The organism is uncultured Bacteroides sp., from assembly GCF_910586915.1.
GTDB lineage: Bacteria > Bacteroidota > Bacteroidia > Bacteroidales > Bacteroidaceae > Bacteroides.
In genome coordinates, this window is record NZ_CAJULN010000006.1 from 57672 (window position 1) to 115342 (window position 57671).

57 protein-coding genes and 1 tRNA gene (2 of these 58 cut by a window edge) are annotated in these 57671 nt (G+C 48.5%); 25 read left to right on the forward strand and 33 right to left on the reverse strand.

The genetic code is table 11. The features are described 5' to 3' along the window. From QZ331_RS04135 to QZ331_RS04155, 5 genes are all read left to right on the forward strand, one after another. Nucleotides 1-508 carry the final stretch of a hypothetical protein gene (locus QZ331_RS04135; RefSeq protein WP_227793861.1) on the forward strand. It extends 854 nt beyond the left edge of the window, so only the last 508 of its 1362 coding nucleotides appear in the window; its start codon lies off the left edge, out of view; its stop codon occupies nt 506-508. Nucleotide 509: 1 nt separating this feature from the next. Next, nucleotides 510-2180, forward strand: coding sequence for an MAC/perforin domain-containing protein (locus tag QZ331_RS04140; RefSeq protein ID WP_117741512.1), 1671 nt, complete (start codon nt 510-512; stop codon nt 2178-2180). A 10-nt stretch (nt 2181-2190) separates the two neighbouring features. Beyond that, nucleotides 2191-2598: a hypothetical protein gene (locus QZ331_RS04145; protein WP_117741511.1), complete on the forward strand. Its 408-nt coding sequence runs from the start codon at nt 2191-2193 to the stop codon at nt 2596-2598. A gap of 202 nt (nt 2599-2800) precedes the next feature. Then, nucleotides 2801-3346: a hypothetical protein gene (locus QZ331_RS04150; RefSeq protein ID WP_240058690.1), complete on the forward strand. Its 546-nt coding sequence runs from the start codon at nt 2801-2803 to the stop codon at nt 3344-3346. A gap of 101 nt (nt 3347-3447) precedes the next feature. Then, entirely contained in the window at nt 3448-4218 is a 771-nt protein-coding gene (locus tag QZ331_RS04155) for a WG repeat-containing protein (protein WP_227793859.1), read from the forward strand. 471 nt (nt 4219-4689) lie between these two features. Here the strand turns inward: QZ331_RS04155 and QZ331_RS04160 are convergent, their stop codons facing one another. The 24 genes from QZ331_RS04160 to QZ331_RS04275 form a co-directional block, all read right to left on the reverse strand. After that, nucleotides 4690-5397, reverse strand: a complete 708-nt coding sequence (locus tag QZ331_RS04160; protein ID WP_117966115.1) for a hypothetical protein — start codon at nt 5395-5397, stop codon at nt 4690-4692. Between the two features lie 14 nt (nt 5398-5411). Next, complete coding sequence (locus tag QZ331_RS04165; protein WP_057280053.1) at nt 5412-5765, reverse strand: hypothetical protein; 354 nt, start codon at nt 5763-5765, stop codon at nt 5412-5414. A 2-nt stretch (nt 5766-5767) separates the two neighbouring features. Then, nucleotides 5768-5953, reverse strand: coding sequence for a hypothetical protein (locus QZ331_RS04170; RefSeq protein ID WP_229045451.1), 186 nt, complete (start codon nt 5951-5953; stop codon nt 5768-5770). 5 nt (nt 5954-5958) lie between these two features. Next, complete coding sequence (locus tag QZ331_RS04175; protein WP_229040578.1) at nt 5959-6306, reverse strand: hypothetical protein; 348 nt, start codon at nt 6304-6306, stop codon at nt 5959-5961. A 73-nt stretch (nt 6307-6379) separates the two neighbouring features. Next, nucleotides 6380-6880 carry a DUF4313 domain-containing protein gene (locus QZ331_RS04180; protein ID WP_151878266.1) on the reverse strand — a complete coding sequence of 167 codons (501 nt, stop codon included), beginning with the start codon at nt 6878-6880 and terminating at the stop codon, nt 6380-6382. A 44-nt stretch (nt 6881-6924) separates the two neighbouring features. Continuing rightward, complete coding sequence (locus tag QZ331_RS04185) at nt 6925-8082, reverse strand: hypothetical protein (RefSeq protein ID WP_057280041.1); 1158 nt, start codon at nt 8080-8082, stop codon at nt 6925-6927. 23 nt (nt 8083-8105) lie between these two features. Continuing rightward, nucleotides 8106-8345, reverse strand: a complete 240-nt coding sequence (locus tag QZ331_RS04190; RefSeq protein ID WP_117741507.1) for a hypothetical protein — start codon at nt 8343-8345, stop codon at nt 8106-8108. After that, complete coding sequence (locus QZ331_RS04195; RefSeq protein ID WP_117741506.1) at nt 8329-9210, reverse strand: hypothetical protein; 882 nt, start codon at nt 9208-9210, stop codon at nt 8329-8331. The genes QZ331_RS04190 and QZ331_RS04195 overlap by 17 nt, the downstream gene beginning before the upstream one ends. A 10-nt stretch (nt 9211-9220) precedes the next feature. Then, nucleotides 9221-10450 (reverse strand): hypothetical protein, encoded by a 1230-nt coding sequence (locus QZ331_RS04200; RefSeq protein WP_117741505.1) that lies wholly within the window; start codon nt 10448-10450, stop codon nt 9221-9223. Further along, nucleotides 10447-11217 (reverse strand): N-6 DNA methylase, encoded by a 771-nt coding sequence (locus QZ331_RS04205; protein WP_117966121.1) that lies wholly within the window; start codon nt 11215-11217, stop codon nt 10447-10449. Before QZ331_RS04205 ends, QZ331_RS04200 begins: the two co-directional genes overlap by 4 nt. 1 nt (nt 11218) lies before the next feature. Next, nucleotides 11219-12025 carry a DUF4121 family protein gene (locus tag QZ331_RS04210; RefSeq protein WP_117741503.1) on the reverse strand — a complete coding sequence of 269 codons (807 nt, stop codon included), beginning with the start codon at nt 12023-12025 and terminating at the stop codon, nt 11219-11221. Between the two features lies 1 nt (nt 12026). After that, nucleotides 12027-12290, reverse strand: a complete 264-nt coding sequence (locus QZ331_RS04215) for a hypothetical protein (protein WP_117741502.1) — start codon at nt 12288-12290, stop codon at nt 12027-12029. A 279-nt stretch (nt 12291-12569) separates the two neighbouring features. Then, a complete protein-coding gene (locus QZ331_RS04220; RefSeq protein ID WP_005682988.1) occupies nt 12570-12860 on the reverse strand; it encodes a DUF4120 family protein in 291 nt (96 codons plus the stop codon). Between the two features lie 97 nt (nt 12861-12957). Then, a complete protein-coding gene (locus QZ331_RS04225; RefSeq protein WP_117966124.1) occupies nt 12958-13437 on the reverse strand; it encodes a hypothetical protein in 480 nt (159 codons plus the stop codon). 47 nt (nt 13438-13484) lie between these two features. Beyond that, nucleotides 13485-14459 (reverse strand): hypothetical protein, encoded by a 975-nt coding sequence (locus tag QZ331_RS04230; protein WP_117741500.1) that lies wholly within the window; start codon nt 14457-14459, stop codon nt 13485-13487. Between the two features lie 88 nt (nt 14460-14547). After that, nucleotides 14548-14784 (reverse strand): hypothetical protein, encoded by a 237-nt coding sequence (locus tag QZ331_RS04235; protein ID WP_117741499.1) that lies wholly within the window; start codon nt 14782-14784, stop codon nt 14548-14550. A gap of 73 nt (nt 14785-14857) precedes the next feature. Next, complete coding sequence (locus QZ331_RS04240; RefSeq protein ID WP_117741498.1) at nt 14858-15745, reverse strand: hypothetical protein; 888 nt, start codon at nt 15743-15745, stop codon at nt 14858-14860. 3 nt (nt 15746-15748) lie between these two features. Further along, complete coding sequence (locus QZ331_RS04245) at nt 15749-16879, reverse strand: hypothetical protein (RefSeq protein ID WP_294628317.1); 1131 nt, start codon at nt 16877-16879, stop codon at nt 15749-15751. A gap of 19 nt (nt 16880-16898) precedes the next feature. Further along, nucleotides 16899-17183 (reverse strand): hypothetical protein, encoded by a 285-nt coding sequence (locus QZ331_RS04250; RefSeq protein WP_151878268.1) that lies wholly within the window; start codon nt 17181-17183, stop codon nt 16899-16901. Nucleotides 17184-17481: 298 nt separating this feature from the next. Next, nucleotides 17482-18717: a site-specific integrase gene (locus QZ331_RS04255; RefSeq protein WP_117741496.1), complete on the reverse strand. Its 1236-nt coding sequence runs from the start codon at nt 18715-18717 to the stop codon at nt 17482-17484. 472 nt (nt 18718-19189) lie between these two features. Further along, nucleotides 19190-19265: transfer RNA gene (locus QZ331_RS04260), tRNA-Phe, on the reverse strand. A gap of 229 nt (nt 19266-19494) precedes the next feature. Then, nucleotides 19495-19887: an HIT family protein gene (locus tag QZ331_RS04265; RefSeq protein WP_294628320.1), complete on the reverse strand. Its 393-nt coding sequence runs from the start codon at nt 19885-19887 to the stop codon at nt 19495-19497. A 51-nt stretch (nt 19888-19938) separates the two neighbouring features. After that, nucleotides 19939-20403, reverse strand: a complete 465-nt coding sequence (greA, locus tag QZ331_RS04270) for a transcription elongation factor GreA (protein ID WP_294628322.1) — start codon at nt 20401-20403, stop codon at nt 19939-19941. Nucleotides 20404-20583: 180 nt separating this feature from the next. Continuing rightward, entirely contained in the window at nt 20584-21735 is a 1152-nt protein-coding gene (locus QZ331_RS04275) for a DUF4369 domain-containing protein (RefSeq protein ID WP_294628324.1), read from the reverse strand. Between the two features lie 196 nt (nt 21736-21931). On the opposite strand from QZ331_RS04275, the gene pnp reads away from it, so the two are divergent. Then, entirely contained in the window at nt 21932-24058 is a 2127-nt protein-coding gene (pnp, locus tag QZ331_RS04280) for a polyribonucleotide nucleotidyltransferase (protein WP_294628326.1), read from the forward strand. A 690-nt stretch (nt 24059-24748) separates the two neighbouring features. Here the strand turns inward: pnp and buk are convergent. Both buk and QZ331_RS04290 read right to left on the reverse strand, forming a co-directional pair. Next, entirely contained in the window at nt 24749-25810 is a 1062-nt protein-coding gene (buk, locus tag QZ331_RS04285) for a butyrate kinase (RefSeq protein ID WP_294628328.1), read from the reverse strand. A gap of 19 nt (nt 25811-25829) precedes the next feature. Then, complete coding sequence (locus tag QZ331_RS04290) at nt 25830-26786, reverse strand: phosphate acyltransferase (protein ID WP_294628330.1); 957 nt, start codon at nt 26784-26786, stop codon at nt 25830-25832. Between the two features lie 186 nt (nt 26787-26972). Between QZ331_RS04290 and QZ331_RS04295 the strand changes: the two genes are divergently transcribed. From QZ331_RS04295 to QZ331_RS04305, 3 genes are all read left to right on the forward strand, one after another. Then, nucleotides 26973-27881 (forward strand): LD-carboxypeptidase, encoded by a 909-nt coding sequence (locus QZ331_RS04295; protein WP_294628400.1) that lies wholly within the window; start codon nt 26973-26975, stop codon nt 27879-27881. 70 nt (nt 27882-27951) lie between these two features. Beyond that, nucleotides 27952-28935: a M28 family peptidase gene (locus QZ331_RS04300; RefSeq protein ID WP_294628332.1), complete on the forward strand. Its 984-nt coding sequence runs from the start codon at nt 27952-27954 to the stop codon at nt 28933-28935. Between the two features lie 19 nt (nt 28936-28954). Then, the gene (locus QZ331_RS04305) at nt 28955-29389 is read left to right on the forward strand and encodes a SufE family protein (protein ID WP_294628333.1); all 435 of its coding nucleotides are present in this window, start codon (nt 28955-28957) and stop codon (nt 29387-29389) included. A 32-nt stretch (nt 29390-29421) separates the two neighbouring features. On the opposite strand, the gene QZ331_RS04310 is transcribed toward QZ331_RS04305, so the two are convergent. The 3 genes from QZ331_RS04310 to QZ331_RS04320 form a co-directional block, all read right to left on the reverse strand. Beyond that, on the reverse strand, nt 29422-30207 hold the full coding sequence (locus QZ331_RS04310) for a type II CAAX endopeptidase family protein (RefSeq protein WP_294628335.1): 786 nt from the start codon (nt 30205-30207) through the stop codon (nt 29422-29424). Nucleotides 30208-30321: 114 nt separating this feature from the next. Next, nucleotides 30322-31350, reverse strand: a complete 1029-nt coding sequence (gene ribF / locus QZ331_RS04315) for a riboflavin biosynthesis protein RibF (protein WP_294628337.1) — start codon at nt 31348-31350, stop codon at nt 30322-30324. Between the two features lie 21 nt (nt 31351-31371). Then, a complete protein-coding gene (locus QZ331_RS04320; protein ID WP_294628339.1) occupies nt 31372-34059 on the reverse strand; it encodes a calcium-translocating P-type ATPase, PMCA-type in 2688 nt (895 codons plus the stop codon). 148 nt (nt 34060-34207) lie between these two features. On the opposite strand from QZ331_RS04320, the gene rd reads away from it, so the two are divergent. The 3 genes from rd to QZ331_RS04335 all read left to right on the forward strand — a co-directional run bounded on the left by rd (nt 34208) and on the right by QZ331_RS04335 (nt 38066). Next, complete coding sequence (gene rd, locus QZ331_RS04325) at nt 34208-34372, forward strand: rubredoxin (RefSeq protein WP_294628341.1); 165 nt, start codon at nt 34208-34210, stop codon at nt 34370-34372. Nucleotides 34373-34552: 180 nt separating this feature from the next. Continuing rightward, nucleotides 34553-36823, forward strand: coding sequence for a hypothetical protein (locus QZ331_RS04330; protein ID WP_294628342.1), 2271 nt, complete (start codon nt 34553-34555; stop codon nt 36821-36823). Nucleotides 36824-36881: 58 nt separating this feature from the next. Continuing rightward, nucleotides 36882-38066 carry a DUF4221 family protein gene (locus tag QZ331_RS04335; RefSeq protein WP_294628343.1) on the forward strand — a complete coding sequence of 395 codons (1185 nt, stop codon included), beginning with the start codon at nt 36882-36884 and terminating at the stop codon, nt 38064-38066. Nucleotides 38067-38464: 398 nt separating this feature from the next. Here QZ331_RS04335 and QZ331_RS04340 read toward each other — a convergent pair whose 3' ends face one another. After that, nucleotides 38465-40174, reverse strand: coding sequence for a Na/Pi cotransporter family protein (locus tag QZ331_RS04340; protein ID WP_294628346.1), 1710 nt, complete (start codon nt 40172-40174; stop codon nt 38465-38467). Nucleotides 40175-40317: 143 nt separating this feature from the next. On the opposite strand from QZ331_RS04340, the gene QZ331_RS04345 reads away from it, so the two are divergent. Further along, on the forward strand, nt 40318-41982 hold the full coding sequence (locus tag QZ331_RS04345) for a nucleoside kinase (RefSeq protein WP_294628348.1): 1665 nt from the start codon (nt 40318-40320) through the stop codon (nt 41980-41982). A 279-nt stretch (nt 41983-42261) separates the two neighbouring features. On the opposite strand, the gene QZ331_RS04350 is transcribed toward QZ331_RS04345, so the two are convergent. Next, nucleotides 42262-42765 (reverse strand): hypothetical protein, encoded by a 504-nt coding sequence (locus QZ331_RS04350; RefSeq protein ID WP_294628349.1) that lies wholly within the window; start codon nt 42763-42765, stop codon nt 42262-42264. Nucleotides 42766-43010: 245 nt separating this feature from the next. Here QZ331_RS04350 and QZ331_RS04355 point away from each other — a divergent pair, with 245 nt between their 5' ends. Then, nucleotides 43011-43415, forward strand: coding sequence for a hypothetical protein (locus QZ331_RS04355; RefSeq protein ID WP_294628351.1), 405 nt, complete (start codon nt 43011-43013; stop codon nt 43413-43415). Between the two features lie 68 nt (nt 43416-43483). Here QZ331_RS04355 and QZ331_RS04360 read toward each other — a convergent pair whose 3' ends face one another. Next, a complete protein-coding gene (locus tag QZ331_RS04360) occupies nt 43484-44857 on the reverse strand; it encodes an aminopeptidase P family protein (RefSeq protein ID WP_294628353.1) in 1374 nt (457 codons plus the stop codon). A 231-nt stretch (nt 44858-45088) separates the two neighbouring features. On the opposite strand from QZ331_RS04360, the gene QZ331_RS04365 reads away from it, so the two are divergent. From QZ331_RS04365 to QZ331_RS04410, 10 genes are all read left to right on the forward strand, one after another. Next, nucleotides 45089-45607 (forward strand): RNA polymerase sigma-70 factor, encoded by a 519-nt coding sequence (locus tag QZ331_RS04365; RefSeq protein ID WP_294628355.1) that lies wholly within the window; start codon nt 45089-45091, stop codon nt 45605-45607. Nucleotides 45608-45907: 300 nt separating this feature from the next. Further along, a complete protein-coding gene (locus tag QZ331_RS04370) occupies nt 45908-46534 on the forward strand; it encodes a FecR domain-containing protein (RefSeq protein ID WP_294628357.1) in 627 nt (208 codons plus the stop codon). A 3-nt stretch (nt 46535-46537) separates the two neighbouring features. Next, on the forward strand, nt 46538-48031 hold the full coding sequence (locus QZ331_RS04375) for a DUF4249 domain-containing protein (protein ID WP_294628358.1): 1494 nt from the start codon (nt 46538-46540) through the stop codon (nt 48029-48031). Between the two features lie 302 nt (nt 48032-48333). Next, nucleotides 48334-49818, forward strand: coding sequence for an RNA polymerase factor sigma-54 (gene rpoN, locus QZ331_RS04380; protein ID WP_294628360.1), 1485 nt, complete (start codon nt 48334-48336; stop codon nt 49816-49818). A 46-nt stretch (nt 49819-49864) separates the two neighbouring features. Beyond that, nucleotides 49865-50536: a hypothetical protein gene (locus QZ331_RS04385; protein ID WP_294628361.1), complete on the forward strand. Its 672-nt coding sequence runs from the start codon at nt 49865-49867 to the stop codon at nt 50534-50536. 36 nt (nt 50537-50572) lie between these two features. After that, nucleotides 50573-50953 (forward strand): glycine cleavage system protein GcvH, encoded by a 381-nt coding sequence (gene gcvH, locus QZ331_RS04390; RefSeq protein WP_294628363.1) that lies wholly within the window; start codon nt 50573-50575, stop codon nt 50951-50953. 58 nt (nt 50954-51011) lie between these two features. Then, nucleotides 51012-51521 (forward strand): 5-(carboxyamino)imidazole ribonucleotide mutase, encoded by a 510-nt coding sequence (purE, locus tag QZ331_RS04395; protein ID WP_294628365.1) that lies wholly within the window; start codon nt 51012-51014, stop codon nt 51519-51521. A 28-nt stretch (nt 51522-51549) separates the two neighbouring features. Then, nucleotides 51550-53388 carry a 4-hydroxy-3-methylbut-2-en-1-yl diphosphate synthase gene (locus tag QZ331_RS04400; RefSeq protein WP_294628367.1) on the forward strand — a complete coding sequence of 613 codons (1839 nt, stop codon included), beginning with the start codon at nt 51550-51552 and terminating at the stop codon, nt 53386-53388. Nucleotides 53389-53532: 144 nt separating this feature from the next. Then, complete coding sequence (locus QZ331_RS04405; protein WP_294628369.1) at nt 53533-55482, forward strand: heavy metal translocating P-type ATPase; 1950 nt, start codon at nt 53533-53535, stop codon at nt 55480-55482. Between the two features lie 11 nt (nt 55483-55493). Beyond that, nucleotides 55494-55922 (forward strand): transcriptional repressor, encoded by a 429-nt coding sequence (locus tag QZ331_RS04410; protein ID WP_294628371.1) that lies wholly within the window; start codon nt 55494-55496, stop codon nt 55920-55922. An 8-nt stretch (nt 55923-55930) separates the two neighbouring features. On the opposite strand, the gene QZ331_RS04415 is transcribed toward QZ331_RS04410, so the two are convergent. Further along, a complete protein-coding gene (locus QZ331_RS04415) occupies nt 55931-56932 on the reverse strand; it encodes a malate dehydrogenase (protein WP_294628372.1) in 1002 nt (333 codons plus the stop codon). A 206-nt stretch (nt 56933-57138) separates the two neighbouring features. Here QZ331_RS04415 and QZ331_RS04420 point away from each other — a divergent pair, with 206 nt between their 5' ends. After that, nucleotides 57139-57671, forward strand: partial view of a S1-like domain-containing RNA-binding protein gene (locus QZ331_RS04420; RefSeq protein WP_294628374.1) — the 5' portion only. Its footprint extends 316 nt past the window's final position; 533 of the gene's 849 nt are visible here — the first part of the coding sequence; its start codon is at nt 57139-57141; the stop codon falls past the right edge of the window.

Sequence of the window (57671 nt, forward strand, 5' to 3'; positions counted from 1 at the left end):
TTCTTTGACAAATCCATATGAATATGTCAAAAATATGCCGATTACTGTAGCTGCAAGTGTTGAGGAAACATCTAATTTTTATGAAACGGCAGGTACTTTAAAATTGAATATATCCTCTTCAAGTACAACTAAATTTCCCCGTCCTATACCTATTGCAGGAAAAGCTGTACTTATGGATAATACGGTCAAGGATGCCATTTATTCAAGTTCTACTCAAAAGTTTTCTGCAAAAGTAGAATATCAAACGAGTATTGACATGAAACCTCGGAGTCTATTACAGCTAACGACAAAATTTAAAACATTTATTCTTAATGTCCCTTATATTGCTACGGCAATATATGGAGATCGTGAGGTGAAAGTTAAAGGGACTTGGAGAGGATATGCTGTAGCTAATCCTGAATATAATACCCCGATTAATGAACCGCATTTTTATGATCTGGAAACGGGAGAAGAATTGAATTACTCACTGTCGCTTGATGCTTTACGTAACACTTTTATAGTTAGATGACATGAAAAAATCATATTTATTTATTACACTGATATTGGGCCTTATGGTAACAGGATGCACTAATGATGAATCCTTTGACAAACTTGTTGGAACAAATGGCAATGGCATTATTGTATTGCAAGAAAGAAATTCGGATTTGCCAAAAACAATCCAGACCCATCCGGTAGTTTTAGAAAAAAAAGAAATAACAAGAGCTACGAATGAAAATGGAGGAATCATTGGTAATTCAGATGCACTTTTGGGCTATTCCTATTCCATAGGAAACTCTATCTTGGGAGATTATGAGAATGTGATATCTCCAGTTGTAAATTTGGCGAAAGTGAAAGAATATGGAAGTGATTATATTACCGCACGTTCCTTGCAAAATTTCATGTCGGACCGTTTTTCTTATTCAGATTATGATAGTTATGCATCTAAGCTATCACAAACTAAAAAAGTGTCTTCCGGATTCCAGCTTAATCTGGGGCTTTTTAAACTAGGGCGAAAGAAAAAGACAGAGGAGACTTTTAAGTCAGAACTTACCTCATCTCAAAAAGTCGTATATGGTGAGTTGAATTTGTTGCTTAAGAATTCCTCTTTCAATCTTCAGGCTTCAGATGGTTCACGAAAATTTTATTCCCGTGAATGTCTGTCTACTGTTTTTCTTAGAAATCTATATTCATCTACCATTGGCAATATTATGGATACATATGGCGGTTTTGTGCTTACAGGCTATGTAACAGGTGGAAAAGCTTGTGCGCTTTATACAGGACTAAGCCGTAGTGGAAGTAACAGTACTTCGAAAGAAACCGGAATGGAAAAAAGTATTGACGCTTCTTTTTCATGGAAAAACAATTCAGCAAGTGGTGATTTCCAATTTGGGAAAGGCAATTTTAATTATACCTCTTCTGAGTATAATATGGAGCAGTTGTTTACAAAAATGTGGGTCTATGGAGGTGATCCTGCTGGGCTTAATATGAATAGCGCCCAAGATCTCACAAGTATTAATTTTGATTTATCTCCTTGGGTTGCATCACTTTCTGACAGTAAAAAACATACTATTATTGATATTACAGAAAATGGTCTATATCCTCTGTCTGCTTTTATCATAGAAGAGAATTTCAAGAAAAGAATGGATGATACGTCTGCTGGCATCCTTGAAAAATATCCGAGTTTTGTTGAACCTCATATTGAAATAATGCGTGTTTTTGAAAGATATGGTTCTTCAAATGAAGCATTGTATGATGTGGTGCCCGTACTTTTCACTAGGCAAGGGGATAGAATAATACTTCGTTCAGGAAATACTGTAACTGACACTGAATTAAGACGTAATGAGAATGTAACAGTCTTTAATCAAAAAGCTGTAGAGATAAAAGAACAAAAACAAGCTTTTTATGGATTGCGTATCAGTTCCAACTCTGTTACGCGTCTTAATCCAAACCTTGGAAAGCCTTTGTGTATAAATCTTCCTAAAGTGGATGAAAGCACAATGTATACCTATACGAACCCACGGACAGGTATTCAATATATCTATGATACAGTGAATAAAATAGCTTTTTCACATTATACGGATGATTTAGACGGAGATTGGATTTTGGATGATTATGGAATACGTGACTGGATTGAGGCATTGCCAACAAAATCGATTTCAATGGCCACTTTGGCAAACTCGTATAGGATTATAGGATTGTAAATTTGTGATTATGAATAAGATATTATTATTTTTTGTAATGGGTATTTGTTTTATCCTTGCCGGATGTGACAAGGACGATAATGAAGAATCTGAAATTTTGCTAACATCTCAAGAACTTATCCAAACAACTTGGGATGCCGAACTTTATAAATATAATGAGAATGGTGAAGTTGAACATAAAGAATCTTGCATCATAGAATTTCTTACAGATACGGAAGGACTATATATTAATGGAGAAGGTAGTGGCGATCCTCCTGCTGTAAACAAATTCTATTATCAAGTTGACAAACGAAAAATTGTCTTTGAGAATAGTGCTTTGGTCGGGATTTGGACATTAATAGAAAAATCCCAAAAACAGATAATCTTGCAAGCATATTTGCCACAGGAATACAAGACCGTTCTTACTAAAAAGTATTGAACTATGATTATAAGTCGACGATAATCAATGCAGACCTTACTGTCCAAAGGAGCGAATACCGAAAAGCTGACAGAGTAGGTTCATGGCATATATTAGATGGTATTATGGAATATATTTGATTGAAACAATTAGAGCAATAAAAGTATTGCGATTGAATTAGTGTGAAATTAAAGCCACTTATGTTAAATTAAATTATGTAAAGATGAAAAAAATAAGTTTTTTACTAGTGCTATTAGTGGGCATATCTATTGTGTCATGTACTAATGAATTAGATGAAATGGTAGGGAAGCAAAATTTGCAAGCCCGTTCTATTGAGCCTAGATTTACAGGGAATATATCAGAAAATCAGGCGATTGCATTGATGAATAAATTCTTGGATGCACCATCCTTTTTTTATTTTGAGGATGTCATTGGCTTCGATCCGACAACGTCTATTTCCACAGGAAGTTTCACCGTTACCAGAAATGGAAAAACGATACATGTGCGTTCTATTCAAGTTGGGGTAATAGGAAAGAACGGAAAATATGGGGTTTATGGAACTCCAGTAACGAGCAAGGAATTTTATTCATTGAGAAATGGTATGGTTTTGCATGGAGAACCTATTTATGAAGAGAATGATGTGGAAAGAGCCAACCCAGTAGGAATGCGTTATTACTATACGACTAATGATGTAAATCATAGTCAAAATTGCTGGATTGCTATCAATTGGGCTGATGCTTCTACATTTGAAAGTATAATTGGTTGGTGAGTGTTATGACTATTATATCTTTAAGAAAGTTACCATCGTTTTGGTTGGTAACTTTCTTTATATTGCAAGTTTCCTGTACTGTTACAAGAGAATATCCTTTTATGAATCGTAGTTGTATACACTGTGATTCTTTTCCTGTATATTATGCAGATAAATACGATCAATTGGTTTTCATGCAAAAATTTCAAGATGGCAGGCAATATTGCAATAAATTGGCCGCCGTTAAGAAGAATGAGAAATGGGGATTTATGGATAGAAACGGGAATGTTATAATTCCTATGATGTATGATTGGGTAAGTTGTTTTGGAGAATATGGATTTCATAAATCCTTGGCAATGGCGAAAATAGGCACTGACCAAGATAGAATGCCTATTTTAACGCCTTGTTCGACAGTGCTTATTAATCAAAAAGGGGATACTATAACTCCTGTATACTGTATAATATTTCCGATTGAAAAGAAATTATCTATTGTTAATAACGGATTGCAACTTCAATCTGTAGGGAAGTCATTTGCGGTATCAGACGGCAAATGGGGATGCATAAATGATAAAGGTACGGAAGTGGTGAAATGTCAGTATGATTTAATTTATCCGTTTCGGGAAAAGATAACATTTGTCCAAAAATCAGGTAAGTGGGGAATGATAGACGAAAAAGGCAGGGAGGTTATTCCATGTATCTATGATGATGTATGTTACAAGAGTAATTGTCAAACTATAGATACTCAATTTGATATAGCACCAACAACTGTTTTAAAGAAAACAATAATACCATATCAGCAAAATGGGATAATTTATATGTTTCAACAAAATAGAATCTATTCTTTTTCAAGTGACGGAAACATTTTAAATATAAATAATCTATCTAATCATTAGATATAAAAATGATAGTATGTACTTATTGAAATACAAGTCAAATGGTATTAACCATTATATCAATGGTATAAGATCAATATTTTGTGATACATTTTTTATATTGTATTTATGGTTGCTTGTATTCATCAAATTATTAGTAAGATATCTTTGTAGATAATTTTATGATATATACAGAGTACAAGTAGGAGAACGATACGGATTCAATCATGTACTAATTTAATTTTGCTAACAGATAATAAAAAGGAAGTATTGAATAACTCAAATAAAAATGACGGTATCAGATTCTTTTTCAGGAGGGTGTGTCGTTATATAACATCTAAAAGGGTCGTATCAAACTCCGTTTGAGTAATGATACGACCCTTTCTTTAGTCTTTTTAGGATGTTCTAATTTCAAATTAAAAGTTTATCTTTTCAAAAATTGAGTTTTGACACTCTCATAATGTTGTTTTACCTGATTTTCTATATTCATTTTCAGGATTGCCTTGATGCAAGAAAATTGAGATAGTCCGCAATGGCACGCTGGCAGCCGGTGAAATCAGGTGTCCGTTTGCCTTTACACTTTCTAAAATAGATCGTTCCCGATTTTGTAAGACCGTTTACGGATTTGTTGAATGTACCTTTGGTACGGATATGGATTTCAAAACCGTCCCGTTTGGCTATTTCAAGAAAAACATTTGCCTCAATTCGTTCTCCATTTAGAAAACTCTGTTTACAATCGTCAATTTGCCGTTGCCATTCTTTTTCCTTTAATCGCTGTTCCTCTTCCTCCTTAGCCTTCAGTTCCAGCCGTTTTTGTTCCTGTCTTTTTAAGTACGCTTCACGGGCTTGCCACAAAGGTGCAGTGTCAAGCCCAAGAGCTTCAAACACACGGATAGAAAGAAGAGAGATATGAACTCCTCTTTCTAAATCTTGAAGTGTATTTGTAATCCAATTTTTACAATAAGCGGCAGTTGTTTCTTTGCGTTCCTCCTTGTCAAGGAATCGACGTGAATGCTGTCCGCAAGAGAAGAATACATTTTCTATCTTGCAGACAACATGGAATATGTCCTCGCTTTCGTTTCCATATTCGTTTTTTGTAGATAACGAGAGATAAACATTCTCCGCATACGGCTCCAACTCCATATAAGGAGCGACGACGGTGTTCCCGTCAAACTTGTATTTGAATACTTTTGCTTTCATAATTATATCTGTTATTATTGTTCATTCATATAATCCAATATGCTCCCTTCCAGCCTGTCGTATATCCGGTTGAATTGGTCCTGATATTCTTCCAGAAAAGCCCCGTCCGCATCGCACATTTCATCGAGTGTCTTATTGTTTGTCCGACATAATTCAGTATCGGTCAGTTCACAGACTATTTCGATAAGCATCGAGCGTTCCTTGTCTTCGGGGAGTAATTTGTCTTTTTTCAGGCAACAATAGTTGCGGATATTGATTCTCAGATACAGGTCTGCCTCTTCCCAGCGTTCATCCGGTAAGAATGTGAATGCCTGTTTCAGTTCATCGGGTTGTTTGTCCCACCATTCGTTCAAACTCTTCGGTTCCATATTCATAAGTTTAATTGGTCGATAACCGTTTGGTTTGCCATTGCCGATTCCAAATCACCTTCCCGCAAATCGTTCGCGTCGCATAATTCACGCAGGTTTCTTACTTCGGCATCAAGGTATTTCCGTGCCGTCTCTTTGTCACACCTGCAAGAGGTGCATATCCTGTCAATGATTATTGTTTCCATCATTATTTTTATTTAGTTTTTGTATTGGAACCGGATAAAAGCTGTACGGTTGTCCGGAGTATCTCGTCCAGCCAGTTGATGCAACGAGCCCCGAGTTCAAAAGGACCGTCAATTTCGTACAAGTCACGGGAATGTTTGTCTTCCACAACGAGATGGAGGTCCTCCCCGAAGAATTGTATCCTGCGCACCAGGCACTCATAGGGATCGCCGTCATGGTCGAACCATATCACGTATACGGCATCCACCGTATCGGGAAACTCCATTTCCGTTTTCCCATATTTCTCCAATACCGCTTTTATGGCGGCTGTAATCTCCTTGCGGAGTTTTTCTACTTGTTCGCTGAAATCTGTTTTCATAAGGCATAAAAATGAATGCGGGAGCCGCCGGCGGACTCCCACGATTAGACATTCGGTTTATTTGTCGGAAACATTACGCGTGGATATTGATGCGATTGAACGATTCCGGACAATGCTGGAAGACAAGCGGCAGATTGACGTGTACCATCGGGTACTCCATCCAGCCGCTGCCTCTCCGGTAACCGGTATCGGTGGCAAGGTGATTCAACTCCAGAAACTCCATCGCGTCGGGATTGTTGTTGGTGTCGATGAAAGCCCTGTCGGGCAGTCCGATGGCATCCAACTCTTCCAGATTGACCGTCAGGATCGTGTAAGGCTCTTCCGTATCGGCCAGTTCCAGACAGAGGGCGAGCCAGCCGTTGTGATAGATTTGCGGAACCAGTCGTACAGCCTGCCCCTGATAGATGTAAAGTTTCTCCCGATAGGATTTGTCAGTCGGAATGATTTCAAACTCGTCTTCCTTTTCCGTGAAAGAAAGCATCGGGTTATGGACTGCCAGGAATGTATCCTCTTCCATCCGGTAGCACAGGTGATCCGTTCCTGCCGAACGGATGATTTCCAATGAAGTGTTCATGATCCGGTTGTTTTTTAAGTTATGTAATGAGTAAATGTTATTTATTAGTTGGTTTTTACCCGGTTCATAAGTTGTCCCGATATCTCATGCAGTTCCCGGCAGCGTTCCGGCTCCTGTTCCCGTGCGAAAGCGGTGATGCCCTGCGTCAGTTTCCACAGGGTGGCCCCTCCGGTCACTCCGTCCTCCGGATTGTTGTTCATCAATAATTTTTCCACTTCGCGCCCTTCGCTCTTCAGCAGGCCGCCTTTCTGCACCAGTTGTTTGAGCTCCTTGTCGAAGTCCACATCTATTTCCGAAGCACTTTGTATTTCGATGGCTTTCTGCATAAGTGTATCCTTGTTGTACAGTCCTTTGGTCAGGTCCGATACCGCCGATACGGTGGTCTGCGTGTCCAGCTCGTAGGTCTTCTGTGACAGTGCCAGTGAATCGGGCAGTCGTGCCCCCAGATGCACCTGCCGCATGACGGATTCACGTACCATCCCGTTCAGGCATGCCCCGTTGAGCAGGAACGAACGCATGTCCACGGATCCGTTGCCATAGTCGGAAGTGGAAAAGCGTGCCCCGGCAAAGATGATGACCGTCCCGTTCTTTCTGGTGGGAATCTCAATGGGTGTGGGCAGGATGGTCTCGCACCAGACCTTGGTGTCATTCATGTAGGCGTCCGATACGACCGCCCCCTGATTGGCCGCCTCCCGGATGAATGCGGTCAGGATATCCACCGAATTGAGCCGCCGGTACGAGTCGGAAAGTACGCCCCGCACTTCCATGCCTACCGCCCGGATAAGTACCCGTGTGCGCGCGGTCCAGCCCGAATGTTCGTTAAGGATGGTGGCGCAAAGCTGTTTCTGCCATACATCACCACCGGACAGTTCGCGCAGGTACTTGGCCGGCACCCCCATCTTCTCCGAAATCTGGCTGATGGCATTGCCGTGCAGACTGAAATTTCCCTCCGGCATGGTCATTTGCACCCGGTCCGCCGCGCGGAATGAAATGACAGGCTGTTTCTCCTTGCCGCGCAGGTTCACCCCGATGGGGGCGATGAAGTCCTGCGCTATTTTTCCTTCGTCAAGCAGCCGTGCGATGGTCTCCATGACTCCCTGCCGTTTGCCTTCCACCATCCGTTGTACCTTGTTGATAACCACCTGGTTCAATCCCTGCTGTTTTTCTACCGATGCAGGATTCGGCATTACTGTTACTTCCATATTCTTGTTTTTTAATGATAGGTTTATTTCTTTATTCTCCATCCGTTCCTATAATGGATGGTCCTGATTCCGGTCCGCACATACCCCTGATTCTTGTCATGCCTGTATTCGTACATGAGCAATGCATGGTTTATTGCCGGCAGCTCACCTTTCTCCCTCAGTTTGTCCAGATGCGGCTTTGCCGCCTCCAGGCAGGAAAACCCGCCGAAGAAGCGGTTGCCCGTCATGTTGTAGAGTTCGATAAAATCATAATTTGTTCCCATGGCCTGTCTTGTTTTGGACGGGAGGTTCCATCCCGTATTTTTTCATGAAGCGGATATATTCCTTCTCACTGTATCCGGTCGTTCCGAACAGTTCGTAGTAACTGTACATGAAGGTCTTTTCCGTTCTTGCCTTGTGGGAACTGACGTTCTTGTGGCAGCAGACAATGTGCCTGACGAAACGGTAACACTTGCACAAGTCCTCCCAGATGGTATATTCCCTGTCCGTATGAGGTTCGTAATAGCCGCAGGAGAGGTTGATGCAGGATACGGACAGCCCCCTTGCCTTCAGGGTATGCACGTCCGTGCTCAACCCGCTTGCCGGGTGATACCCGTATCTCCCGGGACTGACGGTCTCCAGGAATTCCTCCGAGCAGAGTTCCATCCCGTGGACTCTTGTAATGATGTCACCGTTGCCCTTGCGGTCACATCCGATGACGAAGCGGCAGTCCGCAAAGAAATCCATGTCGGCTTTCCGGCTGCCTATGCATCCGTTTTCTTCCTGTACGAAGAAAGCACATTTCATCGCCTTGAAACTTTCCAGACACTTCAAACAGACCCAGATGCCGTTCTTGTCATCGGCACCGATTCCGGTCATCCGCCTGTGTTTATGGTCGTATCCGACAATCATCGATTCCGCGACAAGGTGGGCTGCATACGTGCCTGTCTTGCGACGGTGCACCTCGTCCATGTGTGCCACGACACAGGGGTAGCTTTTCCGTTTGCCTTTGACCGCGTAGATATTGCCGTGCCGGTCTTTCCGGTAAGGAATCCCCATGCGGCTGAGTTCGTCCGTGATAAACCGGGCCATCCGCTTCTCCCTGCCTGAGGGAGAAGAGATGTTGTAAAGGGCCATTAATCTTTCCATATTCTGATATTTAAGAGATGAATAATTTCTGAATTTGCAGGTAGCTTTTGAATCCGGGTATGGGCCGTCCCTTTTTGAACAGCGTGGAGGGATAGATTTTTCCCTTGTATTCCACCGGAGTCCCTTTCATGATCGTGCCGAAGGCCGTTTGTGTATAATAGAGGGGGTAACACACGTTGCAGTACAGTCTGTTGCTGTCCCCATGTATGCCTCCGCATTGTGGGCATACATACCTCAAGGCTGTTGCACAACCCTGTGTGTGCTGGCAGGAGGCGATCGCCGTACAGCCGTTGTGATTGGCCAGTTCCAGCCCGCTACCGTTCAGGTGGATGTAATGGAACGTATCCAGATAGGGAACCCCTTTCTTGTGCCACCGGCATGCCGGCACCTTCACCGACAGCCGGACATGTACCTCCGTGCCGGGTTCCTCTGCCATTCCGGGTATCGGGCTCATGCTGATAAAATCTTCCGGATGCGCATAGTCGTTGTATTTCTTCCGTAGGTTGATGCCGAGGCTTCCCGCCTGCTCCCTGATCAAATCCATGACAAAGGCGTGTGACGTATAGATGCGGTCCAGTACGGAAACCTGTACGGCCGGCATTCCGGTTGTGTTCCACACGGCTTTCCCCCATACGACGGCCCTGCCGAGCACGTTGTTGCCTTCGTCCCTCGCTACCAGGATGCCGGCCCCCGCGAAGTTGGCGTAGAAATCCGCCGCATTGCGCGCCTTGTCTTCGTACCGCATACATGAATTGTGCAGGGTGGACGTGTCACCGTCCGTAATGGAACTGTAGTTGGATTCCTGATAGGCGTCCAGAAAGTCATTCATTCCCGTATGCAGCCTGACGGAAACTTTGCTGTCGAGCGTGATGGCGCTGCGGAAATAACTGATCTCGCAGGATGTGTATTCGCGCAGGTTCTTGAACTGTTCGATGAAAGTGGATGGTTCCAGGTCTGTCCGGTTTTCGGGGAACCAGGGCGCCTGCGGGTTGTTCCTGTCCGGGAAATTGGGATGTTCCGGGTCCTTGTTGAAGGCGGTGAACACGATCCGGATTTTCCGGAAGGAGCCGCAGTCCGTCCACTTCCGTTTGGTGGACAGGAAATTATAGGATCCGCGGATAATCTCCTGCGCCGGGCGGTTTTTCTTCAACTCGGACAGGATGTCCGCCGCGACCACACTTCCGTTTGCCGCCGCATGCGTCAGACGGGATTTCAGTTCGTTGCTTGCATAAAGTCTCATGATATTGTTTTTTTAGAAGTTAAACATGCGGAACGGGATACCGGGGCATCCTTCCGCTTTTGGAATTGTGCCATACGCTGTTTCAGGCCGGAAAGGGGGATGTTCCGGCTTGCCCGGTATTCGTCCTCGCTCATTTTCCGGATGGTGGGAATGCCGGTCGTCGTCAGGACAGGATTCACGAACCATCCGTCCTTGAAGTCCTCGGGGAGCAGGCTGTCATGCTGGATGACCTCGCCCACGCATCCGTGTATGAGCATGTTGCAGACGGTCATCAGGCAGCAGGTACGGCTGATGTCCTCCGCAACCAGGTAATTGCCCAGATTGCGTACGTGGTACGCCAGTAGCAGCCTTCCGCTTCCGCAAGTCGGGTCATTCATCCGTTTGCCGGTCGTTTTCTCATCCGTACCGGTACATTGTACCATCAGGTCACAGATGTGCACGGGGGTGAAGAACTGTCCGTGCGCCTGCTGCCCGCCCCGGGAAGAGAGGGCCATGAACAGGTCACCGAACGCGTCGAACCACTCACGGGTCTGCAATTCCCGCTGCATGAGCTGTATCCATCCGGCAAGCAGTTCCATGAAGAAACGGTTCTGCTGCCGTTTGTATTTCCAGTCCTTGACGGGCGGCGCACCGGGTGAGAACCCGTGGGTGACGTAACGCAGGAAATCGTTGAAGACGGACATCGGTTCGTATCCGTTCGAATATGCGAAATCGCAGATAAGCTTCTCAAGCGGACGTAACGCTTGCGGAGTGTTGTACTGTGCCATATTATTCTGATTTTTTATAGATGGTTACTGTATGCCCGTCATGGTCTGTCCGTATCCTGACGGGGGAAACGCCAAGGAAAGAGAGGTGGGTTTCCGCTTTCAGCATGTTCCATTCCCATGCGGGGAGTTCCTTCCATTCCATCCGGTATCCCCATAGTATGAACAGGCCTTGGCGGAATCCGTTGAAAAGTCTTCCGTGCAGGATCCCGACCATCCGGTCCAGTTCTTCCTTGGAGTAGACAGTGAATGATTCGTTCTGGTAAATGAACGCGCCTGCCGGCTCAATGTCCTGCCGGCGTTCGATGAGGTATTTTGTCCATTCTTTTGTGGTGTACTCTCCGTACAAGGGTTCAGGTTCCGTATATTTCCATGCCCTGACGGATGTGTGGAACAGGACCGCGCCGTTCTCGTGTCTTCCGGTATGCCCCCATGTCCGGAACTGTTTGCCGCGGATACCGTCCGGAAGTAATAATCCCGGGGCTGTCGTAACCCAAGGCCCTCCTTCCGTGTTATAACAGGTCCGTCCTTCTTTCTCATGGCAGAACGGCATCCGGGGAAGAAGGCAGAGTTGGGCTTCCCGGCCATCGCTTCTTTCAATGTGCGCCTGCGGATAGTAGTCGCCGCCACGGGTGGTATAAGTGACGGTGTCTCCGGCTACGGGTGCCGGGTTCTCTTCCCGCTCTTTCCGCATCCTGGAGATCAGCCGGTTCACTTTCTCCACATCGCGCTCCTCTATGGAACATGCGCGTCCTTCACGCTCATTGAGCCGGACCAGGCTTTTCAGGTCATAAAAGTTACTGTATTCCATGTCATGACCGGTTTTGTTGGTACAATCCGACCTGGCGGGCAACCATGTCACAGAATTTCTGTCCGTTCTCCTTCTCGCTTCTGAAATAGGCGATCATGTCCCAGAGGTTCCGGTTGAAATAGCCGGTCCATTTCTCGTAGTAGTGGTTTCCGTCGACCTTCCCGAACGTTTCCTCGAAAAGCGCGGGAGTCAGTTCCTCATCCCCGTGATGGTTGTATTGCCACAGGGAGACAAGCAGCATTTGGTTGTAATCCAGTGTTTCCATATCTGTTCTTTTTTAGTGAGACATCGGCCTACACGGGTAGGCATTTTTATTTCTTGATGTCTTTCCTGCCTGTTTGCCGGGGATTGTGCAAGGCTTGGCGAAAGAAAATACCGGAGCGGAGCGAGGATGATTTTCTTTCAGTCAACCCAGCCCCTGCAAGGGGCCGCCTTGCGCAATCATCCCGGCAAACGGCTATCTTTACAGCAAGAAATGAAAAAGCGGACCTCAGCTTTTCAGTTCTGAAGTCCGCTTTCCGGTCATTTTGGAATTTCATGCTTTTCAGGTATGTATCTGCCATCCGTGGAACGGCTGCAATGTTACGGCAAACGATCTGTCAGGAATTCCGTGATAGAGCAGACCTCCCACGATACCTGTTTTTCCGTCGGGATAGCGTTGTGTGAAGCCGAACGAGTATGGGGCATGGTCATAACAGAGTGAAATCTCGCTGGGCCGGTCGGGATTTTCCTCCCAACTCTTCAACCGGTCCAGACATTTTTGGAGCGAGGTGTCGCCGATGGATTCGGCATAGCGCTTTACATTCTCGAAATGTTCTTCATTCAGGATTTTCATGACTTTTGCGTTTTATCTGTCGTTAAACAATGAAGAAGCGGACCTCAGCTTTTCCGCTTTGAAGTCCGTTCTCCGGTCATTTTGGGATTTCATGCTTTCAAATGAAAGGCAAGGCGGTGTCTTCCAACATGGGGGCCAGCATCCGGCACATCTCGTAAGCCGCCCTGTTGCGTCCGTCAATATGGTTCGGCTCACGTTTTGCCATACCGATGATGCATGCTTTCATCACTCTGAAGAAAGCCTGTTCCAATGTCTTGTGAAAATAGGGAAGGGTTTCGGCGAAACGTTCCGGATTGAACCCCATGTCATTCAACGCCTGTTCCAGTTTCCTGGCCGTCTTGTATTCACGGCTTTCCTCCAGTCGTTCCGGAATGCCGCCGAAACGGGCTGTATGCAGCTGGCGTTCCAGCTCGGTAACGGTTACTGAAAGTAGTAGTTGGATGGCGGCGACATTGCCGATTCCGAATTTCTGACCGTCGGTTGTGTGGAACTCGATTATGTCCACAGTACCGTTTTCCTGCATTCTCTTGTAGTGGGCAAGATTCTCGCCCAGCATTTTTGCTTTTTGATTGTCCATAATTTTATTTTTGAATTGGTATCTGATTCGTTCTTGTGTAGTTGTTTTCAGTCAATCCAGAATGTGCCGCAATGCGGACATTTGGTTCTACATGGGAAACTGTTTATATAATAGGTGTTCCTGTGGCGCTTATGGTTCATGTCTCCCAAGGTGCATCCGCCTTCCCGGAATCTTTTTTCATAGAGGGCTTCCTGTTTCTGATGCTCGCTCATGCGGCTTTTCCGCATGGTGGACTTCAACGGCTTCATTCCGGTTTCCCACTGGGTGGAATCACACCAGTTGTTCAGCATCCCGCAGATTTCATTGGCATAGGAATAATGCACTTGGGAGTCCGCAAAGAGGTTGTCCCTGCAAAACGGGAGGGTGATGTCCGTTGGCAGCCTGACATGGTATCCTGCACCGTTGCGGCTGTCCGCAATGGCAACGATGACATCTCCGTAGAACCGGATGCGCTTGAAATCATTTCCGGTATCTCCCGTGAGCAGTCTGGAGAATATGGCATTGAAATAGATGCGGAGCTCGCCTCCGTATGGGGCATTGGCCAGAAGCTCATGAAGTTCACCGGCAAACTGCCCTTTCTTCAGCTTGAGCGCCCGCCTGATTTTACGGAGGGAGATGGCTTCGGACTCTCCGCGTGCGTTACTTCCGTACACGTATCCTTCTATCTCCACCCCCAGGGAATAGAACATGTTGGTGACGGCGGAGTTGTCTATCAGCTCATCTGCCGGGTCGATGCTGTTCCGTTCGTAAAGCAGGTCTTTTATGCCTTCTTCATTTCGGGCATATTCGTCGGCTTTTCCGTCCGCTTCCATGGCTTTCCTTATATCTGCAAGATACCCTTGCAGGTTGTCGTGCTCCTGTTCGGCATACCATTCCCAGACCTGTTCTTCCAATGGATGGAGGCTGTTCCGGCGGATACACCGTTCCTGCAAGTCCTCACGGCTGTCCAGATTCTCATTGTAGTCCACATAATAGAGGCTGACATATCGGGGGACATAGTCTTTCCAGGATTTCGGGGGCATATTCAGACTGCTTCCTGTCCGGTGGCCTCCTGTTGCTTGTGGATGGGAGTTTTCTGTCAAGATTGTTGTGTTCATTTGTCTATTCAGATTATTGTCCGGCGGGGGCATTGACTGTACGCACTTGGGAAAGTTGCAGTTTCACCACCTTTATTTTTTCAATCAGCTCATTCTCTCTTCGGAATGACGGGGTACATTTGGTACGCCGCATCCCGGCTCCCCAGGGGATTTTGTCACACGCCTTTCTCAGGCGTGCCCTTTCGGTGTCCAAGGCGGACTCCAGACGTGCAAGTTTGCGTTGCAACGATTCTTCGTTCATTGTCTTCATGATTCCATCATTTTTTTTGAGATATGACGACTGCCGTTATCGGGCTGTCGCCATACCGGGTTGATTATTCAATTTACATTTCCGCCTTTTCTCTTCTGATATTGCGTAAGGTGGATAGCAGGTACAGGAACAAGTCCCTGTCATAAATCCGGAAGAAGAAGGGCTCTTGTGTCTCCTTGACCGTTCCGGTAAATGATACGGACTCCCGGTTCATGGGGAACTGGAGAAGTTTTCCGTTTGCCAGCAGGGTGTGCCCTTGTTTTTTTACTTCTTCCAGAAAGGTTTCCATATCATCCCGCCTTTTATGTCCGGAGAAATAGAGGAAATGATGGCGGCGCAGGCTGAGCAGGATTTCCGCCATGTTTTTTCTTGCGCTTCGGCTATCCGGCTCCTCATCCGGGCCGGTGACCAGGTTGCAGATGAATTTTTTCTCTCCGTCCGTATCAGTGAAGAAATAGGGTGTGAGAAGATACCGCCTGTTTGTTTTGCCGGTAATGGCACAGGCCGGCCCTTTGGTGACACCGCCTCTGAAAGTGAGGCTCCGGTAATGTCCCTCCATCTGCCTTTCCAGTTCTTTTCTGGGTGTGGTGACGGAGCGCAGTCCGGTGAAATAACGTCCTTCCACATGAAAACAGAATGTGTACAGGTCTCTGAAGCAGGGCTCGCCGATGAAAAAGAAATTTCTGGTATGTCGGACGGGCGGCAGCATATCCATGTTCTCATAGTATTGGCTTTCTGTTATTTCCTTGAACGGAAGGCACTTGGATTTCAAGTGGATACGGAACATCTTGTCTGCCGTGTTCCTTGAGACGGTGACAAGCCGGGGGTTGTCCTCTCCGGCTCTCAGCTCTTCCAGCGTCTTGTGGGTATAATCGCAGTGTATGCCGTCCGACATGGAGGTAAGGAAGCTCCCGTCGAAACGGTACGGGTCGATGACGAATCCGGGTCTTGCATTTTTCATGGCTCAGATGTTTTGAAGGTTCAACACTCTCTTGGCGGCACTGAGGGCATTGGCGGTAAGCTGCCGTTGCCATGCCTTGTTTTTGGGTGACCAGCGGAATCCGGCGGATTTCAGTTCCTTGCGTCTGCTGTCTTCGGGAATTCTGTCAAACAGGATCTGAAGGCGGTCTTCCCCATAGTTCCATACAAGTGTTCCGCCCTCGAACGGCACTTCCTTGCTTTCCTGACTTTGCACCGCTTTCAGCTTTTCGTGCATCCGTTCCGCAAGTTCCGGCAATTGGAAGAATCTGTTTCTTTGGGTGATGACGGGTTTCTTCACCCTTGCGTTATATTCGGAAATGAAGTCCACCGCTCTGCGGACGATTTCCACTTCCCCGTGATTGGCAAGGGTGGAGACCTTGTTCAGGATGCTGCTGACGAACAGGGCACGGCTGTAGCCCCGGCATTGTCCGGTATCGATCCCGTGGATGGTGTCGGCGCTGCTCCTGATGTCGCGTTTGAGCGTCTGCCATGCCTTTTCCCGCTTCTCTTCCTCCGGTCTGGCGGTTTCCTGTTTCCGTTTGACGGATGCAAGGACCTTTTGCCGCCAATCGCGGAATTCCTCGTAGCGGTTCCGGTAGCTTTTATTCATTTTTTCCTGCCTGCGGTAATCAAATCCGCCCCGTCCCGTCACCATCGGGTTGGCGCAGCGCGAGAGGGCCGATAGCTGGGCGGACAGCTTTTGCCGGTAGGCGGTGATATAGGTTTCCCGTTCCCCTTCCGGCATGAGTTGCAGGTCATTGTGCAGCTCCTCCCCGTAAACCATGATGTCCGTTTCTCCGCGAATCTCCGGATCGAAGGAACTCCAGGCGTATGCGTCGCAGGCCTGTTTCCACATATCCTCCAGATAGCCCGGATGTTTGAATGCTACGGCTTCCCAGTCTTTGAAGTCGCTGGGATGCAATTCGTTCCGGTCTTCCGGATTTCCGTACAGATGTACAAAGTGGTGCATCCCGTGATGCTCCTTTCTGAAATGGAACGGTACGGGAGGATGGTCCGTACCCTTTTCCCGGATCATCGTGACCCGGTGTGCGTTCTCTGCGGTAAGGTCCGTTACTTGTTCTTCCCAGACCTTTGCTGCTGTCGTTTCAGTCATAACCATTGCTTTTTTGATGTCAGCTGTAAATCATTTCGTCCAGTTCTTCGTCCGGCAGTGTGCGGATTTCCTCTTCCGTGCAATAGTAGGCTATGCTCTCGTCCAGTTCGAAAGCTGTCGGGTCGAGGCTTTTGATGCCATCCAGCAGTTCCTGTTCCAGCCTTTCTACAGAAACCGTATAGTTCCCGTCTTTGCCTTGTACTTCCCGTGCCGGATAACTCTTTTCCCGATAGACCAGCGTGGTGATTGCAGGATTCGTATTTTCCTGTCCTGTTCGTACTTTGGTTACTGTCATCTTGTTCATACTTCTACTGTTTTAAAGTTAGACATGACCGGCTCCGTGGAGCCAGTGTTTCGATTTCTTACTTGCCGGGCAGCCCTTTGCCTTGATTGTGCAAGGCTTGGCAAAAGAAAATACCGGAGCGAAGCGAGGATGATTTTCTTTTAGCCAACCAGCCCCTGAAAGGGGCCGCCTTGCGCAATCAGAGAGGCAAAGGGCTATCTTTGCGGGTAAGAAAATGAAAGAATGGCAGGTGTTTATGGATTTTCGGATACAAAAAAAGCCATCCTTGCAGGGACGGCTTTAATGGTGTGTTGTACGTCTATTGCGCCATACGTTCCTTTACATTGTTCATGGCTTCTTTCAGGCTGCTGTTCATGACCCGTGCGTAATGTTGGGTCATGCGTGTGGAGGCATGTCCGAGCATGACGGATACATCCTGCAAGGGAACGTTGTTGGCGAGCGTGACGGTGGTTCCGAAAGTATGGCGGGCCACATGCGTGGTCAGATTTTTCTTTATGCCGCAGAAATCGGCGATTTCCTTGAGGTAGCTGTTCATTTTCTGGTTGCATAAGACGGGCAGACAGCATCCTTTTTTCATGCAGACCGGGTGTTCCTTGTATTTCTCCAATATGGCCAGGGGAACGGGCAGCAGCGGGATGTTGCTGATGGAAGACGCTTTTCTGCGGCGCTCCAGCTTGACCCTTCCCTTCCTTATCCACCAGTCCCCGAGATTGTCCTGTACCAGATTCTCATTGTTCAGGCCGGCTACATCGGAGAACGCCAGGCCGGTGAAACAGGCAAAGACAAAGACATCCCTGACCAGTTCAAGCCGGGGAACCGTGAATTTTTTCTTTATGACGGCTTGTAGCTCGTCGTAGGTCAGGAATACCGGATCGGTCTCGTCCTGCTCCATCTTATAACCGTAAAAGGGATTCTTACGCATCCATTCCTTTGCCAATGCCATATTGGTGAATTTCTTGAAGCATTTCATGTAGCGGACTATCGTGTTCCGGCATAAGCCTCCTTCCGTTTTCAGGTAGATGTCGAACGCACGGATGAACTCCGGTGTCAATTCGTGGAAGGTGATGTCCTCCTTGCCATAATAGGAGGGGATAAGCTGCCGCAATTTCTTCACCACATTCTTATATCGGTTAATGGTGACAGGGGAATAGTCTATATTCACCAGGCTTTCCATTTCCTCGATGCCTTCCTGCATGGTGCCGAGCAGCGTACGCATTCCGGTATCTTTTCCGAAAACACGTTTCAGGATCAGTTTCGGGGTAATCAGGGCCTGTTCCAATACCAGTTCCTTGTGTTTCTCAAGGGCACGGGCGTGTAATTCCGCAATATAGGTGTTCAATGCGACGGATGCCCTGTCCCTGCCTTTGCTGCATCCTTTGGCCGCGTTCCATAAGTTCAGAGGCACGCTTCTTTGGATACGTGCGTCGTCATAGTCTCCGTTGATGGTTATTCGCATCAGTACGGGCGCCTCACCGTTTTTCAACAATTTCGTTTTGAGCACGAAAAAAAGAATGTTCATTGTTCCTTGTTTCATCACTTTTGTTTTTTAGAAGTGTTACATCCAATTGTTTCGTCAAAACCGGATGGCATGAGGAGGTGAAATGAAGTGTTAAATTCGGTGGCTTTTTTGAGCGGCTTGTGGCAAAGCCATAGAAAAGCCATAAAAATTCCATTTTCCCAGGTTCGAATTGCCTTTGGTGTCCCGGGTTCGATTCCTTTTTTTCATTCTGATGGGACATTCCGTTGTTTTAAACTTCTTTCACAATTTCAAGCTCATTCGGTCATGTGTGCAAAATTACTTTTTTACACCGGAGATTGATATTGACAAATAACTGAAAAACAATGAAATATGGTGCGTGTTTATGGCTTTTTTCAAAGCATTAAAAAAAGCCACTGAATTGGCAAAATCCAACTTCACAAATATGTAATGAAATGCGTAGCGAGGGTAAAAAAAGAACCCTTGAACTATCTCTAATTCAAGGGTTTTCTAAAAGTGAAAGTTTTTTTGGTGGTGCCACCAGGAATCGAACCGGGGACACAAGGATTTTCAGTCCTTTGCTCTACCAACTGAGCTATGGCACCATCAATCATTTATGGTTGGAAAACCAGTCTTTCGTTTAAGACGGTGCAAAGGTAGGCATTATTTTTGAATCTGCAAGTAAATCCCTCTTTGCTTGTTCTAATTTGGTGTCAATTTAACATTTGATAAGGAATGAACGGTGCTATGGGCCAATGAAACTGTCGGCAATAAGAAAAGCGGATGCTCTTTGGGGAGAAAGAACATCCGCTTGCTTTATATTATCATCATGCTTTATAGAGAGGAATTGATTGCTTGTGCGACGGATTTGAATTCTTCGTCGGACAATTTCAGTTTCGGATTCGAGAACAGCATATCCGATTCGTTCTGAATAGGAATCAGATGGATGTGCGCATGAGGGACTTCCAGGCCGATGACCGCTTCGCCTACCTTCCGGCAGGGGAACGCCTTTTCGATGGCACGGGCCACTTTTTTTGCAAATACGTGCATTGCAGCCAAGTCTTCATCGCTCAAATCGAAGATGTAGTCTACTTCCTGTTTGGGCACTACTAAGGTATGTCCCTTTACCAACGGGTTGATATCAAGGAAGGCAAAGAACTTTTCGTCTTCCGCCACCTTGTAGCAGGGAATTTCGCCTGCGATGATTCTGCTGAATATTGTTGCCATAACTTTTGATAAAATAGAAGGCAAGCCTTGCTGCGAAGGCCTGCCTTTACGTTAAATAGATATGTTTACTACTTCCAATGAAATTTTGCCCTGCGGAACGGTAATTTCCGCTACTTCACCTACTTTCTTGCCAAGCAGTCCTTGTGCAATCGGGGTATTTACGGAAATCTTTCCTTCTTTCAGGTTGGCTTCGCTTTCGGAAACGATGGTATAAGTCATTTTCATGCCATTCTTTACGTTCTTCAGTTCCACTTTATTTAAAATCTGTACGGAATCAGTCTTGAGTTTGGACTCGTCGATGATTTTGGCATCCGCGATGGTGGCTTTCAGTCTGTTGATACGCATTTCCAGCAATCCTTGCGCTTCTTTTGCAGCATCGTATTCCGCATTTTCCGATAAGTCTCCTTTATCTCTTGCTTCGGCTATTGCCGCAGAGATTTTCGGGCGTTCCACTGTTTCGAGTTCTTTCAGTTCCGCCATTAGTTTCTTGTAACCTTCTTCTGACATATAAGCCATGATGTTTCCTCCTTTAATAGTTTTTAATAGTCATATAAACAAAAAAGAATTCCAACATGATGTATGTTGGAACCCTCTTTTCATTATTTCTTTGCAAAGATAACCTTTTAAGTGATACGTGTCAAGTGAAATATGCTGCTGTGTAACATATTTAAAAGAAATATGCTAATTTATAACAGATTAGAGCAGTGACTTGACGGCGGCTTCCAAGTTTTTGATGTCTTCGCCGCGCATTTTCAGTTCGTTGTTGCGGTTTATCAGGAAGATGGACGGAACCTGCCGTACATTATATAGAGCTACGTTTGTGGAATATACTCCGTTTCCGTCGCGTACGCATACCCACGGGAGGTTGTCGGCCGATGTTTTCCAGTAGTGTTCGTCAGCGTCGAGCGATATCTGGTAGATTTCGAGTCCTTGCGATGCGTATGTATTATAAAGTTCGCGCAACATCAGGTTGTGGGGAGCGCCGGCGGGCGACTGGAACACGGCGAAGTCGAGCAATACGACTTTTCCTTTGAGGTCGGTCAGTTTGCGCACGTTTCCTTTCGCGTCGCGCAGGGCGATGTCGATAATGCCGGTCTCTACGATTTTATCTTCGGGGATTTCCAGTGCTTTCGCTTGCGGCTGGCGTGTATTCTTCATCCCTTTGATTACGATGTTATAAAGGTTTTTGGAGCGTACCGCATCGGGGAACGTGTTGTTGAGGCTTGTGGCGACGGCTGCAAAGCACTTCACGTCGTCTTTGTTGTTCAACGGGTCGAATATCAGGTAATTGTTGAGCTTCTGAAATAAGGCAAAGTAAGCTGCCGCCGTGTTGGGTGCGGCAAAGATATAGTTTACTTTTACGTCTTCCTTGTATTTGTTGAGTAGTGTGGCGAGGTTGTTTTCGAAAACATCGTGCCCTATCTTGTTGCTGCGCAGTGCGGCGAGCAAGTTGTCCACGTCTTTTTGCAGGCGGATTTGTTTCAGTGTGAGTTCCTTTATCCGGTTACTGTTTTCCGAACCCTCGACGGTATAAGAAGTAGAGAAGTCCGCGTACGGCGCGTCGATTCGGATGGTTTCGATAGAGTCTACAGAAAAGTTGATAATTTTGTCGTCCACCCGCAGCCGGTAGAATTCGGGCGATTCGGGACGGGATTGCCTGAAGTTGAATGTGCCTTCTCCTTTCAGTTTTACCGAATCGAGCGGAACAATGCCTTCCAGGCCGGAGGCTTCGAGATAAAGCATTTTGCCATCGGCTCCTGATACCTCTCCGTTCACCTGGAATTTAGGACCGGAACTACAAGCAGTGATAGTAAGTGCGGCGAGCGCTGCAAAAGTAACTTTTTTCATATAGTGTGTGTTATTAACGAGTTGCAAATATACTTCTTTTCGAGATTAGTCAAAGCATTTTGCTCTCTTCTTCCTCCTATTTTTGAAAAAAAATCGGAGGGCGGTTAACTTTTTACCTCATTTCCACCTTATTACAATGATAAATGTATATCTTTGCAGGAATTTTGAAAGAAAAAGTATAGATAAAACAATTTTTATGATTAACCCAATTGTTAAGACGATCGAGTTGGCCGATGGCAGAACCATCACCCTCGAGACGGGAAAGTTGGCAAAACAGGCAGACGGTTCTGTAATGCTGCGCATGGGAAACACCATGCTGCTGGCTACTGTTTGTGCCGCTAAAGATGCAGTTCCCGGAACAGATTTTATGCCTTTGCAGGTAGAGTACAAGGAAAAATTCGCGGCTTTCGGCCGTTTCCCCGGTGGTTTCACCAAGAGAGAAGGCAGAGCTTCGGATTATGAAATCCTGACTTGCCGTCTTGTTGACCGTGCTCTCCGTCCTTTATTCCCTGACAATTATCACGCAGAGGTATATGTAAACATCGTCCTCTTCTCGGCAGACGGCGTAGATATGCCGGATGCATTGGCAGGACTTGCCGCTTCGGCAGCGCTTGCCGTTTCAGATATCCCATTCAACGGACCTATCTCCGAAGTGCGTGTGGCACGTATCGACGGTGAGTTCGTCATCAACCCCACTTTCGAACAACTTGAAAAAGCAGACATGGACCTCATGGTTGCCGCTACCTACGAGAACATCATGATGGTGGAAGGCGAAATGCTCGAAGTGTCCGAGGCCGATTTGCTCGAAGCCATGAAAGTGGCTCACGAAGCTATCAAGGTTCATTGCAAGGTGCAGATGGAGCTGACGGAAGCAGTAGGCAAGACCGTGAAACGCGAATACAACCACGAAGTGAACGACGAGGAACTCCGCAAGGCTGTCCGCGAAGCGTGCTACGACAAGGCTTACGCCATTGCCGCTTCCGGCAACAACAACAAGCACGAGCGTCTGGCCGCTTTCGAAGCCATCCGCGAAGAGTTCAAGGCACAGTTCTCCGAAGAAGAACTCGAAGAGAAGGCTGCACTCATCGACCGCTACTATCACGATGTGGAGAAAGAAGCCATGCGCCGCTCTATCCTCGACGAAGGCAAACGTCTCGATGGACGTAAGACGACTGAAATCCGTCCCATCTGGTGCGAGGTAAGTCCGCTGCCCGGCCCTCACGGCTCTGCCATCTTCACCCGTGGCGAAACCCAGTCGTTGACTTCCGTTACATTGGGTACGAAACTCGACGAGAAGATTATCGACGACGTGCTGACACACGGAAAAGAACGTTTCCTGTTGCACTACAACTTCCCGCCTTTCTCTACCGGCGAGGCAAAAGCACAGCGTGGTGTAGGCCGTCGTGAAATCGGTCACGGACACCTGGCTTGGCGTGCGTTGAAAGGACAGATTCCTGCCGACTATCCGTACGTGGTACGCGTTGTTTCCGACATCCTCGAATCCAACGGTTCTTCTTCGATGGCTACCGTATGTGCCGGAACATTGGCACTGATGGACGCCGGTGTGAAGATTAAGAAGCCGGTATCGGGCATCGCTATGGGACTGATTAAGAACGCAGGCGAAGAGAAATATGCTGTATTGTCCGATATCCTCGGCGACGAAGACCACCTCGGCGATATGGACTTCAAGGTGACTGGAACAAAAGACGGTATCACTGCCACTCAGATGGATATCAAGGTAGACGGCCTTTCTTACGAAATCCTCGAACGTGCTTTGACCCAGGCAAAAGAGGGACGTATGCATATCCTCAACAAAATCACGGAAACCATCGCCGAGCCGCGTGCCGACTTGAAAGACCACGCTCCCCGCATCGAAACCATGACCATTCCGAAAGAATTCATCGGTGCTGTAATCGGCCCCGGCGGCAAGATTATCCAGGGTATGCAGGAAGAGACCGGTGCTGTGATTACCATCGAAGAGATTGACGGCGTAGGCCGCATCGAAGTATCGGGCACAAACAAGAAATGCATCGACGACGCAATGCGCATGATTAAGGCAATCGTTGCTGTGCCCGAAGTAGGCGAAGTGTACAAAGGCAAAGTACGTTCCATCATGCCTTACGGTGCGTTTGTCGAATTCCTGCCGGGCAAAGACGGTTTGCTGCACATTTCCGAAATCGACTGGAAACGTCTGGAAACGGTAGAAGAAGCCGGAATCAAGGAAGGCGACGAAATCGAAGTGAAACTGATTGATATCGACCCCAAGACCGGTAAGTTCAAACTTTCGCGCAAGGTATTGTTTCCGAAACCGGAAAGAAAATAAGGAGATGATTTAAAGGCGGCTTTCTCACACAAAGCCGTCTTGGATATACAGAAAAGAGAGGGAATCGGCCTGTCGCCGGTTTCCTCTCTTTTTTGTATCCTTTCGTGTACGAAGCTGCTGCAGCAGCCTGTGCGGCAATGGGGAAGGAGTAACGGAGCATTGCCTAAGAACTGATTTCCCGTTGCCTGAGGACTAACGGCAGAGATACTAAGATTTATTCGTCTGACTACAGTTGAACTTTCGTCTGACTATAGTGACCGTTTCGTCTAACTATAGTCAGACGAAACGGTCACTATAGTCAGACGAATAAATTTTAGCGAGAAAGACGATAGTTGTTCGCAGGGCAACCGATAGTCCGTCGAAAGAAAAAGGACAGATGTTCCCTGCACAGGCAAGCGTACTTGCACGTTAAAGGATAAAAATGACAGATGTTTTAAAACGAATAAGCAGGCGGTAGAAAAAAAGAATCGGAAAGTACCCCCATACTTCCCGATTCGAAACAGTCAAAAATCGACCTTAATCAATTTATTAACTTAACACGTTGCAAAGATATGAGAAAAAATCTTTGAAAGCGCTTTTGGGTTTAAAAAAGTGTAGAATTCAAGCAAATAAAACAGCCTGTGAATACCGTTTCGTCCCTTTTGCTGTTCTTTTGTAACACTTGGGCACGCTTTGCGAGAAAAGTGCGTTCTACTGGTAAACCTGTATCGGCAATTCTCCCTTCAACGCCCCTATCGCATTGAAAGCCAACGATTCCATTTCGTTTTCTCCGGGGTAGATGTAGACGGGAGCCAAGAAGGAGATGCGCTCTTTCAGCCGTGAGATAACGTAGTCCGAATAAGCGATTCCGCCGGTCAGCAGGATGGCGTCCGCTTTGCCGTAGAGGACGGTAGCGGCTCCGCCGATGGCTTTGGCCACATTGTAAATCATCGCTTCGAGTATCAGTTCCGCTTTCTTATCTCCCTGTCCGACGGCGCGGATGATGGCAGGGACGTCCGTAGTACCGAGATGTGCTGCCAGACCGGCGCGGCCCGAGATGCGTTTCTTCAATTCGTCTTTGGAGTGCTGCCCGCTGAAACAGAGGTCGATGAGTTGCCCGGCAGGAAGCGTCCCGGCACGTTCGGGCGAGAAAGGCCCTTCGCCGTCCAGCGCGTTGTTGGCGTCGACAGCCCTCCCGTGGCGATGGGCTGCCACAGAAATACCTCCGCCTAAGTGGCAGATGATTAAATTCAGCTCCTCGTATCGTGTGCCCTGCTCGGCGGCAAAGCGGCGGGCGATTGCTTTTTGGTTCAACGCGTGCCAGATGGTGATTTTAGGCATGAGCGGCGAGCCGGTGATGCGGGCAACCTCATCCAGTTCGTCCACCACGCCGGGGTCGGCGATGAAGGCACGGCAACCGGGGAGGGAAGAGGCAAGTTTGTCGGCAATCAGTCCGCCGAGGTTGCAGGCGTGTGTGCGCATGGCGTGCAATGTGTCGCGTTTCATCGCTTCGTTCACTTCGTACACACCGCCTGGAATCGGCTTCACCAGTCCGCCGCGTCCGATGACTGCATCGAAGGCAAAGGGGATTCCATTCGATGCTAACTCCTCAAGTACCAGGTTCTTCCGGAACTCAAACTGGTCTATCACTTGCGGATAGGCGGACAACTCCTCTACCGTGTGTTTGATATTGCTGCCGAATAGCGGGGTCTCGTTGTGGTAAACTGCTATTTTTGTGGACGTAGAACCGGGGTTGATGACTAATATCTTCATGGGACAGGGGTGTTGGGGATTATGAATGGTTATCTTGACTCTGAACTTCTTGCTTGCCTTCGCCGCCGCCCGATACTTGCAGGCACGCCATCGCTATGCTGTAATATTTCGACAGGCCCGAATCGCTGCGCGACGGAAGAACCACGGGGCAGACAGGCCCTTGCAGCAATCCTGCCATCTCGGCGTTTGCAAACAGGGAGACCGACTTGTAGAACGCATTGCCCGATTCGATGTTGGGGAATATAAGTACATCCGCCTGTCCGTTGATGGGAGAGACGATACCTTTGATGTCGCCGCTCGCCTGTTCGCAAGAGGTGCGCACGTCCAACGGGCCGTCGATGATGACGTTTCCGAATTCGCCCGCTTCGGCAAGTTCGACGATGTTCACATAGTCTAATGAATGAGGGAATTTCGCGCTGACTTTCTCCGTGCAATGTATCAAGGCCACGCGCGGCTGTCCGATACCGAAGTTCCGGCACGCACGGATGGCATACCATATCATCTCGATGCGTTGCTGCAACGTGGGGCGTGGAATCACCGCAGCGTCCGAGAAGAAAAGCAGCTTGTGGTAGGTCGGAATCTCCATCACTGCCAAGTGCGTGAGTATTTTCCCTTTCGGAAGCAGTCCTTTTTCTTTGTCGAGTATGGCGTGGAGCAGGTTGTCCGTATTGATGATTCCTTTCATCAGGATATCCGCTCCGCCCTCGCGGACGATACGCACGGCTTCGCGTGCCGCTTCGTCCGGATTTTCGATATGAATGGTTTTCACATATTCTGGATATTGTTTGAGCGTGGGATATTTTTCCAGTATCGCCGAATCCCCAATCATCAGGAATTCCGCAATGCCCTCTTTCAAAGCACGCGCGATTGCATATTCCGTGTTGGGGTCGTTGGCGCAAACCACGGCAATCCGTTTTCTGTGGTTCAGCTTCCTGAGGTGTTCAGTGAGTTGGGCAAAATTGAGAATAGGTTCCATAACGTTAGATTTTTAGCAAATATCAGAAAAATGATTGAAAAAATAAGGAATAGAGTCCTAAAAAATAGATTTGCGGCGTAACATTTTGCTATATTTCGTTTGTTTTACCCGCCGGATGCGTGTGGAATTGTTTTTTCGTGTACTTTTGCACGCGTAAGTCAATTAAAGAATGGAGTATATAGAATGATGGATATTCAGTTTCCTCCCTTTTTGCAGAAGGGTGATAAGGTTGCCATAGTGTCGCCTTCGAGTAAGATAGACAAGCAGTTTATAGCAGGTGCCCGCAAACGGCTGGAATCGTGGGGGCTGGAGGTGGTTGTGGGCAAATATGCAGGCAGTTCCTCCGGAAGATATGCCGGAACCGTCAGTCAGCGCCTGAAAGACTTGCAGGATGCGATGGACGCCCCGACCGTGAAAGCCATTCTTTGCAGCCGGGGAGGATACGGAGCGGTGCATTTGATGGATAAGATTGATTTTACGGCCTTCCGCGAGCATCCGAAATGGCTGCTTGGCTTTAGCGACATCACGGCGTTGCACAATCTGTTTCAGCGAAACGGCTACGCATCCCTGCATTCGTTGATGGCACGCCATCTAACAGTAGAGCCGGCAGACGACCCGTGCACTGCCTACCTGCGCGACATCCTGTTCGGCAAGTTGCCCGCCTATACGTGCGAAAAGCATAAACTCAACCGGCGGGGGAGCGCGCAAGGCGTCTTGCGCGGCGGAAACATGGCGGTGGCCTACGGCCTGCGGGGCACTCCTTATGACATCCCGGCCGAAGGGACGGTGCTGTTTATCGAAGACGTCAGCGAACGCCCTCACGCCATCGAGCGCATGATGTACAACCTGAAATTGGGCGGAGTGCTCGAACGCCTTTCCGGGCTTATCGTCGGGCAGTTTACCGAATATGAGGAGGACTGCTCGTTGGGCAAGGAGCTGTATGCGGCTTTGGCAGATTTGGTGAAGGAGTACGATTATCCCGTTTGTTTTAATTTTCCGGTGGGGCACGTCACGCGCAACCTGCCGTTAATCAACGGAGCCAAAGTGGAGTTGACGGTAGGAGCCAAAGAGGTCGGGTTGAAGTTTATTTGTTAATAATCCGTTCCATCCGAACCATGCTGTGACGAAAATTATTAATTTTGAAACGTTAATAGAAAAGCGGACGATGAAAAAGAAATCTATGATAGTATTGACAAGTGCCTTTCTGTTGCTATCGGCTTTCTCCTGCGGAGGCGGCAACAAGGCAAACAGTGCCAGTGAACAAAGCGAGAAGATAGTGGTGAGCGTACCTCAGTTTGACGCCGACAGTGCCTATATGTATGTAAAGAATCAGGTGGATTTCGGCCCTCGTGTGCCTAACACAAAGGAACACGTAGCCTGTGGTAATTATCTGGCCGAGCAGTTGAAGGCCTTCGGTGCGCAGGTGACCGACCAGTATGCCGATTTGATTGCCTACGACGGAACCTTGCTGAAAGCGAGAAACATCATCGGTTCCTACAAACCCGAAAGCAGGAAACGAATCGCCCTGTTCGCCCATTGGGACACACGCCCGTGGGCAGATAATGACCCTGACGAGAAAAACCACAAAACCCCTATCCTGGGAGCCAACGACGGAGCAAGCGGGGTGGGCGTTTTATTGGAAATAGCCCGTCTGATACATCGGCAACAGCCGCAGTTGGGCATCGACCTTATCTTCCTTGACGCCGAAGACTACGGTGCACACGCGCAGAATGACGACGACTCCTGGTGTTTGGGGGCGCAGTATTGGGCGCGCAATCCTCATGTGCAGGGATATAACGCCCGTTTCGGTATCCTGCTCGATATGGTGGGCGGCAAAAACACCGTTTTCCTCAAAGAGTCCTACTCCGAAGGTTTTGCGCCCGACATTAATAAAAAGGTGTGGAAGGCTGCCGCTAAGTTGGGATACGGCAAATTGTTTATAGATGAAGACGGCGGCGGAGTGACGGACGACCATCTGTTCGTGAACCGTATGGCACGCATCAAGACGATTGATATCATCGCTTCCGACCCCGAAGGCGGATTTACGTCCACCTGGCATACCCTTGCGGACAACATGGAGCATATCGACAAGAATACCTTGAAGGCGGTAGGGCAGACGGTGCTGGAAGTGATTTATAACGAAAAATAATATCTAAAATTTATCAATAATGTCAATTAACGAATTGCAAGACGAAGTGATTGCGGAGTTCAGTGACTTCGACGATTGGATGGACCGCTACCAACTACTTATCGACTTAGGAAATGAGCAGGAGCCGTTGGACGAAAAATATAAGACGGAACAGAACTTGATTGAAGGCTGCCAAAGCCGCGTATGGCTCCAGGCAGACGAGGTGGACGGAAAGATTGTCTTTCAAGCAGAGAGTGACGCGCTGATTGTAAAAGGAATCATCGCCCTGCTGATTAAAGTAATGTCCGGACATACACCCGACGAAATACTCGGTTCCGACCTTTACTTTATTGACAAAATCGGATTGAAAGAGCATCTGTCGCCCACGCGCAGCAATGGGCTGCTGTCGATGGTCAGGCAGATACGGATGTATGCGCTGGCGTTCAAGGCAAAAGAGGAGGGAGGCCGTAACTGATTTTCACCACGGAACAATTCTGTGGTGAGTCTTTATACCGGTATTTTGCCGTTCAGCCGCCGCAGATAGAGGATGCTGCCGGTAAGCAGCAGGGCCACACATAGAAGTGCCGTCAGATAGGGGATAGTGCCGCCTATCAGTTCCTCCGTATTCTCCGCCATTTCGGGATGTCGGATGCTGATGTATATCGCTACCGAGTTGTTCAGTATGTGCATGAATATGCAGGGTATCAGGCTTCCGCTCTTGTAGTATATCCATCCTAACAGGATACCGATGCAGAAAGCCGGAAGCATCTGTGCCGGATTAAGATGAAAGACACCGAACAGCAAGGCCGAAATAAGAATGGCCTTCCGGGGAGCGTATTGTTGCAGCAGCGCTTTGGTAACCGCTCCGCGAAACAGAAGTTCTTCAATCACGGGCCCCACAATGGCTATCGCAAGCAATCCGCCCCAACCCGATTGGAGTATATTGAAAGACTCCTCCATGATGTTGGGAATCCAGTCGAGCACCTTCATCAGTGCGGTCAGCAGAAAGCTGCTGCTGAGTATCGCCACTCCGCTGCACAGCAGATAGGGAGCGGATATTGCCGACCAGGTTGCTTTTTGCCGGCTGACATAGCCGCTTTTCCAAAGATAAATACCCATCATCAATTGTCCGGTGAGTTGTATCGGAATGAGGGCGGACTGCACCAGTGCGTCTTCCGCAATGTTTCCGGTGGTTACCAGCATATAGCCGGCATAGGGAATCAGTATCAGGACGGAAGCGACAATCTGTGTCAGAAACAGATTGAGCAGTACAAGTTTGAGGGCTGCTTTCATAAGGCTGTTGCTTTATTGGGCGGTAAAGAAACTGCATATGAACGCAGCCACCACGGATATGGCTATTGCCACTAAGGAGATACTCATAAATGTCTTTTGCATAAGAATCAGCTTTTAAGTTGTTGTTATTATTTTATTCATTTCGTTCTTTTCCCGTTCTCGGAGTTGTTCCTGGGGCTGAAGGCAGTCGGCTCCTTTTGCAAGAAGGATGGCTTCCGTCTCTTCGGCGTCCTTGTGAAGTTGTGCGACCAATTCGTCGATGCTGGAAAATTTCAACTCGGGACGGGTCTGTTTTACGAAAGTGAGCCGGATGCGCTTGTCGTATATGTCGGAGTGGAAGTGAAGGATATTCACTTCAATCGTCCGGTTGGAGCCGTTGCCAATCGTCGGGCGGACGCCTATATTCAGCATACCCATGTAGGTTTTGCCGTCGAGTGTCACCCATACCGCATACACGCCATCGGTAGGAATGAGTTTGTCCGGAGCGTTGATGTTTAAGTTGGCAGTCGGGAAACCGATTTTCCTGCCCACTTGATAGCCGCCTACAACGGTTCCGTCCAAAAAATAGTCGTATCCCAAGCAACGGGCTGCCATATCGGCCTTCCCGTGTTGAAGCAGTTTGCGGATGAGCGAGGAACTGACTGTGGCTGGCTCTCCGTTCTCCGTTCCGATGCTGCCGGCGTATGCTTTTGCCCGGATAACTTCCATACCGATTTCCTTTCCGTAGCGTACATAGTCTTCGAAACCTTCGCTGCGGTTGTGCCCGAAACGATGGTCATAGCCGATAACTAAACACTTCACTTGAAACCGTTCCTTGAGTACCTGGCGCATGAACTCACGTGCCGTCAGTCGGGAGATGTCCGGAGTGAAGTCGAGCATCAGACAGTAGTCTGCCCCGAGCTCTGCTAACAGGGCTGTTTTCTCTTCCGGTGTAGTCAGAAGTTCCGGGCGATAGTCGGCCTTCATCACTTTGCGGGGATGAACGGGGAAAGTCACCAATGCGGAACGCAGGTTTTGGGCCGAGGCTATCTCTTTCACTTGCCGGAACAGGTAGCGATGTCCCGTATGCACTCCGTCAAAGAAGCCGATGGTAGCTACGCAGGGTTCCGGTGTGAGGGGCGATATATCGTGTATAATCTGCATCTTTACGAATTATTGTATGCGCTATTTGTGAATAATACGTTGTACAAAGCGGACAGCTTCTCCCACCCATAACACGACGGACGAAACGCCTATGATGAGCAGCCACGTCTGCCAGTCGAGAGGAGTGGTGCGGAACACGGCGCCGCCGAACTGCACAATCAGAAATTGTCCTCCTAAGATGGCAAGCGCAATCAGTTCCATTCCATACGATTTTGAAAGCCCCTTGAAGGCGGAGTCGGTAGTGCCGAATACGCGGGCGTTGAAGAGGTTCCAGAATTGCAGCATCACGAAGAAGGTAAAGAAGATGGTGAGGTTGCGTATGTCCATCCCTTGCGGGCTGTGGTCGAAATACCAAATCATACCTAACAGCACGGCGAGGAAAGCCGTTCCTACACCTATTATATGAAAGCGCATGGCTTTGCTGATGATAAAGTCGGTGCTGCTGCGGGGCTTTTCAAGCATCACGGTTTCGCTGGGCGGAATGGAAGCCAACGCCAAAGCGGCAAAGGTGTCCATAATCAGGTTTACCCATAACATCTGCGTCACGGTGAGCGGAAGTTCCGTACCGACTACCGACCCTAAGAGAACGATAAGCAGCGCAACGAAATTAATCGTCAACTGGAAAACGATGAAACGCTGGATATTCTTGTAAAGCGAACGTCCCCACATGACGGCAGTCCCGATGCTGTTGAATGAGTCGTCAAGCAGGGTGATGTCGCTGGCCTCTTTGGCTACGGAAGTTCCCGTTCCCATCGACAGGCCGACTTGGGCATGATTCAAGGCAGGGGCATCGTTCGTACCATCTCCTGTCACGGCTACTACCGCTCCTCTCTGCTGGAGCAATTGCACCAGGCGTTGTTTGTCCGTCGGGCGGGCACGCGACATGATTTTGAGTTCCATCGCCCGCTCTGATGCTTCTTCGTCGCTCAGTTCGGCAAAGGCGGTTCCGGTGATGCGGTTCCGCTCCGTGTCCGTCTCCGGATTCCAAAGACCTATCTGGCGGGCAATCTCCGTGGCGGTGCCCGGCGTGTCGCCGGTTACAATCTTGATACCGATACCCGCCGACTGGCATTTGGCTACGGCGGCAGGCACATCCGGACGAATCGGGTCGGAGATTGCCACAACGCCCAGGAAGTTCAGGTCGTTTGCCGATACCAATTCCACGCAGTCGTCCGGTTCGTTCTCTTCGACAATCTTGAAGGCAAAGCCGAGAGTGCGCATTGCCATGTTCTGGTAATGCAGCAGTTGGGCTTCTATCGTCGGGCGGTATTCTGCGGTATCTGCCCGTCGGCCGTCCAGTACGACTTCCTTGCACTTGCCTAACACAATCTCCGGTGCTCCTTTGATGTAGAGTATCTTCTTTCCGATGGATGGCGATTGCACGAGTGTCGCCATGAATTTCCGTTCGGTAGAGAAGGTGAGTTGGTCGAGGATATGAGCTTGTTCGCGCAGTGTCAGGTAATTCCTTCCCTGGCTGCTGAGCCATAATAGCAAAGCCACTTCGGTGGGGTTTCCTACTCCTTTCGGCTTTTCGCCGGAAACCGGCTCTTCGAGAAAAGCGGTGGAATTGGCGCTGAGGCCTTCTGCCACAAGCGTGCTGATATCATCGTCGGACAGGGTGTTGCCGTCCTTGAGTCCATAGAAATTGGGTTCGTGCACCTGCATCTGGTTTTGTGTCAGTGTGCCGGTCTTGTCCGTGCAAATCACGGTGATGGCTCCCATTGTTTCGCAAGCGTGCATCTTCCGCACTAAGTTGTTGGTCGAAAGCATACGGCGCATATTCAGTGCCAGACTGAGAGTGACGCTCATGGGCAATCCCTCGGGCACGGCTACCACAATCAGCGTAACGGCCATCATGAAGTATTTGAGCGTCCGCTCGAAAACGGGCAGCCAGTCGTGCCATCCGTCCAGAGTGCCGAAGTCGAAGTGGAACCATACATCTTTCACAAAGAAGACAAGGAAGGCAAGTCCGGCAACGGTAAAGCCGATTTTCCCGATTAGGTTGGCAAGCCGCGTCAACTGTATGTTCAGTGGAGTCGGTTCGAGGTTCTCTTCCGTGCTTTGGCGGGCTACTTTTCCGATTTCGGTAGCGTCGCCTACGTGTAGCACACGCATGGTTCCGTGTCCGTCGACTACCGTAGTGCCGCGCATCACCAAATTGGAAGCATATGTGGCCTCTTCGTCAAAGTCTGCTTCTATGGTCGTTTTGTTGATAACGGGTTCACCGGTCAGATTGGATTCGTTGACTTGCAAAGAGACAGCTTCCAACAATTCACCGTCTGCGGGGATTTCCTCTCCGGTCTCCAAAATGACGATATCGCCTACCACGATATCCTTACGGGGAATTTCCTGCACACGTCCGTTGCGGATTACCTTTACCAATGTCTCTTCGTTGACAGCATTCAGCAGGTCGAACTTCTTATTGGCGTCATATTCGAAAAGGAAACCGATGCCCGTGGCGAGCAGGATGGCGGCAATGATTCCGATTGTTTCGGCGTATTCGTTTTCAATGATGGAGATAATGAGTGAAAATACGGCTGCCACGAGCAGTACACGCACTACGGGGTCTTCAAACTTCTCGGCGTAAAGTTTCCAGAGTGAAGGACGCTTGGGAGGAGTCAGCAAATTTTGGCCGTTTTTCTCTCTGCTTTGCAGGACTTCGGTGTCGGTCAGTCCTATGCGGTAAAAATCATCTTTGTTTGTATTCATGCAGGTGGTTGCATTTAATTTTACGTTGCAAAAGTACAACATATAATTGTGATAGAATGTTTAATTAAAAAATTTTATGCGCCTGTGTTGAACAAACATCCTGCCATCGGCGTTCTATAGTCAGAAAACCAATTAAAAATACGAAGTTATGAAGAAGTACATTTGCACGGTCTGCGAATATATCTACGACCCCGAACAAGGAGACCCGGAAAGCGGAATTGACCCAGGAACTGCGTTTGAAGACATTCCCGACGATTGGATTTGTCCGCTTTGCGGAGTCGGAAAAGAAGATTTCGAACCGTACGAAGAATAAGACAGAGAGAGGGAGAGAATCTGTTGTTAGAAGGAAATGGCCGGATGCGATAGGTGTCCGGTCATTTCTCATTCCGGCCGTTTTGAAATATTCTTCCTCCCGATGATGGGAGTCTCTTGTTTTTTGCCGTATATTTGTGCGTTACAGCTATATATGGTCTCATAAGAAACAGATGGACGGATGAAAAAACTTGTTATACTACTCTGTTTGATATCCTCTCTTTTCGCACATTCGCAACCCGGTGGCTTGTCGGTGAATAGGGAGATGATTTACTTGCAAACCGACAAAGGTATCTACGAAACGGGTGAAGACCTTTGGTTCAAGGCGTATGTGCTCAATGACCGTACGCTTGCCCTTTCCGGCGAAAGCCGTACGCTGTTCGTAGAAATGCTGAACGGGCGGGACAGCATCGTTTGGCAAGAGAAATACCCGATACAAGCCGGTATTGCCGACGGACATATCTACATAGACCGGCAACTGCCCCCGGGGGACTATCTGCTCCATACCTACACCAAGCACTCCTTTTTGAACGATACCGTCAGGCCTTTCTATCCCAAGACAGTACGCATCGTAAAGAATATCGCCAACAAAAATACCAACTCCCACACAGCTTCGGATGCAAAAGTTACCCGGCTGACCTTTTTTCCGGAAGGCGGCAACCTGATAGACGGGGTAACGGCGAAAGTGGCCTTCAAGGCGTCGGACGGAAAAGGCGGTCTGGTTGCCGTCGACGGTGTGCTGCAAGAGGACGGGCATACGGTGGCACGGTTCAATACGGTGCACGACGGTATGGGAAGTTTCATGCTCCGGCCCCGGCGGGGAGCGGTTTACCGGGCCGTATTGGCGGACAGCACCGTGTTTGATTTTCCGGAAGTGGCGTCTTCGGGACTCTCCTTGTTTCTCCGCAGACAGACCGACGAGTATGTGGAGTTCTATATATCCCAGCCCGAAGGGAGCGTTGCGCAGCAGATACATCTGGCAGGAAAGATGCGCGGTTTGCTCTATTGCACGGCAAAGGGCGTGCTGCACGAAAGTCTGAAAGTCCGCATCCCGTTGAAAGAATTTCCCTTGCAAGGCATAGCGGAGTTCACGCTGTACAACGAGTCCATGCAGCCCACGGCCGAGCGTTTGGTATATATCCGTCCGCAAAAGCGGCTGCATATGGAGCTGAAACCCGACAAAGAACGATACTCGACAAGAGAGAAAGGAAAACTTTCAATCAAAGTTTCTGACGAGAACGGAAATCCGGTACAGGCGCATTTAGGGTTAAGCCTCTTTGATGCTGCTTATCGGAATGAGGCTGTTCCTGAAAATATGCTCTCCTATTGTTTTCTCTCCACGGAGATAAAAGGGAACATCCACAACCCTGCTTACTATTTTGATGAAGAGAACCGAAACCGCTTTCAAGCCTTAGACTTGCTGCTGTTGACGCAGGGTTGGCGCAGGTATGTATGGGACGAGGACGATGCTTCGGGTCCTTCGCCTTTCCTGTCCGACGAGGTACGAGGACGGCAGATTATAGGGAAAGCAAAGAAACGGAAAGAGTTGGGCAACAGCAGCCAACTGCTTCAAGTGTCCGGCCCGAACGCCGAAAGCCAGTTGGTCGCGACAGATTCTTCCGGCCGTTTCGCCGTGCCTACGGAGCTGATGGAAGCGTTGCGGGGCGGCTATATTTATGTGAAGCCCTTGTTGGACAAGGACGAATACAAGCCGAAAGTGCTTTTTAACGGCGATTTTGCACAGGCTGACAGTTTACGCCGTCATTGCAGTTCCTATCGGGCTTATCAGCATCCCGCACTGCTGCCTCCCGATGGGTCGCTGCCGGTGGAGAACCTCGTAGCAAGTCCGGACAGCAGTATTTTGCTGTCCGAAGTGATGGTGACGGGGACGAAAGGAAGAGTGTTTCGGGATAAGATGATGGGACGGTTAGACAGTCTGATGCAAATGGACATGAATGCTCCTTATGTCTGCACCACTTGCAATCATTTGATAAACTACAGAGCCGATTACACCGCACATCACAACGCTTTGGGAAGATGTCCCGCCAAAGGGCGGAAACCGCCGGTCATAGGGAAGAGCTATGTGATTGCCAAATTTAAATATAGCGGAAACGGCGGTTGGTTTGTAGTGGAAGACCAGCAAAACATTATTTATCAGGGTGGTTTCTATAGCGAAGAGCAACTGCTTCGTATGAACAACCTCTACCGCACCAAAGGCTATTACGGCAAACGCGAATTCTACCGTCCCGATGCATCGGAAATGCTGAGTCCGATGCCCGACGCCCGCACCGTACTGCTATGGAAGCCGGATATAATCACCAATGAACAGGGAGAAGCGGAAGTCGATTTCTTCTGTTCGGACGTCAATACGGGATTTGTAGGAATCGTGGAAGGCACGGACGGCGCCGGAAACATAGGTTCTTCAACGTGTAATTTTAGAATCATGAAATAATAGTAGGTCGGTTGCGCGTACCGTTGTGCAAACGGCTGGTAGAAAAAACAGATTAACCATGAAAAAGAGTTTGATTATTGGAATGGCAGGATTGCTGGCACTTATGGGGTGCAGTGATAAGAAGAGTGGTAAGAATGTGCACGTCGGTCGGCTGACTGCCACGCACGAGTTGGCCGAAACCGGCAGTAAACGTTTTCGCCTGGATACGGAAACCAAAAACAGGCCTCCCTACCTGCAAATCTGCCAGGACGGTTCGGGCGAACGGCTGCTTACTTTCCTGAATCCGCGCAAGAATGCCATCTACTTCTATCGGTATGCCGATACGACCTATGTGAAGCAGATTGCTTTTGAACGCGAAGGCGGCAATGCGATTCTCAGTGCGAGCGGTTATTGTTTGAAAAGCCCCGATTCCATCTATGTGATGAACCGCCCGATGATGGAAGTCGTGCTGACCGACAGCTTGGGGCAGGTGCGCAGCCGTACCGTCCTGCTGGATAAGGAGAATAAAGAGTGGGCGTTGACCCATCCGCAATACCTGCTGTCTGCCGTCGCTCCGCTGACGATTAAAGACAACCATCTGCTGTTGCCCGGATTTGCCCCCTTCCCTCAGATAATCATGGAAAATAGAGAACGTTTCCGTTTCACGGCAGCCGTCGACCTCTCCACACAGGCAATCTCTTACCATCATCTCTATCCGGAATCCCTGTTTGGCAAGGAGGCAAATTGGGGCGGCGATTTGATGCAGATGGTTTATCCCGCCTTTACTCCGGAGGGCAAGATGATACACAGTTTCCCAAATTCGCACGATTTGTATCTCTCCGAATGGAACAGCGACGAAATGACTCCCGTCTATGCCGGAAGCAATGAAGTGGAAAGCATACACCCGTTGGACTGTAAGCCGGACGAAAACGTGCCCGACGAACAGCTCCTTTCGTTCTTCTTGGAGCAGGATTGGTATGCGGCCGTCTTGCACGACCCTTATCAGAAAGTGTATTACCGCTACTTGCAGAAAGCCGTTTCGCCTGCTGCTTCCAAAAAGCAGTTGAACGGCAAAGTGCTTTCTGTCATTATCATGGACGAGCAATTCCGCTATTTGGGTGAAACCGAAATCGGTACGGGCGAACAATGGAACTGGAACAACTCCTTCGTTACCCCCGAAGGATTGCACATCGAACATTGCGGCACGAAAATGGAAGACGATGATTATCTGACTTTCGGTATCTTTCAGCCTAAGGCAAAATAAAGCGAAAAGAGTGGCAGGCGGCGGCTCCGGCCTGCTACAACGTAGACTTGTCGGGCTTGTAAATCGTTTTTCTTCCTCTTGCAAACGGAGTTTGTCTGACACCCGGGTCTTGGTGATACCGACACCCGGGTGTCAGCATTACTGAGACCCGGGTGTGGAAGGTGCTGAGACCTGGGTCTCAGGTAAACTCCGTTTGCAGAAGGGAAAAATTTCTCTTGTAGCCGAAGAAATTGCTGGTTGTAGGAAAGAAATATCTTTTGTTCGCTCTTCAAATCGGCGAATCGTCGAACTTTGGCCGATTCGCTTGCCACGGCAACAACAAAGAAGGGGAGCCGGACATCTGCGCTGCCGGCTCCCCTTCTTTGTTTATGATAAAACGTTTATTCTCGATGGATAGGTCAAGAGACCTTTTTCTCTCTTACGTCTCCGCTTGCTTCCACTACATTGACGACATAATCGCCCAACTTCTCGCATTCGGCGATAATGTCCATGTAGTAGACTCCCATCTGATAATCGTATTCCTTGTTGTTTACATCGAGGATATTCTGATTCTTCAACTGGTTGCGGTAGTTGTTGATTTCGTTTTCGAGGTTGAAAGACTTGTTGATGTTGGCGTTGGTGTCGATGCCCGGATGGTCGAGTCTCTCCACTACCACAATCATTTGCGCGAGCGCATCGCTTGTCAGCTTCATCATGCAGTGGATGTGCTCGTATTGTTTGTCGGTAAAGTTCTGGTTGGTCTGGCGTTTGCGGTTGATGGTGCGTGCCAGGTTGTAGCAACTGTCGCCGATGCTTTCAATCTCCGTCACCTCGCGCAGCATGGAGCGTATCTGCAATTTACTTTCCGAGCTCAGGCGTCCTTCAGACACTTGGTTCAGGTAGTTGGCTATTTCCAGTTCCATGCTGTCGCTTATGTTCTCGTACTTCTCTATCCGGCTGAAGAGTTTGTTGAAGTCGTCGTCCTTCTCCGTGTGGAGCAGGTCTTGCACCATGCCGAACATACGGTGCGTACGTTTGGCAAACAGATGGATTTCCTTGCGTGCTTGCAAGATAGACAACTCGGCAGTGGAAAGCATACCGCCGCTGATAAAGCGCAGACGGAACTCCTCTTCGTCCTCACGCGGCTTGATAACCCAGCATACCAGCCGCTCGATAGGCTTGATGAACCAGATAAGGATGGCTACGTTGCAGATATTGAAAGCCGTGTGGAAGGCAGAGAGCTGGTAGGTGATGGCTACCTCGCTGGATACGCCGGGAAACAGTTTGCCTACAATCGTGCTCACCATGTCGACAAACGGATGGAAGATACACAGTATCCACAACACTCCGAATATGTTGAAGATGAAATGCGCCAGGGCGGCACGCCGTGCCTGTGCGTTGGCTGTCAGTGCGGCGATGTTGGAGGTGACGGTGGTTCCGATGTTTTCACCCATTACCAATGCGATACCCAGGTAGAGGTCGAGCACCCCGCTGGAGCAGAGAATCAGCGTGATTGCCATGACTGCTGCCGACGACTGCGCGCACATCGTAATGACGCCGCCGATGAAAAGGAACAACAGTATGGAGAGGAAGCCCCATTCCTTGCACGATGTGATGAAGTTGATGACCATCTCGTTGTGCTCCAGGTCCATATGCATGGCGTTCTCGCGCAGCGTGGTCAGTCCTAAGAACATGAAAGCGAAGCCGAATACAAATTCGCCGAATGACTTTTTCTGACTTTTGTTTGAGAAGATGAGCGGAATGGCAAGTGCGAAGAGAGGGAAAATGAGATTGTGCATATCCATCTGGAAACCGAAGATGGACATAATCCAGGCGGTGACGGTGGTTCCGATGTTGGCACCCATGATAACGGAGATGGCTTGTCCCAGTGTCAGCAGTCCCGCGTTGACGAAACTGACGGTCATAACTGTTGTGGCGGTGGACGACTGTACGGCGGCCGTTACAAACGTACCGGTCAGCAGACCGGTGAAGCGGTTGGTGGTCATAGCTCCCAAGAAGTGGCGGAGCTGTCCTCCTGTCAATTTTTGCAGGCCTTCGCTCATGGTTTTCATACCATACATCAAGAGAGCTAAAGAGCCGATTAACTTTAGAATAACAAATACAGACATTTATCTCATTTTTAATTAGTGTCTAAAGAAATCCTAAAAAGGCGTCCGCAAAAGAAAAAATCCTTATGAAAACGGTCGATTCTCCTTTTTATTCAGTATTTTACAGCCGAATTCATTATCCAAGATTAATAAATTTAGCTTATATGATACAAATTTGTTGCAAAAATAACAATATTTCTAAAGAATTCCCCATTGGGAGCTCACTTTTGGATATTTATTACGGTTTTAATCTTAATTTTCCTTATCAGGTGGTCAGCGCCAAAGTCAATAACCGCTCCGAGGGGCTTAATTTCAGAGTGTATAACAACAAGGATGTAGAGTTTCTCGATGTGAGAGACCAGTCGGGGATGCGCACCTATGTCCGTTCGCTCTGTTTTGTGCTCTTCAAGGCGGTGACGGAGTTGTTTCCCGAAGGCAAGTTGTATATGGAGCATCCCGTGTCGAAGGGCTATTTCTGCAATCTGCGCATCGGCCGCCCCATTGAACTCGAAGACGTGAAGCGCATCAAGCGGCGTATGCAGGAGATTATCGAAGAGGACATTCCTTACCACCGTGTCGAGTGCCACACCACCGAGGCGGCACGCCTCTTCAGCGAGCGGGGAATGAACGATAAAGTACGCTTGCTCGAAACTTCGGGCTCGCTTTACACCTATTATTATACGTTGGGCGATACGGTAGACTACTATTACGGCAACCTGCTGCCAAGCACCGGGTTTATCAACCTGTTCGACATCGTGAAGTATTACGACGGACTGCTTCTCCGCATTCCGAGCCACGAGAATCCCGAAGTGCTGGAAGAGGTGGTGAAGCAGGAGAAGATGTTGGACGTCTTTAAGGAACACCTCAACTGGAGCCATATCATGGGGATGAACAATGCCGGCGATTTCAACCTCGCCTGCGAGGAGGGACACGCCACCGACCTGATTAACGTGGCCGAAGCCTTACAGGAAAAAAAGATTGCCCAGATAGCCGATACCATCTTCCGTCGTGGCGACGATGGCGAGGGGGTGAAACTTGTGTTGATTGCCGGCCCCTCATCGTCGGGAAAGACCACCTTCAGCAAGCGTCTCTCCATCCAACTGATGACGAACGGGCTGAAACCGTATCCCATCTCCCTCGACAATTACTTCGTCGACCGCGAGGACACTCCTTTGGACGAAAACGGCAACTACGACTATGAATCGCTGTACGCCCTCGACCTCGATTTGTTCAACCGCCAACTGCAAGCCCTGCTGCACGGCGAGGAGGTGGAACTTCCGCGTTTCAACTTCTCCCTCGGCAAGAAGGAGTACAAGGGCGACAAGTTGAAGATAGAGGACAACACGATTCTAATCCTCGAAGGTATTCATGCGCTGAACCCCGAACTTACCCCGCACATCCCTGCCGAACGCAAATTCAAGATTTACGTCTCCGCCCTTACCACCATCTCTTTGGACGACCATAACTGGATTCCCACTACAGACAACCGTCTGCTGCGCCGCATCATCCGCGACTTCAATTACCGTGGTTATTCTGCCCGCGAAACGATTTCGCGCTGGCCCAGTGTGCGTGCCGGTGAGGACAAGTGGATATTTCCTTACCAGGAGAATGCCGATGTCATGTTCAACTCGGCGTTGCTTTTCGAGTTTGCCGTGCTTCGTCCGCACGCCGAACCTATCCTGTCGGGCGTGCCGCGCAACTGCCCCGAATATGCTGAAGCCTACCGCTTGCTGAAATTCATCAAGTATTTTGTTCCGGTGCAGGATAAAGAGATTCCGCCTACTTCGCTGCTGCGCGAATTCTTGGGGGGAAGCAGTTTTAAATATTAGGCGGATTGGGGGAAAGGAATAATGGTAAAATATTGCCGGATGGCGTCTGAACTCATCACGGATTACTTGGATTAACACAGATTATTTAGTCCCCCTTAAAAAATGCTCATCTGCGGGATATTGAAAGGAAACACTATCCTACAGATGAGCATTTTTTAAGAGGGACTATTTACTGTCAAAGCCGCTTAGGCTTGGCTATTTTTTAACGAACTGTTGTTATTATTGAGGGTGTATATTTCATATTTAGATTTTAAGGGAGAAGAAATAGGGTTATGCTCATTATAAATCGGATATACATCGTTCGTAGTCATCGATTTTCCTGTCGATGATTTTTATACGTGTCATACCACGCCAACCCATATCCAAATAAGATACGATCCACCAATCGGCCTCCATGGGTTCAACGCTAATAATCTGAGATTTGTTCTCAGAACCAGGTTTTGAATCTTGCTCTTTAGTTCTCAAAGCATAATAGGCATAGCAGGGTCCATCCTCGCAGTCGAATTCATAGTTGTTCTGAAGTTTTCTCAAGGCATTTGCTGTGAAATAATCCTCAGGCATATCGTTTTCACCAGAATCGATAGCAAACACAAATTTATTATATACTTTATTTATTAAATCAATGTTTTCCTGTTTGTGAGTAATATATTCACTTACTTCTGAATCAGACTTAATCTGAGCTTGTTCTTCCACATTATCTACCTTTGATTTTGTTCCACAAGCTACTATGCCTAAAAGCATATAAAGTCCAATTACGAACTTAGCTATTTTTTCAAGTCTCATTTTCAATATTTTGGATTTTACTTATGCTTGCAAAATTACACAAAACAGTTGGAACATAGAAGTCTTTTACTTTGGAAATTTGTAAGTTACATAGAAGAAGTACAGATATGGAATAAAAGGGGCCCCGTTTCAAAGAACTTAATCACCTTAAATGTTGTTATTTGATATTCATCTTTAAAGCGTTGAACCTTTGATTCTTTATTCTGTTATGAGTCTACATACAACAATGAAGAAGAGAGGGAATTATGATTTTTTACAATAATCTTTTAGCAAAATGGTTCTTAGGAAAAAAGAATAAGAACCATTATTTTATGTTTGGCGGTCTGTTCTTTACTCGGTACAGGTATTTGGAAATCTGGGAAAATATGGAAGTGCGGATTCATGTAAGGCAGTTTTGGGAATGTTTCCTGCTGACGCTGTTGCCTGCTGTGGTCTTGTCGTTCGTCTATTCATGGTGGTGGATGGTGCTTCCTTTCGCGACTTATCATCTTTTCTATTGGCTGGAGAAGTCGTTCCGTCCTCATTCCGTTTTCGATTGGGAAGCGATGGAGAATTGCGGCGATACGCTTTATCTCAGAAAGCGGAAATCGTATGCGTGGATGAAGTGGTATGGAAAAAAGACATTGCCTTTGTCCGATTGGGACGATTGAAGAGTGTGTCGGGACTTACTACAGAAGTCTTGGGATTCTGTGGTGAACTCCCGACACACCACCGGGCTTTATCTCAGCGCTTCCACCTCTTCCGGTGTCAAAGGAATCTTCTTTCCTAATCTGCGGGCGCCGGTCTCTGTAATCAGGTAATCTTCTTCGTTGCGGATGCCGCCGAAATCCTTGTAAGCCTCTACTGCATCGTAGTTGATGAAATCGGCAAATTTCTTTTCCGCCTTCCACATATCAATCAGTTCGGGGATGAAGTAAATACCCGGTTCTACGGTATGCACAAATCCCGGCTCTAAAGGGATGGCAAGACGTTGCGACTTGCGGCCGAACTGTGTGCTCTTCGGCTGTCCGTTGTAGCCTACCCATAGTTCGCCTAAGTTTTCCATGTCGTGAACGTCCAGCCCCATCATATGACCCAACCCGTGCGGATAGAACAGGGCGTGTGCACCTTCGCGTACGGCGTCTTCCGCATTGCCTTTCATCAGTCCGAGTGTCTTCATACCCTCTACCATCACGCGGGCAGACAGTTCGTAAACTTCCATATAGGGAATTCCCGGACGGAGAGCTTTCACCGATTCGAGATGCATCGCGTTCTGTATTTCGTACACTTCGCGTTGGCGGGCGGTGAAGGTCTTGTCGGCAGGAATCGTAGACGACATATCGCCGGCATATCCCGATTCCACTTCCGCGCCGGCGTCAATCAGGAACAAGTCGCCCGGTTTCACTTTATTTCCGTGATAATGGTTGTGCAATGTTTGTCCGTTGACGGTGGCTATGGTGGCGAAGGAGAGCTGGCAGTTGTTTGATTCGGCCACGCGGTTCATTTCCGCTACCACTTCATACTCATACATACCGGGGCGCAGCACCTTCATGGCTGCGATGTGCATATCGGCAGTCACGTCGCACGCCTTCTCTATCTCTACGATTTCTTCGGCGGTTTTGTAATTTCGTTGCGCTACGACGGCACGGATAAAGGGGACGGAACCTTCCTGGCGTGCAGGAGCTATTCCTAACCAGTCCATCAGTTTCAGTTTATGCTCGGGGCGGTAGGGAGGAAGGTAATGAACCGTTTTCCCTTGATGCGCACATTTTTGCAGGTAGTCTGCGATTCCGGCAGCCGGCATCAGGTGGGATACGCCTACGCGTTCGCATTTTTCGTGCAGTGTCGGCTGCGAGCCCATCCACACGATAGCGTCGATAGACAGTTCGTCGCCGAAAATGATTTCTTTGTCTTCGTCAATATCTATAATCGCCGACAGTCCGGCACACGAAAGCCCGAAATAATAAAGGAAGGTAGAATCCTGCCGATAACGAAACGTGTTATCTTCGTAATTCAGTCCGCACTCGTCATTTCCAAGAAATAACAATACCCCAGAGCCTAAATTCTTTTTCAGCAGGGCTCTGCGCTGCATATACGTTTCTTTGGCAAACATATGGTGTTATATTTAAAGTTTTGTAGCAAATGTATGTAAAAACGCCGGAATATGCGAATAAAACGGATGAAATCTTCGGACAGTTGTGAATTTCGTACGGAGTAAACACACAAAAAGATTCAACAGGTTGTATGCGGAATTTGAAAAAACTATAAAAGAATTGTCATTCTAATCATTATCAGGTAAAAGAGTCTATCTTCGTAAAACGGTTACTCTAATCTTACCCATTCAATGCTACATAAATCTTATCTTCAAGGTATGGATGATGTGTTTCGTCAGTATTACCGTCCTTTGTGTCTTTATGCGCTTCATTATCTGAATGTTTCGGAAGATGCGGAAGACATCGTGCAGGATTGTTTTGCCGAATTGTGGGAACACATGAACAACGGCCGTATCGTCTCCGATGCAAAATCGTATCTCTATTCCATGACGCGCAATCGCTGTATTGACAGGCTTAAAAAAGACCGTATGATTGATTTGAATGCCATCCCTACAGACCTGGCCGATAAGATTTCGGATGAGGAATGCGAAGAACGTTCGTTCATCGAAGCACGTCTGTGGACTGCCATTGATTCGCTGCCCGAACGTTGCCGGGAGGCTCTTTTGCTTAGCAAGAGAGACGGGCTGAAATATGAGGAAATTGCCAAGCGGCAAGGCGTTTCTGTCAATACAGTCAAGAATCAGGTGAGTAAAGCACTGAAAGCCTTGAAAGAAGGTGGCCGAAGAATCTATATGTTCTTTTTCGGATAACTTTTAAGGGGGCTTTCCGGAAAAAAACGCCCAAAGATATTTTTTTTCATTTTGGAATAGTAGGATTTGCATAAAATGCAGTCTTACTGAAAAAACGACTGAAAATATGAGCGGAATAGAAGAGAAATGTACACGGTTCGTCTTGAAGAACTATAAACCTGGAATGTTCGATACCCAAAAGGCATTTCATGAATGGAAAAACAGAAACAACATCCATCTCCGGAAGCGGCATAGGGGCTTTTATTGGTCGGGTGCGGTAGCCTCTTGCTGCTTTGCTTGGGTCTCTGTTTTTATTGGATTATGCAGAAAGAGAATGCATGGACACGCATTGCTGCTTCCGGCAATGTAATGGAATATATGTTGCCCGACAGCACCTTTGTCACCTTGTCGCCCCATTCCACACTCAAATACCGTTCCGACCGGTTCGGCACCGGACAGCGTGAAGTGGAAATGACTGGAAAGGCCTATTTTCGTGTGTATCGCGACGCTACGCATCCTTTTTGCGTAACGGGACAATATGCTGTAGTGAAGGTTCTTGGTACAAAATTTCAGATAGAAGAGAGTCTATCGGATTCCGCTACGCAAGTCTATATCTCCTCTGGCAAAGTGTTATTTGCTGCCAAAGGAGAGGATGACGGAATGATACTGACAAAAGATATGCAAGCAAGTTTGTTGCATGGTGAGCAGCAACCTCGTATGGTAGCGTCGCAGATACCAAATCCTGCGGCGTGGGCTGTCGGGAAATTCGTTTATGAAGAAACACCGCTGCCCGATGTCCTGAAAGAGTTGTCGGATTATTACCAGGTCGAATTGACAACAGCAGGCACGGACAAGACACTTTCCGCGGAGTTTGAAACAAGTGACGGCTTGGATGTGATTGTTTCCTTGATTGAAAAAACTTTGGAAATCAGAATAGAAAAGAAGTAACGTATGGCAAGATTTTTTATATTGATGTTGTTGGCAATCTGTTGCCAGCAAGGGGCGTTTGCTGCCCCGATGCAAACGGAGAAAACCATCAGGCAACAGATGGAAGTCATCAAAAAGAAGCACTCGGTGAAGTTTGTATATGATGCTTCGCTGAAGTTGGATGTCCGCTATTCGGGCACACCGCTTCATGGGTTGACTTTGAAACAAAGTCTGAAAGAACTGTTTGGCACCATAGGAGTCGCTTGGGAAATAAAGGACAAATATGTATTGTTGACCCGCGCAAGACAGAAAAGTAAAACCGAATATACCCTTAGCGGATATGTCTACCGGAATGACGGCGAAACACTCATCAACGCCACCATATGGGATGTGACGACGAGAACAGGCACATTGAGCAACGAACACGGTTTTTTCAGTATGACCCTTCCGGAAGGAGCTCATGCCATACGTTTTTCGTCCATAGGCTGTGGCGAGCGTACGGAAGATGTGCTTCTCCGCCGCGACACGGTTCTGACAATTCATCTCAAAGAGGGCTATCAATTGGAAGAGGTTGTCGTGACTGCCGATTTGAACTCTCCGTTGATGACCACACAGACAGGGAAAGTGTCGCTGACTTCGCGCGACCTGCATACCGGATATGCGTTTATGAGTTCGCCCGATGTGGTAAAGACGTTGCAGAATCTTCCGGGAGTGGCGGCAGGAACCGAACTCATTTCCGGGATGGTTGTACATATGGATTTGGCTGATATGGAACTTGAAGTGGACGACGAACCGTTGCTGTACAACAAGAACGGGTTGAACTCGGTGTTTGATTTATCCAATAATTTCTATCAGAACCTCTACATCTGGAGCGACGAACAGATAAAAGGAAAGGAATATACCTTGCGCTTGAAGACCTATCACTCTGCCGACAACATCTCTATGTGGGACGACAACGTTTATAAATACTCGTACAAGGTATATCTGTACAAATTGTCGCGCGAATTTTTCCTCTATCTGAAGTCATTGAACGACGTCAGAAACAACGATTTGGGTCACAAAGGGCTGGCACCCGTAAGAAGCCATTATTCCAATGTCGACAAGGGTATCGGTGTCGTGGGCGGATGCCGGATTACGGAAACAGAGTGGATGAAGAACCTGTCGGACGAATCGAAGGAAAAACCTTTCATGAAATGGCACTCGGACGATGTGGCACTCGAGGCTGCCGGAGACTCTTTGGTGCTCAAAGCCCGTATTCCGAAGGGCGGGGGAACCTATAGGATAAGAAACCTCTCCGAAGATTGGCTCTTGATTTACCGTTTCGACGGTGCGAACAATCATATACTCTCCCAAGAAGTACAAAACAAATGGTTTCGTGCCATTGTCAACGAAGGCTTGGTGCAAGTGGCCGTACAGCCCAATGATACCGGAAAAGACCGTATCGTTTCAATGGCCGTCATGTCCGGCTACAACAACTATCGGAACGTATCTTTCGTATTCGAACAGTCGGGCGAATGAAACTCCGTCGCTTGCCTGCCGGGAGATGATTCGGCAGGTAGCTTTATTTCGTTCCACTACAGTTTCCCGTTCGTTCCACTATAGTGTTCCGCAAGGGAAACTATAGTGTTCTTTGCGGAACACTATAGTGGAACGCAAAAACAGTACCTATCCGCCCTCCTTTCGCGAACTTCGGCAGACAAATATTTGTTTATTGGAAAGATTTTAGTGTTATAGGATTAAAAATAATCCTCCTAATCTGTGTAATCTCTCGTTAAAAAGTTACTTTTGTAGCGAGAAAATAGTAGAAAGCAAAAACGAATATGGCACAAGGTTCCCGTCAAATACAGTCTCAGGCGCAGCAGCAAGTGCAGACACTTTCGCCACAGCAAATTCTGGTCGTGAAATTGCTGGAACTTCCCGCTGTGGAACTGGAAGACCGTATCCATGCCGAACTGCTTGAAAATCCGGCTCTTGAAGAAGGTCGAGAAGAAAACGCCGTTGATGAATATGCCGATGCCGACAGTGCGGAGGATGACGCGGAGGGTGATGCCAACGACTATGACTCGTTAAGTGACTATCTCAACGAAGACGACATACCCGACTATAAATTGCAGGAGAACAACCGCTCGAAAGACGAACGGGCGGAAGATATTCCTTTCTCCGACACCACCTCCTTTTATGAAATACTGAAGGAACAGCTTCGCGAACGGAATTTGACCGAACATCAATCCGAATTGGTGGAATACCTTATCGGTTCGTTGGATGACGACGGATTGCTCCGCAAATCGTTGGAAAGCATTTGCGACGAACTGGCTATTTATGCCGGTATAGACGCGGCAGAGGAAGAACTGGAAGAAGCATTGCTCGTCTTGCAGGACTTCGACCCCGCAGGACTCGGCGCACGCACGCTTCAGGAATGCCTGCTGATACAGATACGTCGGAAGAAAGAGGAGGAAAAAACGCCTGCTCCCATACTCGACCTTGAAGAACGGGTGATTCGCGACTATTACGAAGAGTTCACGCGCAAGCATTGGGAAAAGATAATAAAGAAGCTGGATATCGGCGAAGAGACATTCAAGGAGGTAATCGGCGAAATCACCAGACTGAACCCCCGCCCCGGCTCCTCTTTGGGAGAAGCTATCGGCAGAAACCTCCAGCAGATTATCCCCGACTTCATCGTTGAAACATACGATGACGGAACCATTCAAGTAAGCCTCAACAACCGTCATGTGCCCGAACTCCGCATGAGCAGGGACTTCACCGAAATGGTAGAGGAACATACCCGCAACAAAGCCAACCAGTCGAAAGAATCGAAGGAAGCGATGATGTTCCTCAAGCAGAAGATGGACGCCGCGCAAGGATTCATCGACGCCGTCAGACAACGGCAGAACACGTTGATGACCACCATGCAGGCAATCGTCGAACTGCAACGCCCCTTCTTCCTCGAAGGAGACGAGTCGCTGCTGAAACCGATGATTCTGAAAGACGTCGCCGAACGCACGGGGCTGGATATATCGACCGTCTCCCGCGTGAGCAACAGCAAGTATGTGCAGACAAACTACGGCGTCTACCAGCTTAAATTCTTTTTCGTCGACGGATATACGACGGAGGACGGAGAGGAGATGTCCGTCCGTGAAATCCGCAAGATTCTGAAAGAGTGCATCGACGGCGAGGACAAGAAGAAACCGCTTACGGATGATGAACTGGCGGATATTCTGAAAGAGAAAGGATATCCGATAGCCCGCCGGACGGTAGCCAAATACCGCCAGCAGTTGAACATCCCCGTGGCGCGGCTGAGGAAATGATAAATAAATGCGTAAACCGATAATTGGAAAATTAAAGAAAAGAGCAGTGGACAGAGAAAGAGAACATATCATAGCAGATAGGACAATGTTGCAGGTGGCACGCATCACTTCGATGGTGTTCACCCCGTTTTCCATTCCGTTTTTATCATTCTTGGTGTTATTCCTGTTTTCTTATCTTCGCATCATGCCGGTGAAGTATAAGTTGATTGTGCTGGCGATAGTATTCTGTTTCACCATCCTGACACCTGCCATTATGATTTTTCTGTTCCGCAAGATTAACGGGTTCGACCGCCGGGAGCTGAGCGAACGCAAGAAACGCTACGTGCCCATCCTGCTGACCATCATATCCTACGTGTTCTGCTGGCTGATGATGCACAGGCTCAACCTCCCGTGGTATGTAACAGGCATCATCCTCACTTCATTGGTCGTGTCTGTCATCTGCATCGGCGTCAACCTGCGGTGGAAGCTGAGCGAACACATGGCGGGTATCGGCGGCGTGATAGGCGGGCTGGTCTCTTTCAGTGCCCTGTTCGGCTATAATCCGGTGGGGTGGCTCTGCCTGTTCATCCTGATAGCCGGCGTGCTCGGCTCTGCGCGCATCGTGCTCGGACATCACACGCTGGGCGAGGTGCTTTCGGGCTTTGCCGTCGGGCTGGTATGCTCCCTGTTGGTGCTCCACCCGATGATAAACCTGTTGTTTCGGATATTTTTGTTTTAAACATATCATAGTATTCAATCCTAAAAACTAATTATTATGAACTTTCCACAGAATTTGAAGTACACAAGCGAACACGAATGGATTCGCATCGAAGGAGACATTGCTTACGTCGGTATCACAGACTACGCTCAGGAACAGTTGGGCGACATTGTATTTGTTGACATCCCCACCGTGGGTGAAACGTTGGAAGCTGCCGAAACTTTCGGAACCATCGAAGTCGTGAAAACCATCTCCGACCTTTTCTTGCCCGTGGCAGGCGAAGTGCTGGAGCAAAACGAAGCATTGGAAGAAAATCCGGAACTGGTGAACAAAGACCCCTATGGCGAAGGCTGGCTGATTAAGATGAAACCGGCAGACCCGAAGGCCGTGGAGGACCTGTTGGACGCCGAAGGGTACAAAGCCGTGATAAACGGATAACTTGCCCCCCTCCACTTGTAAGTTGTAACTACTAAATCGTAAAAAATAAGAAATAAAGATGACTCCAATTGTAAGTATCATCATGGGCAGCACGTCCGACCTTCCCGTCATGGAGAAGGCAGCGCAACTGCTGAATGATATGCACGTGCCGTTTGAAATAAACGCGCTCTCTGCTCACCGCACGCCCGAGGCTGTGGAAGAGTTTGCAAAGAATGCCCGCAACCGTGGTATTAAAGTAATTATCGCTGCTGCCGGAATGGCTGCCGCCCTTCCCGGCGTGATTGCCGCCAACACGACGCTGCCCGTTATCGGCGTGCCCGTCAAGGGTTCCGTGCTCGATGGTGTAGACGCACTTTATTCCATCATCCAGATGCCTCCGGGCATTCCCGTGGCAACCGTTGCCATTAACGGGGCGATGAATGCGGCCATTCTTGCCATACAGATGCTTGCACTGAGCGATGAGAAACTGGCAGAGGTCTTTGCCGCTTACAAGGAAGGACTGAAAAAGAAAATCGTAAAAGCAAACGAAGAACTGAAAGAAGTCAGGTTTGAGTATAAAACGAACTGATAATCGCTAACCGTTAATCACTGAAAACTTGGATTTATTCAATTACTTTCGAAGAGAAACTACAGAAGTGAACATTGGGGCTACACCGTTGGGTGGCCCCAATTCCATTCGTGTCCAGTCGATGACAAATACGTCCACGCAAGACACGCAGGCTTGCGTGGAGCAGGCAATGCGTATTGTCGATGCGGGCGGCGAATATGTCCGCCTCACCACGCAGGGTGTCAAGGAAGCCGAAAACCTGATGAACATCAACATCGGTTTGCGTAGCCGGGGATATATGGTTCCGTTGGTTGCCGATGTGCATTTTAACCCGAAGGTTGCCGACGTGGCGGCGCAATATGCGGAAAAGGTGCGCATCAATCCGGGAAACTATGTAGATGCGGCACGTACTTTTAAGAAACTCGAATATACCGACGAGGAGTATGCGCAGGAGATACGCAAGATTCGCGACCGGTTTGTTCCTTTCCTAAACATCTGCAAGGAGAATCACACGGCCGTACGTATCGGCGTCAACCACGGTTCGCTGTCCGACCGCATCATGTCGCGCTATGGCGATACGCCTGCGGGAATGGTGGAGTCCTGCATGGAATTTCTTCGCATCTGCGTCGAAGAGCACTTCACCGACGTGGTGATTTCCATCAAGGCGTCCAATACGGTCGTGATGGTGGAAACCGTCCGCCTGCTGGCAGACGTGATGGAGAAAGAGGGGATGGTTTTCCCGTTGCATCTCGGAGTGACCGAAGCTGGCGACGGAGAGGACGGACGCATCAAGTCGGCTCTCGGCATCGGCGCGTTGCTGAGCGACGGATTGGGCGATACCATCCGCGTTTCTTTGAGCGAAGCGCCCGAAGCGGAAATCCCCGTAGCCCGCAAGTTGGTCGACTACATTCTGCTGAGGCAGAACCATCCGTATATTCCGGGGTTGGAAGCACCCGGTTTCAATTATCTGTCGCCTCAACGGCGGAAGACGCAAGCTGTGCGTAACATCGGCGGTGAACACGTGCCTGTGGTCATTGCCGACCGCATGGACGGGCGAATGGAAGTCAATCCCCAATTCACCCCCGACTATATCTACGCCGGACGTGCGTTGCCCGAACAGCGCGAAGCGGGCGTGGAATACATCCTCGATGCGGACGTATGGCAAGGTGAAGCCGGCACTTGGCCTGCTTACAATCATGCGCAACTGCCGTTGATGGGGGGATGCAATGCGGAACTCAAATTCCTGTTTATGTCCTATATGGCACAGACGGAGGAGGTCATCGCTTGTCTGAAACAGCACCCTGAGGTGGTGGTCGTTTCCCAAAGCAACCATCTCAATCGCTTGGGCGAACATCGCGCGTTGGTGCACCAGCTCACAACGGAAGGCTTGCAGAATCCTGTTGTCTTCTTCCAGCATTATGCGGAAGACAATGCGGAGGACTTGCAGATAAAATCGGCGGCCGATATGGGAGCCTTGATTTTTGACGGCCTTTGCGACGGTATCTTCCTGTTCAATCAAGGCAGCCTGAGCCATGCGGTAGTGGACGCCACCGCTTTCGGAATCCTGCAAGCCGGACGTACCCGCACTTCCAAGACGGAGTATATCTCCTGTCCCGGTTGCGGCCGTACGCTCTACGACTTGGAAAAGACGATTGCCCGCATCAAAGCCGCTACCTCGCATCTGAAAGGGCTGAAAATCGGTATCATGGGATGCATTGTGAACGGTCCCGGCGAAATGGCGGATGCAGACTACGGCTATGTAGGTGCCGGACGAGGCAAAATCAGCCTTTACAAAGGCAAGGTTTGTGTCGAAAAGAATATTCCCGAAGAAGAGGCAGTGGAACGGCTGCTGGAGTTTATACGGAATGACAGGGAAGAAAATCCCTGATGGAATATTGGATAGGCGGTGCGTGGTCTGGCGCACCGCCTGTTTTTTTATTTCTTCTTCGCCCAAGTATTTGCGAGGATTATCTTTGCAACCTTGTTGCATGAATCATTCGCTACCTTTGCCGGTAACTAAAACATGAAAGATATGGGACATTGTTGTTGCTGTGGAAGCGAATGCGCTTCCACAAAGGAAGTTGAAGTGAAGAATTCTGTATTTCGGCAATATTGGAAAGTAGGGCTTTCACTGGTGCTTCTGATAGGAGGTATGATTATGGAGGCTCTACATTGGGGGCTGTTTGCTGAAAAGTATATCGTTTTAGGCTGGTATATCGCGGCTTATCTTCCGGTCGGGCTCCCTGTAATGAAAGAGGCGTGGGAGAGCATGAAGGAGAAAGACTATTTCAGTGAGTTTACCCTCATGGTTGTTGCCACTGTCGGAGCTTTCTATATCGGCGAGTATCCGGAGGGAGTGGCCGTGATGCTGTTCTATACCATCGGAGAACTGTTTCAGAAAAAGGCAGTCGATAGCGCCAAGCGTAATATCGGGGCTTTGCTGGATGTAAGGCCGGAGAAGGTTTGGGTGTTTAGAGACGACAATCCGGTTGTGGAATCCCCTAAGAATGTAAAAGTCGGTGAGGTGATAGAGATAAAGCCCGGCGAAAGAATTCCTTTGGACGGGACAATGCTCCACGAAGTGGCGGCTTTCAATACGGCAGCCTTGACGGGCGAAAGCGTCCCCCGAACTATCCGCAAAGGGGAGGAAGTCCTTGCCGGTATGATTGTGACGGATAGAGTGATTCGTATCAGGGTGACAAAGCCGTTCGACAAGAGTGCGCTGGCGCGCATATTGGAACTTGTACGGAATGCTTCGGAACGGAAAGCGCCGGCAGAACTCTTTATTCGTAAATTTGCCCGCATCTATACACCTGCCGTTATCGGGCTGGCGGTACTGATTGTGCTGCTTCCGTTTGTCTATTCATTGGTTGACGTTACAGGGTTTGTTTATCTGTTCGATGACTGGTTGTACAGGGGGCTGGTCTTTTTAGTGCTTTCGTGTCCTTGCGCATTGGTGGTGAGCATCCCGTTGGGATATTTCGGAGGTATCGGGGCAGCTTCCCGGCTGGGGATATTGTTCAAAGGCGGCAATTACCTGGATGCTATCACAAAAATCAATACGGTTGTATTCGATAAAACGGGAACTCTGACCGAAGGAAGTTTTGAAGTAAGACAGTGCCGGACTGCATCCGGTATTTCAGAAAGAGAATTGATAAAGATGATGGCTTCGGTAGAGAACGGCAGTACTCATCCGATAGCCAAAGCCATTGTGAACTATGCCAGGTTGCAAGAGATAGAGCCGTTGCCTGTAGCGGAAGTAAAGGAACTTGCCGGTCTCGGCCTGGAAGCGATGATTGACGGGACTCTTGTGCGGGTAGGCAACTGTCGTCTGTTGTCCCGATACAATATCGGATATCCGGCAGAGCTGTTGAAGATGGCCGATACGATTGCGGTCTGCGCTGTCGGCACCGACTATGCCGGCTACTTGCTGCTGGCCGACGCTCTGAAAGAGGATGCAAAAAAAGCTATGGATGATTTAAAAATGTTGCACATCGACAACATTCAGATATTATCCGGCGATAAACAGTCGATTGTTACTACCTTTGCAGAGAAGTTGGGCATAGACAATGCTTACGGCGACTTGCTGCCCGAGGGAAAAGTCAGTCATCTCGAAGCCTTGAGGCAGGATGAAACGAAGCGGATAGCTTTTGTCGGCGACGGAATGAACGATGCACCGGTGCTTGCACTGAGTCATGTGGGCATTGCAATGGGCGGATTGGGCAGTGATGCGGCTATCGAAACGGCCGACGTCGTGATACAGACCGACCAGCCTTCCAAAGTAGCCGAAGCCATTAAGGTGGGAAAACAGACACGCAGAATTGTATGGCAGAATATCTCGCTTGCTTTCGGAGTGAAACTGCTCGTGCTGCTGTTGGGAGCCGGTGGGGTGGCAACGCTTTGGGAAGCCGTCTTTGCCGATGTGGGTGTTGCATTACTCGCCATTATGAATGCGGTGAGCATACGGAAAACGATAAGATAACAAAAGAACCTATGGAAGAAAATGTATATTTGGATAAGTTGGCGCGTCGCGACATCAAGCCGACGGCGATAAGGCTTCTCATACTGAAGAATATGATGGAGGTGGGGCGTGCGGTATCGCTGCTTGACCTCGAAACACGGTTGGAGACGGTGGACAAATCGACCATCTCCCGCACGGTAGCCCTCTTCCTCTCTCATCACCTGATACATCGCATCGATGACGGTAGCGGCTCGCTGAAATACGCCGTCTGCGACAACTCTTGTAACTGTGTAGTGCAGGACTTGCATTCGCATTTCTATTGCGAGCGATGCCATAAGACATTCTGCCTTGAGGGTACGCATATTCCTGTCATTGATTTGCCGGAGGGATTCACATTGCATAGCATCAACTACGTGTTGAAGGGAGTGTGCCCCGAATGTGCTTCCCGTTCCGGCTTGTAGGGATGCGATTATTTGATGTTGGGATTCAGCGAAGGCCACTCCTTGATGGCGGGGATAATTCCCATTTCGATGATTTCGTCCCGCAGTTTGCACAAATGTCCGTAACTCTTTTCCAGTTCCTTCTGCTCGGCGGGTGTACCTGCCACCTCTTTATAAGTAATGCCGTCTTTGGTAATCGACGTTTCCATCGCCATCATGATATGGTCGAACTTGTTGTTTGAAACGTACGTTCCGGCAGGCCATCGGAACGGTTTTCCGCCCATAGCGGCAGCAATCATCTCAATGGAGAGATAGGCAGGGCTTTGGAAAGAAGAGCGGCCGCGCAGGTCGATGATATGTTTTCCACCCTGGATAACGCGCACTTTCAATGCTTCCCATTCATCTTGCGGCAGACGCGGAGTACCGATAAGTTCCGTCAACGGTTTGCCCTGCACGCTGGTAGTGGAGGCGAATACTGCCATCTGTTCGCCGTGTCCGCCATACGTGCGGCAGTTCCGGATGTCCGAAGCGGGGATATGGAGAAGTTTTACCAGTTCGTTTTGCAGGCGGGTGCTGTCCAGTGCGGCTAAGGTGGATACCTGTGACGGTTTCAGTCCGGAATATAACAAGGTAATCAGTCCTGTGATGTCTGCCGGATTGAAGATGACAACGATATGCTTCACATCCGGGCAATATTGGCGGACGTCCTTGCCAAACTGGGCGGCGATTTCAGCATTGCCTTTCAGCAGGTCTTCGCGAGTCATGCCGGCTTTGCGGGCGGCTCCGCCCGAAGATACGATGTAGGCAGCTCCGGTCAGTGCCTCCTTGATGTCGGAAGTATAGGTAAGGTTGACCCCTTCAAAGCCGCAATGATACAGCTCCTCGGCAACTCCCTCCAAAGCGGGGGCAAATGGGTCGTACAGGCAGATATTCGGAGTGAGTTTCATCATCATCGCCGTCTGTGCCATATTGGAGCCAATCATTCCGGCGGCTCCTACAATCGTCAGTTTCTCGTCAGTTAAGAATTTCATAAGTTTAATATGTTTAAAGATGAATAATTGTTTCTTTCTTTTGATGGGTACAAAGATAACGCTTCGCAGCCTTGATTGTTCATAGTAAATAGTTTTGCCCGATAATGAAATGTTATGGCTTTGTAGAGCAGTTCTGCTTTAACTTCCATTTTAAATACCTATCTTTGTGCGACAGTAAAAGCAATAACTGAGTATAATAAAAGACTATGAGCATCGAATTAGGAAAATACAATCAGCTTGAAGTGGTAAAGGAAGTAGACTTCGGTGTATATTTGGACGGAGGCGAAGAGGGTGAGATTTTATTGCCTACCCGCTATGTGCCCGAAGGCTGTAAGGTGGGAGAATTTCTGAACGTGTTTCTCTACCTTGACATGGAGGAGAGACTCATTGCCACTACGCTGACTCCGCTTGTGCAGGTGGGCGGATTTGCCTGCCTCGAAGTCTCCTGGGTGAACCAGTACGGGGCGTTTCTGAACTGGGGACTGATGAAGGACTTGTTCGTCCCCTTCAGAGAGCAGAAGATGAAGATGCAGGTGGGACGCAAGTATGTGATTCATGCACATCTGGACGACGAGAGCTACCGTATCGTAGCTTCGGCAAAGGTGGAACGCTACCTCTCGAAAGACAAACCGGCATATGCTTCAGGTGAGGAGGTGGATATCCTTGTATGGCAAAAGACGGATTTGGGCTTTAAGGCTATTATAGACAACAAGTATAGCGGGCTGCTGTATGAAAACGA

Bases quoted from the DNA above. Each gene is read 5' to 3' on its own strand.
- QZ331_RS04140 (WP_117741512.1), top strand. From the start codon at position 510: ATGAAAAAATCATATTTATTTATTACACTGATATTGGGCCTTATGGTA.
- QZ331_RS04145 (WP_117741511.1), top strand. From the start codon at position 2,191: ATGAATAAGATATTATTATTTTTTGTAATGGGTATTTGTTTTATCCTT.
- QZ331_RS04150 (WP_240058690.1), top strand. From the start codon at position 2,801: ATGAAAAAAATAAGTTTTTTACTAGTGCTATTAGTGGGCATATCTATT.
- QZ331_RS04155 (WP_227793859.1), top strand. From the start codon at position 3,448: ATGAATCGTAGTTGTATACACTGTGATTCTTTTCCTGTATATTATGCA.
- QZ331_RS04160 (WP_117966115.1), bottom strand. From the start codon at position 5,397: ATGAAAGCAAAAGTATTCAAATACAAGTTTGACGGGAACACCGTCGTC.
- QZ331_RS04165 (WP_057280053.1), bottom strand. From the start codon at position 5,765: ATGGAACCGAAGAGTTTGAACGAATGGTGGGACAAACAACCCGATGAA.
- QZ331_RS04170 (WP_229045451.1), bottom strand. From the start codon at position 5,953: ATGATGGAAACAATAATCATTGACAGGATATGCACCTCTTGCAGGTGT.
- QZ331_RS04175 (WP_229040578.1), bottom strand. From the start codon at position 6,306: ATGAAAACAGATTTCAGCGAACAAGTAGAAAAACTCCGCAAGGAGATT.
- QZ331_RS04180 (WP_151878266.1), bottom strand. From the start codon at position 6,880: ATGAACACTTCATTGGAAATCATCCGTTCGGCAGGAACGGATCACCTG.
- QZ331_RS04185 (WP_057280041.1), bottom strand. From the start codon at position 8,082: ATGGAAGTAACAGTAATGCCGAATCCTGCATCGGTAGAAAAACAGCAG.
- QZ331_RS04190 (WP_117741507.1), bottom strand. From the start codon at position 8,345: ATGGGAACAAATTATGATTTTATCGAACTCTACAACATGACGGGCAAC.
- QZ331_RS04195 (WP_117741506.1), bottom strand. From the start codon at position 9,210: ATGGAAAGATTAATGGCCCTTTACAACATCTCTTCTCCCTCAGGCAGG.
- QZ331_RS04200 (WP_117741505.1), bottom strand. From the start codon at position 10,450: ATGAGACTTTATGCAAGCAACGAACTGAAATCCCGTCTGACGCATGCG.
- QZ331_RS04205 (WP_117966121.1), bottom strand. From the start codon at position 11,217: ATGGCACAGTACAACACTCCGCAAGCGTTACGTCCGCTTGAGAAGCTT.
- QZ331_RS04210 (WP_117741503.1), bottom strand. From the start codon at position 12,025: ATGGAATACAGTAACTTTTATGACCTGAAAAGCCTGGTCCGGCTCAAT.
- QZ331_RS04215 (WP_117741502.1), bottom strand. From the start codon at position 12,290: ATGGAAACACTGGATTACAACCAAATGCTGCTTGTCTCCCTGTGGCAA.
- QZ331_RS04220 (WP_005682988.1), bottom strand. From the start codon at position 12,860: ATGAAAATCCTGAATGAAGAACATTTCGAGAATGTAAAGCGCTATGCC.
- QZ331_RS04225 (WP_117966124.1), bottom strand. From the start codon at position 13,437: ATGGACAATCAAAAAGCAAAAATGCTGGGCGAGAATCTTGCCCACTAC.
- QZ331_RS04230 (WP_117741500.1), bottom strand. From the start codon at position 14,459: ATGCCCCCGAAATCCTGGAAAGACTATGTCCCCCGATATGTCAGCCTC.
- QZ331_RS04235 (WP_117741499.1), bottom strand. From the start codon at position 14,784: ATGAAGACAATGAACGAAGAATCGTTGCAACGCAAACTTGCACGTCTG.
- QZ331_RS04240 (WP_117741498.1), bottom strand. From the start codon at position 15,745: ATGAAAAATGCAAGACCCGGATTCGTCATCGACCCGTACCGTTTCGAC.
- QZ331_RS04245 (WP_294628317.1), bottom strand. From the start codon at position 16,879: ATGACTGAAACGACAGCAGCAAAGGTCTGGGAAGAACAAGTAACGGAC.
- QZ331_RS04250 (WP_151878268.1), bottom strand. From the start codon at position 17,183: ATGAACAAGATGACAGTAACCAAAGTACGAACAGGACAGGAAAATACG.
- QZ331_RS04255 (WP_117741496.1), bottom strand. From the start codon at position 18,717: ATGAAACAAGGAACAATGAACATTCTTTTTTTCGTGCTCAAAACGAAA.
- QZ331_RS04265 (WP_294628320.1), bottom strand. From the start codon at position 19,887: ATGGCAACAATATTCAGCAGAATCATCGCAGGCGAAATTCCCTGCTAC.
- greA (WP_294628322.1), bottom strand. From the start codon at position 20,403: ATGGCTTATATGTCAGAAGAAGGTTACAAGAAACTAATGGCGGAACTG.
- QZ331_RS04275 (WP_294628324.1), bottom strand. From the start codon at position 21,735: ATGAAAAAAGTTACTTTTGCAGCGCTCGCCGCACTTACTATCACTGCT.
- pnp (WP_294628326.1), top strand. From the start codon at position 21,932: ATGATTAACCCAATTGTTAAGACGATCGAGTTGGCCGATGGCAGAACC.
- buk (WP_294628328.1), bottom strand. From the start codon at position 25,810: ATGAAGATATTAGTCATCAACCCCGGTTCTACGTCCACAAAAATAGCA.
- QZ331_RS04290 (WP_294628330.1), bottom strand. From the start codon at position 26,786: ATGGAACCTATTCTCAATTTTGCCCAACTCACTGAACACCTCAGGAAG.
- QZ331_RS04295 (WP_294628400.1), top strand. From the start codon at position 26,973: ATGGATATTCAGTTTCCTCCCTTTTTGCAGAAGGGTGATAAGGTTGCC.
- QZ331_RS04300 (WP_294628332.1), top strand. From the start codon at position 27,952: ATGAAAAAGAAATCTATGATAGTATTGACAAGTGCCTTTCTGTTGCTA.
- QZ331_RS04305 (WP_294628333.1), top strand. From the start codon at position 28,955: ATGTCAATTAACGAATTGCAAGACGAAGTGATTGCGGAGTTCAGTGAC.
- QZ331_RS04310 (WP_294628335.1), bottom strand. From the start codon at position 30,207: ATGAAAGCAGCCCTCAAACTTGTACTGCTCAATCTGTTTCTGACACAG.
- ribF (WP_294628337.1), bottom strand. From the start codon at position 31,350: ATGCAGATTATACACGATATATCGCCCCTCACACCGGAACCCTGCGTA.
- QZ331_RS04320 (WP_294628339.1), bottom strand. From the start codon at position 34,059: ATGAATACAAACAAAGATGATTTTTACCGCATAGGACTGACCGACACC.
- rd (WP_294628341.1), top strand. From the start codon at position 34,208: ATGAAGAAGTACATTTGCACGGTCTGCGAATATATCTACGACCCCGAA.
- QZ331_RS04330 (WP_294628342.1), top strand. From the start codon at position 34,553: ATGAAAAAACTTGTTATACTACTCTGTTTGATATCCTCTCTTTTCGCA.
- QZ331_RS04335 (WP_294628343.1), top strand. From the start codon at position 36,882: ATGAAAAAGAGTTTGATTATTGGAATGGCAGGATTGCTGGCACTTATG.
- QZ331_RS04340 (WP_294628346.1), bottom strand. From the start codon at position 40,174: ATGTCTGTATTTGTTATTCTAAAGTTAATCGGCTCTTTAGCTCTCTTG.
- QZ331_RS04345 (WP_294628348.1), top strand. From the start codon at position 40,318: ATGATACAAATTTGTTGCAAAAATAACAATATTTCTAAAGAATTCCCC.
- QZ331_RS04350 (WP_294628349.1), bottom strand. From the start codon at position 42,765: ATGAGACTTGAAAAAATAGCTAAGTTCGTAATTGGACTTTATATGCTT.
- QZ331_RS04355 (WP_294628351.1), top strand. From the start codon at position 43,011: ATGATTTTTTACAATAATCTTTTAGCAAAATGGTTCTTAGGAAAAAAG.
- QZ331_RS04360 (WP_294628353.1), bottom strand. From the start codon at position 44,857: ATGTTTGCCAAAGAAACGTATATGCAGCGCAGAGCCCTGCTGAAAAAG.
- QZ331_RS04365 (WP_294628355.1), top strand. From the start codon at position 45,089: ATGCTACATAAATCTTATCTTCAAGGTATGGATGATGTGTTTCGTCAG.
- QZ331_RS04370 (WP_294628357.1), top strand. From the start codon at position 45,908: ATGCAGAAAGAGAATGCATGGACACGCATTGCTGCTTCCGGCAATGTA.
- QZ331_RS04375 (WP_294628358.1), top strand. From the start codon at position 46,538: ATGGCAAGATTTTTTATATTGATGTTGTTGGCAATCTGTTGCCAGCAA.
- rpoN (WP_294628360.1), top strand. From the start codon at position 48,334: ATGGCACAAGGTTCCCGTCAAATACAGTCTCAGGCGCAGCAGCAAGTG.
- gcvH (WP_294628363.1), top strand. From the start codon at position 50,573: ATGAACTTTCCACAGAATTTGAAGTACACAAGCGAACACGAATGGATT.
- purE (WP_294628365.1), top strand. From the start codon at position 51,012: ATGACTCCAATTGTAAGTATCATCATGGGCAGCACGTCCGACCTTCCC.
- QZ331_RS04405 (WP_294628369.1), top strand. From the start codon at position 53,533: ATGGGACATTGTTGTTGCTGTGGAAGCGAATGCGCTTCCACAAAGGAA.
- QZ331_RS04410 (WP_294628371.1), top strand. From the start codon at position 55,494: ATGGAAGAAAATGTATATTTGGATAAGTTGGCGCGTCGCGACATCAAG.
- QZ331_RS04415 (WP_294628372.1), bottom strand. From the start codon at position 56,932: ATGAAATTCTTAACTGACGAGAAACTGACGATTGTAGGAGCCGCCGGA.